The following is a 49207-nucleotide window of genomic DNA, read 5'->3' as shown; positions in this document are numbered from 1 at the left end:
GGGGAACCCACCCCTAACCCCGACCGTGGAGGGGATAGCCGTTCGCCCTCCTCGGTGTCAGATCGATAGCAAACATCTCGAAAAATGGGATCACACCGAAAACAGGATGGCAGAAACAATTCAGCCCTGAATCGGCCGAGTTTTCCCGGCAACGGGTTCGAGCTAGCCAAACCTGGGCAAATTACCTAGCGGCCTCAAGCTCCTTGAGCCGTAGAACCTTTGCCGCCGCATCCGTTGAACCCTCACCACGGGCCACCGGAATCTGGCGTTGAAATAGGTCGATCGCCCGCGAATAAACCGGATCAGAAAGAGTGCCTCGGCGATCGCCTTCCCGACTTAACAGAAGTTGCTGATCCCCCGTCATCTCCACCCGAGAATCCGGAAAAATTCCCTGCTCGCTAATATCTGTCCCATTGGGGGTAAAATAACGAGCCACCGTCACCGCCAACCCCGAGCCATCCGACAAAGAATTAACCGATTGCACCAACGCCTTACCAAAAGTTGGCGTACCAATAATCGTAGCCCGTTCATTATCCTGTAACGCTCCGGCCACAATCTCGCTCGCACTAGCCGAATTGCGATCAACCAGAACCGCCAGAGGTAAATCCGTCAACGCCGTCCGGGTGGCCTCAACCGCCTCAACATTGCCATGACGGTCAACCGTACTGACAATCGCCCCTTCATTCAACCACATACGAGCAATCTGAATACTCACATTCAGCAAGCCTCCAGGATTCCCCCGTAAATCTAGCACAAACGCATCGACCCCCTGATCTTTCAATTCCTCAATAGCCCGATACATCTGCTCATGAGCATGAGAACTAAACTCACTCAAGCGAATATAACCAACCCGAGTGTCTCCCTCCAAGCTGAGACTATGATGAACCGCCGGGAGTTCAATGCGGCTACGAACGAGAGTCACATCAAACTCTCGTTGATCGCGTAAAATCGTCAACGTCACCGGCGTACCAATCTCACCTCGAATCCGTTGCGACGCCTCATCAACTCCCATAAAATCGGTTGAGTCACCATCAATCGCCAAAATGCGATCGCCCCCCTCAATCCCCTCACGACTCGCCGGAGAATTGGGAATCGGCTCCACAATCGAGAGATTTTGTTGTTGCTCATCCCGTTCTAAGCGCAAACCCACCCCCGACAGTTCCCCCGAGGTTTGCTCATTGAGCGCCTCAAAAGCTTCAGGGTCCAAAAAGCGTGTATAGGGGTCATCCAAGCGGGCCAAGGCACGACGGAGCGCCGCATAGGCCTGTTCTCGGGAACTGTACTCCTGCCCTAAAAGTTCTTCACGGACTTGTTGCCAATCCGTATCTTGAAAGTTTTCATCGACATAATCGCGATTAACAATCTGCCAGGCCTCATCCAAAACGGCTTTAGGACTATTTTCCAAAGTGGCGGCGTGACTCGATCGACTCGACAGCGGATTAAGGAAGGACACGGTGCTGGTTAGAAGAACAGTGCCAACCACCGTAACGGATTGAAGAATGGAAGGATGAGGACGATTCATGCGTGATGGGGTCGAAGAAGGACGATAAAGCGAAACGAGGTTGAATATGAACCCTTTAGACCCTATCTACAGGTCTTGGAACCGTAATTCCTGATGATGCTAGTCTCAACGATGCCATGTCAGCCCTAAGCAGATATCCGAGATGAGTCACCGTACGAGTCCTAGTGGGTCTGGCTGGGCGGGTCTAACCAATTTTGACTTATTTTGACTTAAAAGATAAACCACTGTAGCCATTCCAGGGGCGGTTGAGTAGTGTCTGCGATCACAATGTGACTGACAATCTGACTGATCATCTGACAGACCGGCGGCCATTAGGGGCGATCTTTATGTCAAGCCGTGATCTATCCTAGAAGGGAGAGTTCGGCCAAAACACAGAGGTTATGACGGTTCAAATGCTGTCTGGCTCGAAAGCCATAGGATTAAGTTTAATTACCGCAACCTTAGCCGCGATCGCCGCGATCGGCCTCCAGGGACTACGCTGGCAACAGGTCATCAACCAGGAGACCGAACCCGTCCAAGAAGAACGACGCTTAGAACTGCAACTCGCGCTTCTTGATCAATTGCCCAGTTTAGGCTTTGACAACGCGATCGCCAGTTGGACCTTTCTACAATATCTACAATACTTTGGCGACGAAGCGGCCCGAGATCAAACCGGCTGTCGTCTTAACTTCGCCTATCTCGACCAAGTCACTCAACGAGACCCCCGTTTCTTCACCGCCTATACCTTTGTCCCCGGAGGCGTCTCCTACTGCCAAGGAGAACCCCTAAAAAGCGTCGAACTGCTCGATCGCGGCTTAGAGTCCATTAGCCCCGACATCGACGAACAAGCCTTTGTCTTAGCCCTCCTAGAAGCCTTAGATCGCTTTCTCCTCCTGGGCGATGTTCCTGGGGCCATCCACGCCTACGAACAAGCGGCCGACTTAGCCGCAGAAACAGACAGCTACGCCGATTTTGCCTCCTACTACCGGCAAACCGCCCAATGGTTGCGGGACAATCCCGACAGTCTGCGCGCTCGTTTCATCGGTTGGCAAGAAGTTTACTTTAACGCCACCGATGAAAGCGTCAAAGAACGAGCCATCAGCGAACTCGAAAACCTCGGCGCACAAGTCATTCGACAGGACGATGGTTCCGTCGAATTTCGCCCACCCTCCCAACAAGACCTGAACCCATCGCCCCGCAACAACGAAGGCAGCGACTAACATGACCCGACCCTCCTGGCAGAGAATCCCCCAGTCACTCTGGCGCTGGCTCCAGTCTAAGCGATCGCTGTGGACCCAACTCGCCTGGGGAATACTGGGACTCATCTTAGCCCTGGTTCTCGTTAGCGGACTACGTGGCCTTGAGGCCCTCAGCTATCGAGACGATCCCACCGATGGGGTATTCGTCTTAGGTGGAAGCATTCGCCGCGAAATCTATAGCGCCCAATACGCGCGATCGCACCCCCAAATTCCCATCCTCATCTCCACCGGTTCCCTGCCCCCCTGCATCTATCTCATCTTCGAACGAGACAACGCCCCCATGGACCGAGTCTGGCTGGAAAACTGCGCCTATTCAACCTTTTATAACTTCTTCTATAGCCTGCCCATCCTCGAACGTTGGCAGGTGCATCACGTCGAACTGATCACCTCAGCCAGTCATCTCCCTCGGGCCATTTGGATGGCCCGAATTAGCCTGGGGTTGCACGGAATCTGGGTTGACGCGAACATCGTCCCCGAAATTGGTGTACCCGGTAACCAAGAAAGTCGCCTCAAAACCCTATTAGACGTCACACGAACCGGACTTTGGGCGGTTCTCAGTCAGATTTATGCCCCCTCCTGTGACCAAATCATTCAACTGAGTGAGGTGGATTTAGATCACTGGGCAACAAAAGGCTTCCACTGTGAACATCAAGGACAAGTGGATTGGCAGCCGTGAACCATTCCCGCAACTGCTGAAGCACCTGCGTCATCGCCTCTTCAACCGACTCCGACAATCCCTCACCCAAACCAAACTCCTGGCCCGGAATCGAGATTAACCAAGCTTGGGGGCAACGCTCATACAGCCATTGCGTCATTCCCAGCAAAGACGAGGGAGTCAGATGATGTCCCATCACCGTTGGTTCAGAATCAGCACTCAGAGGTTCAATCCTGACCTCATTTCCCTCCAAAGAGGCATCAACAAACAGTGCCAGATCCACATCAGCCAAGGATTCCGCCAATTCCGGCATTAACTGATGCCGAGGCAGCGATCGCACCCCCGGTAACTCCCAATCCGCCACCTCTGCCGCAATCCGTTGTCCCACTCCATCATCGCGGCGCAATAGACTACCATATCCGATCAGTAACCAAGACATCTCTGTCATCGTGACCCTATCTCCTCTGTGCCCATAAACACTAAAATAGCTAACATTAAACACCACAGTCATGAATTAACGGTCAAACTAATCCAACCATCGTTCTCCCTTTTCCCCGTTCTTGACGATTAAACTCTCCCCATGAAACTCCCTGTTCGGACTCTAATGAGCTGTTCGCTCCTCTTCACCCTGGTCGCCTGTCGTCAGCAAACCGCAACCTTAACCCCAGCCCAGGTCGGAGATGCCCCCAATAGCGCTGATTTAGCCTCCAGCCGAGAAAGACCGCCGGGGCTAACCCAAGCCGACTTTGAAACGCGCTTGGCCGGCGTCTGTCGGATTACCAAGATTTCCGAGGGAGACATTCCCCTATCTGAAAAACCCGTCTTTGCCATTACCGAAGCGCCTCACTCTGAAGAGGAGATCACCGACAATAGCCTTATCTTCATTCGTGACACACCCGAGACCAATTACGACATCATCGGGAAACTCCCTGACCTTGAGGCTGATGTGCGTGATGTCACCTCAGGAGACCTGAATGATACGCCCTTGATTCTCTGCTCCCATGAGACCATGAACCCTAGCGATGGGGAAACCTGCTGGTATCTCAATGAAGAAGGTTGGTATGGCTCCCTAGCCAGTTATGGAACTCAGGCGAGGTTGTATCTCGTCGAAGCTAAAAGCTTGGATTTAATTGCCCAAACCCAAATCCAACGACCCAGCCTCGGCTGTCCTGAAACCTGGACTTTACCCGGAGACAGCCGAGAGCAAGTGCGGGATGCTGGCCCGATTGACGTCAATGAAATTCGCACCTGGCTCAACAGTTTGTCCTAGTCTCCAACTTAGCTAATTCCGCCACAAGATTGGTAGCGTGATGGCGAAACCCAGCCAGGACAGGGCCTGTCTTCCTAGGAGGAGAAGCCATCCCTAGCCGCTGCCAGCGAGGGGATTTTGCCCCCCGACAGTCCCGTCAATTGTTCATCACGATCCGATTCTGACGGGAGTTAGACTGACCATTGGACTCAGACGATGGGGCCGGGAGTTGAAGTTCCGGTTCCACCACACGCCAGAGTTGAGCCAAACGATTAGCCGGAATCGTTAAATAGAGGCGATCGCCCGCTGTCAACTCAGCCCCCAATAACTCCCAACCATGGAGAGTATCGCCACGGGTTTCGAGATAGAGCGGCACAAAATCACCATTCGCCGCCGCCGACTTCACATCCTGTCCCAGAAACGGGTGTTCGGGGGTGATCGTCGTGGCCATAGCAATCCAGAGATTTCCCGCCGTCATCCCACTGCCAAAAATCTGACCCCCCAGGGCCGCCGCCGCAAAGGAGGGAGCAGCAATTTCCGTCGGACTCAAGACCGAGTTAAACTCAAACACCTCCTGAACCATCATGCCAAAATGGGCATCATGGGCGCGGACAACCACCCGGACATCGCTCTGAAGTCCTTTAGCCGTTAGGGCAATTTCTAGGTTGGTGGTGTCATCGCTGCTAACCGCAAACAGAGCCTTGGCCCGGTGAACGTTCGCCGTTTCCAGGGTATCCGGGAGCGTCGCGTCTCCTTGCACAACCGGGATTTTCAGAGATTGGGCTGTATGCAAAAAGCGACCATTGGGATCATGATCGATCGCCACCACCTCATAGCCATTTTCCTGCAAACGGGTGGCAATCTTAATGCCAATGCCCCCTAACCCACAGACAATATAGTGATTCTCACTCGGCGTTGGGGCCGCATTCCAAAGTTTACGGAAGCTCGTTCCCAACACCCAGTCATTGAGGAGAGCATAGGCAATACCAATCACCCCGGCTCCCGCTAACATCATGATCACCGTAAAGACTTTAATCAAGGCTGGAGCCGTTTCAGCAACCTTTTCGTTCCCGCCGGCCCCGGTAATCATGCCCACAGAAAAATAAAGGGCATCGACCGCCGTCACCTCAGCATTAATTGCCGTGTATGTCAAGGTGGCAACGAAAATCGTTAGAAACAGAACCAGAGTAATCGCCACACTCGACTGAATTTGCTGACGTAGGGTTTTCAGCCAACGGAAAAATTGTTTTCCTCGGGCCAGCCAGGATTTATGGCGGGAGCCGATCGTCGGCTGAGTTGCAATAATCAGGCGATCGCCGACTTGCAGAGGCTGTTGACGCAACACCGCCGAAACCAAATCTAAATGAGTCTGCATCGGCAGATAATAGATCAACATCCGCGAGCGATCGTCCCAGAGTTCATCTAAGGTGCGTCCTAGCCAATCATGGCCCTCATGGATATACTCTTCATGAATGGGCCAAGTCTGGTTAAATAACTGAAGTTGACCAATCGCCCGATTTCCGAACGCCGCAAAAGCAAACACCGGCGCCGCCAAGGCCGACACACTCATGGCCGTATGATGCTCCAGGGTATGATTGAGTCGTTCCCCCAACCGCTGGTTGAAGAGTCGATTAACAATGCGAATATGGGGATTCAGGAGACGCGCCTGCACTAAAACCGCTAGATTGACCGCATCATCAACCATCGCTAACACCAGAGTTTGAGCCTCTTGGATGCCAGCCGCGAGAAGCGTCGAGGACGATCGCAAATTGCCCACAATCACATGATCCGTTTCCTGGGGGAGAGGGTGATCATGGATACCGATGGCCTCAATCCCTTGCTGTCGCAGCAGTCGGAAAATTTCGTAGCCCGTCGGACCTAATCCACAGACAATAATCTGGGGTGTTCTCATTATTAAACAATGCTGAACCGCATCTGTGCTAGGTAGCTTGGGAAAGGGGGGATGGTCTCAGTCTCGGTGCAATGGCTCAGGGGGACTGATGATGACGCAAAGGTTCATCGAACCTTAACCCCACCCCCCTTGACCAAACCACTGCCGCTCATTGTCCCTTAGGACGGATCAGCGTTTTGTAGCCTTGAACACTCAAACCAACCCTTAAATCAAGACTCAAACCGACCTAGAGCCATGGCCGCTGAGGTGAGAAATGGCCGCATCTGGTTAGAATAGATCAGATTGACCTCAATGTCGAAAGAAGGCTCGCACTCTAATCTTGGATTGAGTGCCGAGATGAATGGCGACCCATCAACAAAAGTTATGGTAGTATGGAGCCACAAAGCTAGTCTCTTGGTCATGTTCGTACTTGAAGCCAAGCTCAGAGGTTCTGTCAAGCCGTTTGCGGTCATTGACGAAATGATTCGCACGGCAGCCTTTGTCAGAAATCGTTGTATCCGACACTGGATGGATCATCAAGGCGTTGGACAATACGACCTATCTGCCCTCTGTGCGGTTCTGGCAAAAGAGTATGAATGGGCCAAGAAACTTAACTCCCAAGCTCGTCAAGCTTCGGCTGAAAAGGCGTGGCAGTCAATTCAGCGTTTCTACGAGAATTGCCAAAGTCCATCGGTCAAAAAGAAGGGATACCCAAAATTCAAGAAGGCCAGGTCGGTTGAGTACAAAACAACGGGCTGGAAGCTCTCTGAAGATCGGCAGTCTTTAACGTTTACTGATGGATTTAAGGCAGGAACCTTTCGCATGAGAGGAGCGTTTGACCTTAACTATTATCAACCCGAGCAAATTAAACGGGTTCGGGTTGTGCGTCGGGCGGACGGGTATTATGTCCAATTTTGCCTTAAACATGACCGATTAGAAGCCGTGGAGCCGACCGAACAGGTGATCGCCTTGGATGTCGGTTTAACCCACTTTTATACTGATAATCGGGGCAATAAGATTGAGAATCCCCGTCATCTCAGAAAAGCGGAGAAGTCCCTCAAACGGCTTCAACGCCAGGTAAGTCGCAAACAAAAAGGCTCCAACAAGCGGAAAAAGGCGATTACCAAACTGGGAAGAAAGCACTTAAAAGTCTCTCGCCAACGTAAAGACTTTGCTGTGAAGTTAGCAAGGTGCGTCGTCAAATCTAACGATTTGGTGGTGTTTGAAGAGCTTCAAGTGCGGAATCTGGTTAAAAACCATCGTTTAGCTAAAAGTATCAGTGATGCAGCCTGGCGACAGTTCTTTGAGTGGTTGGAATACTACGGTCAGGTCTTTGGCAAAATTGTCATTTCCGTCCCACCGCAATCTACCAGTCAAGAGTGTAGTGCCGGTCATCAAATTGTGAAGAAGTCCCTATCTCAAAGAACCCATATTTGCTCCTGTGGATTGGTTCTCGATAGAGACGAAAATGCTGGACGGAATCTTTTGGCTAAAGGATTAGAACTTGTGAGTAGGGGGGGACACTCCCGAATTAACGCCCAAGGACATCTAAACCTCTGTCAAGTTAGCGAAAGCTTGCTTGATAAGTTTGGTGGTTGAATTGGGAACCCCACGCCGTAATCTTTGATTCGGCGCTGGGAGGATGTCAGCTCAATGCGATGAGAAGACTCGCGCTAGACCGAAGGTTAGCCGTGAGATGAATCGTCGCATCACTGTCGTGCGATCGCTGCTGTTGCTCTGTTATGGCTTTTTCTTCCGTTGTTCGTACCCTGGCTCGAACTCCTCTAACTCAAGAGCTAAACACCGTTCTCGATCGCGATGGACGCTTACACCTCGATGGAGTTCCTCGCTTTCCCAAGGGTCTGATGGTATCGGCCTTAGCCCAACAACGTCAACAGCATCTCTGTACCATCACCGCCACCTTAGAAGAAGCCGGCCGTTGGGCGGCGCAACTGCAAGAAATGGGTTGGCCGGTGGTTCACTTCTACCCCACCAGTGAAGCCTCCCCCTATGACGACCGTGATGCCGACGAAATCACCTGGGGACAATTACAAGTTTTAGCCGATCTCGTCCATCTACCAGACCGCGATCCTCCCCCCTTCGCCATTGTCGCCACCCAACGCGCCCTTCATCCCCATTTACCCCCCCGCGAACACTTTAGCCAATCCTGTCTGCGTCTCCACCTCGGACTCGAACTCTCCCTAGGCGCCCTCAAACGGCGGTTAGCAGAATTGGGCTATGAGTCGGTGTCCTTGGTCGAAAGTGAAGGACAATGGAGCCGACGGGGGGATATTATCGATATTTTCCCGGTTTCCGCTGAACTGCCGCTGCGTCTGGAGTTTTTTGGCGATGAACTCGAAAAAATGCGGGAATTTGACCCCATTAGTCAGCGATCGCTTGACAAAATAGACCAAGTTGTGCTAACACCGCGCCAACTCAACAGTGGTCTGGCTACCGAGATGGGTGACGATTGGCCCCAACAGGCCAGCGACTTATCCCCGAGCGCCCAAGTCGGCTTAGCCTTTGATGTCCCCGCCTCCCTGCTGGACTACCTACCCGAGAACAGTCTCCTCGTTGTCGATGAACCCGAAGCCTGTCAGGGTCACAGCGATCGCTGGGTTGACCATGTCGAACAGGACTTCCTCAGCCATCGCGATCGCCATCCCCAACTCAGCCCCCTCCATCGCCCCCTAAACGAAAGTCTCGCCCCCTGTCCCTTGCCACAAGTCGATTTGCGGGAATTAGTCGTCAGCGATCGCGACGCCGACAACCACCCCGGCAAACATCTCAACCTGGCCAGTCGCCGTCTAGCCACCACCCCCCATCAATTCGCCAAAATCGCGCAAATTCTGCGACAGGAACGCGATCGCGGCTTCAACATCTTTCTCGTCTCCGCCCAACCCAGTCGCACCGTGGCCCTACTCCAAGAACATGACTGTAGCGCCCAATTCCTGCCCAATCCCCGCGACTATCCCGCCGTCGATCGCCTGCAAACCCATCACATCCCCATCGCCCTCAAATACTCAGGCCAAGCCGAACTCGAAGGCTTCATCCTGCCCACCCTACGCCTCGTCATCGTCACCGATCGCGAGTTCTTCGGTCAACATGCCCTCGCCAGCCCCAGCTACATCCGCAAACGTCGCCGGGCCGCCTCCAAACAAGTCGATCCCAACCAACTGCAACCGGGAGACTACGTCGTTCACCATAACCACGGAATCGGGCAATTTCTGCAACTCGAAAGCCTCACCCTCAACGGCGAAACCCGCGAATATCTGGTATTACGCTATGCCGATGGAACCCTGCGCGTCGCCGCCGATCAACTCAACGCCCTCTCTCGCTACCGCCATACCGGCAGTGGCACCGTGCAACTCAACAAAATGTCGGGCAAAGCCTGGGAACGGACGAAAAACAAAGTCCGCAAAGCCATCAAGAAAATTGCCATTGACTTGTTGAAACTCTACGCCCAACGAGCCAAACAACAGGGATTTGCCTATCCTCCCGACATCCCCTGGCAACAAGAACTCGAAGACTCCTTCCCCTATCAACCCACCCCCGATCAACTCAAAGCCACCCAAGATATTAAACATGATATGGAGAGCGATCGCCCCATGGATCGCTTAGTTTGCGGCGATGTGGGTTTTGGCAAAACTGAAGTGGCCATCCGGGCCATCTTTAAAGCCATTACGGCCGGTAAACAAGTGGCCCTACTCGCCCCCACGACGATCCTCACCCAACAGCATTATCACACCCTCAAAGAGCGCTTTGCCCCCTACCCGATTCAGGTGGGCCTGCTTAACCGCTTCCGCACCACCGAGGAACGCAAGGACATTCAGCAACGTTTAGCCACTGGGGAGTTAGATGTCGTGGTGGGAACCCATCAACTCCTGGGTAAAAGCGTGAAGTTCAAAGACTTGGGACTATTGGTGGTGGATGAAGAACAGCGATTTGGGGTGAGTCAGAAAGAGAAAATCAAAGCCCTGAAAACCCAAGTCGATGTCTTAACCCTGACAGCGACACCGATTCCTCGGACCTTGTATATGTCTCTGTCGGGGATTCGTGAGATTAGCCTGATTACCACGCCGCCGCCCTCCCGCCGTCCCATTAAAACCCATTTAGCCCGCTATGACTGGGAAACCATCCGAGGGGCCATCGCCCAGGAACTCGATCGCGGCGGCCAGGTGTTTTATGTGGTTCCCCGAGTCGAGGGGATTGAGGAGCGATCGGCGAAAATTCGTGAACTCGTTCCGAGTGCTAGGATTGCGATCGCCCATGGTCAAATGGACGTGGCTCAACTCGAATCAGTGATGTTAGCCTTTAGCAGTGGTGAAGCGGATGTTCTGGTTTGTACCACCATTGTTGAGTCAGGCTTAGATATTCCCCGCGTCAATACGATTTTGATTGAAGATGCCCATCGCTTTGGTCTGTCTCAACTGTATCAACTGCGAGGCCGGGTGGGGCGATCGGGGGTTCAGGCCCATGCCTGGTTATTTTATAGTCAGCGTCGTCAACTCTCCCAAGCCGCTCAGAAGCGTTTGCGGGCGTTGCAAGAGTTTAGTCAATTGGGATCGGGGTATCAGTTGGCCATGCGAGATCTCGAAATTCGCGGCGTGGGGAATCTGTTGGGGGCCGAACAATCGGGCCAGATGAATGCGATCGGCTTTGATCTCTATCGCACCATGCTTGAAGAAGAAATCCGCGACATTCAGGGCCAGGCTATCCCCAAAGTCAATGATACCCAAGTTGATCTCAACCTGACGGCCTTTATTCCCAGCAACTATATCCCGGATCTCGACCATAAAATGAGTGCCTACCGTCAGGTGGCTACCGCTGACTCCTCGGACGCCTTGCAGGCGATCGCCCTTGACTGGCAAGATTGCTACGGTCCCCTCCCGAAAGCCGCCAGCCAACTGTTGCGGGTGATGGAACTCAAACAACTGGCCAAAACGCTCGGATTTTCCCGCATCAAGCCCGAAGGAAAACAACATGTCGTCCTAGAGACCCCCATGGAAGAACCCGCCTGGGGACTCTTAAAACGACATTTACCGAAACATTTACAGTCCCGGTTCGTCTATAGTTCTGGGAAGGTCACCGTGCGTGGCCTCGGAGTCCTCTCGGCTGAAAAGCAACTCGATAGTCTCATTCAATGGTTAGAATGCTTACGTCCAGCCTTAGACGACGCCCAAAACGCAGCCGATTTAGCCGCCAGTGCCTCCTAGGGAGCCAGGCACCTCTTGGTTCGTCCTTCCCATGCAGATGTAAACCTTGCCACGACAATTGCTGCCACGACAATTGCCACGAAAAAACAACGCCCAAAACCCTGTTATCCGGGGCGTTGACGCACTCCTCTCCTGAAAAGTCTCTAAACCCTAGCCATTGCTCTCAACTCCCGAGGTTGGACTCGCTTAGGGTAACGCACCATCTTGATGGTACTGGGCAAAACCCCCACCAAGCTCGCTAAGGCATCATCGGGCAAACTGTTTACCGTATCTGCGTCAAAATAATGTTCAAACTGGGCCAACAACATTTTCGCCCGTTGCAGGGGGACGGGGTTTTCCGTCAACTGTTCCGTCAGACGAATCCAATGTCGTCGAATGGAATAGGCTTTTTGCCGATCTTCATAGGCTTCGGGCGCAACAAGAGCGAGATCCCCAACGGGAATCGTCCGTTGGGTTCCTACATCAAAAAAGCCCCCAACAGCAGCCCCAGGTCCCGCAAACTCTGCGTGGTATCGTTTGTAGATAATCAAGCCGTTGCGACGACGACTATCGACCGCCAACAGCTGACCGCTATTAAGCTGGGAAATAAGCTCGGCAGGTTGTGAAGACTTAACGAGGCTTCGCGACATATCAGTAACTCTCGTTTCAGGAATGGATCATGCCTTAGGTCATAGTCAGGCGGTCAAGGGGGAGGCATCTGCTCTTAGAGTAACTTAATCTGTTAAGAGATACCACGAAACTCGTACCGAAGTAGAAGGACGACAGGAGAGATAGATCCAGCACTCAATCACGGCAAAACCAGCTCTGTCAGTCCGCTAAACGGTCGTGGGTGATGAGTATTTTAGATAATGGAACAACCCTAGATGCAATGACCTAGATGTCATGACCTTAGCACAACCTGTCCCAGAGTCAGTCCCGTCCTCATAAAATCACTGGCCACACCCTTGCCTTGATTCTATCAGAAATTTTCGCTAGGCTCCACCGTCAGCCTTTGCCCCAGGTAACCTGAACACTTGAGCCGGGTTGAACGCCATGATGGCATCATCCGAGGCGAACCCCGTCAGGAACGGATGAGGGACTTTGAGAGAAATAATTGTCGAGGTTGACCAAACCAAGTCGCTCCCCAAGTTAACTCAACTCGTCGCAGGCGGTAGCCCAACTGGGTGTAAAGGGCACGAGCCGGTAGGTTGTTATCTAAAACATGCAGATAGATATCCCGGAAGCCCCACTCTAGGGCCGTTTGCTCACAAGCGATTAGTAGCTGCCGCGCGACACCGCAGCGACGGGCCTGGGGGCGAACAGCGAGGTTGGAGATGTAGGGATAACTCAACCCATTCATGTGCCATGCCGTTGCTGGAGTTGACTTCAAACTTAGCTCAACGGTTCCCAAAAGCTGATTACCTCGGGCCAACCGAGGCGCATTGAGGGGCGCATTGAGGGGCGCATTGAGGGGCGCATTGAGGGGCGCATCGAGGGGCGCATCGAGGTCGTGTTCCAGTCGAGGGCGATCGCCGCCATCGATGGCCACCAGACAGGCGTGGGGATGTTGGCTAGAACGCAGTCGATGGCGTAAATCTTCATAAATTCCCAGACGGATTAGGGGCAATAACCAGGTGCGCCAACCTTGAGTTTCATGAAAACTGGCCGCCAAAATCTCCGAAAGAGTCCGTAAATCCTGAGAGGTGGCCCGCCGCACAGCCACGTCAGAAACAAGCCAACGAGAGACAGAGGAAGGATTCGGCCGTCCTTGAGAACCTGAATTGGGTTGAGAGCGTGCAGTACCAAAGAAGTTCACAGGTCTAGTCGGAGGGATGAAGGATGCCAGCTTGAGAATCCGCGAACAGGACTTGAGGAGGCTGAATGAGTCGCAAACGTTGACATGAACTTCCATTGTAGCTGAATCGGTTAAGATGCGACGGGCAAGAGGTTCGACAACTTTCGCTATACTGGCGATGGAAACCGGCGATGGAAACCGGTCTTTTGGCCCCTGGCGTCGGGCCAGACCGAGCTGACCTCATCAGCACCACTGACTCCCTCGCCCAGGCTGAACTGTTACGCCAACTGTTAACTGTCCACTGTTGTTTGACCGATCTTGAATGATAGATCGCCCCCGTCGCCTCACTAAGATTTTGGTCGTGGACGATGAACCCGACAACCTTGACCTACTCGAGCGCGTTCTGTCCCCGACCTATCAGGTACTCAGAGCCTCTAGTGGGCAAGAGGCGCTGCAAATTCTTGCCCGAGAGGAAGATGTCGCGGTGATCGTCTCGGATCAGCGGATGCCGAAAATGACGGGAACCGAGTTCCTGAGTCTGACGGCCATGCAATATCCCGACATGATCCGCATTCTGGTGACAGCCTACACCGATGTGGACGACTTGGTCGAGGCGATTAATAGTGGCAAGGTGTTTAAATATGTCACTAAACCTTGGCACGTCGATGAGTTACGGGCCGTCGTGCGCCAGGCGGTGGATACTCATAATGTCTTACGAACTCGCACTGAACAACTCTGTCGCACCCTACGCCAAGAGTCGCTGCTGAATGCGGTCACCAACACCATTCGCTCGCGCACCAACTATCGGCAAATCCTGCAAACCATTGTCGAAACGATGGGGCAGATGTTCGAGGCCAGTTGTTGTATTTTGCGTACCTGTGACGATCCCGGTTGGACTTCTGAGTCAACCCCACCAACGCGATTGCGATTCTCGCACGCTTCGCGATCGCGATTCTCGCACGCTTCGCGATTGCGATTCTCGCACGCTTCGCGATCGCAGTGGTTTGGTTACGCTGGCCCCACCCTCCCAGACCATCTCAAACGCGCCACTGGCCGCCAACGCCCCGCCTTAGATCCCTGCTTAGCTCAAACCCTCTGGGAGACTGACGAGATTGTCGTCATGAATGACTGTTCTCGGGATGAACGCATCCAGGCTCATCACCATCTCTCGGACGCCTATGAACAGGCCGATATTCGCTCGAGTCTAATTGTCCCCCTCAGCGCCCCGGTGTATCGTCATCCCACGCTGCTCACCGGAGAGATCAACCCCCAGGAGATGGCCCAACGGCCCGGAGAATTTTCTCTGGTGGCGGTTTTGGCCTTGCACCAATGCAGTCAGGGACGGATTTGGCAGGATGATGAGGTGCAATTGGTGGTCATGGTGGCCGAACAAGCGGCCCTGACCCTGGCCCAATCCCAAACCCTGGAGATGATGCAAACTCTGGCTCAGCGGGAAGCCTTGATTAACACCATCACCACTGCCATTCGCTCGAGTCTCAATCCTCCCGATATTTTTGCGGCGATTACCGAACAACTCGGCTGTGCGTTACAGGCTGATGGCTGCGCCCTATCCCTCTGGACTCAAGAGGATGAATTTGTCGACTGTGTGGGCCTGTATGAGCGAGAGCATGAAGACAGTAGCGAAGGCCGTTTACCTCAGTCGGTGGTTCCCATTGAGGGAAATCGGGTTCTACAACATCTGCTGGAGACGCAACAGCCGGTGGTGATTGAGGATATGGCGGCTCAACCGACCTGGACTCAGGATTATCAACCGTTTCATCATCCGGCCCGCGCTCTGTTGGTGGTTCCGTTACTCTGTGATGGGCGCATTATTGGCAGTATTTCCCTGCGACAAAATGACACTCCCCGAGCTTGGCATCTGCATGAGGTGTCTCTGGCGCAAGCGGTGGCGGCTCAGGCGGCGATCGCCGTGCAACAGGCTCGACTCTATCAGAAAACGCGCCAACAGGCGGAACGCTTACTGATCTTAGACCGTCAGAAGACGGAGTTTTTTCAAAATGTCTCCCATGAGTTTCGCACCCCCTTAACGCTGATGATGGGACCCCTGGAGGCGGCGGTGAATCAGGGACAGGGGTTATCCTATGAGCGGGCTGAGATGGCGCTGCGCAATTGTCGGCGGCTGTTGCGGTTGGTGAATCAATTGCTGGATTTGCAACGGCTCGATGAACGACGGATGCAGCCGAGGTTTGCTCCCTGTCAGTTCGGAACCTGGGTTGGACAAACCCTAGAGGCGTTTCGTCCCTATTGTCAACGTAAGGGGATTCGCTTACAACAACGGCTTCAGGGTCGGGTTCTGGTGTATCTGGATTTGGATTTGTTTGAGAAGGTTCTCTATAATCTGCTGTCGAATGCAATGAAGTTTACTCCCCCAGGTGGCGAGATTGAGGTCTCGGTGGCCCAAGATGAGGAGGGTGTCAGGTTGCAGGTGCGAGATACGGGAATTGGCATCGACGGCGATCGCCTCCCCCAGTTATTTGACCGCTTTTATCAGGCTGAAGGCTCTGTCGATCGCACCTACGAGGGTAGTGGTCTCGGCTTAGCCTTGGTTAAGGAGTTGGTACAACTCCATGGCGGTCAGGTGCAGGTTGAGTCCCAGGTGGGCCAGGGCAGTTGTTTCACCGTGCAGTTGCCCACCGGAAGCGACCATCTCCCCCCGGACTCCTTAGCCTTAGAGGCGCGATCGCGAAGCGGGCGAGAATCGCCATCGGGTCTGCGTGGGGGCGAAACATCTCTCGCCCCGACTAACGATGAGGCGCGGCCTGAGGGCAGCCGCTTCACGGTTGAGTTGGCGGATCTCGATTGCGATTCCCACAGCCTTGGCCAACAACGCCTAACCTCGTCAGATTCTCAGGCGGCTGAGGCTCTGCCCACCGGCAGCGATAGACCTGTACCACAATCTAATGTAAATGTCAAGAAAAACGCCACCAATTTTGCCGCCACCATTTTATTTGTCGAAGATAACAGTGACTTACGAGTCTATGTGGCGGGGATTCTCCAGGAGGCAGGCTATCAGGCTCTCCTAGCCAGTAACGGCGAGGAAGGGATACTTCTCGCTAAATCTCACCATCCCGATGCTATTGTCACCGATTTAATGATGCCCAAGGTCTCGGGATTAGATTTGATTGCGGCGATTCGTGCTGATGAAGACTTACAGGGAACCCCCATTGTCTTATTGACGGCCAAAGCCAACGAAGAAACCCGCCTCGAAGGCGTCGAACAGGGGGCCGATGCCTATTTATCGAAGCCGTTTAACGATCGCGAACTCCTGGCCCAAATTCGCAACTTATTAGCCCTCAAGGAACAAGAACGACAGATTAAGGACCTCAATCGCTATTTAACGCAATCGGTGTTAACCCGTTTTCTGCCGCCGGCGTTGGTGGAGAAAGCCCGTTTGGGGGAGTTGCAATTGAATTTAACCCCGGAACCGCGCCTGGTGACCATTGTCTTTACGGATATTGTCGGGTTTACTCAGATGGCCAATCAACTGCGATCGCGCCGAGTGGCCCAAATTTTAAATCAGTATCTCTCCTCGATGAGTCAGGTGATTTTCCAGGCCGGGGGAACGGTGGATAAGTTTGTCGGTGATGCGGTGATGGCGATTTTTGGCGCACCCGAGGATATGAAACCCGAGGTTCAGGTGCAACAGGCCATTCACGCCGCCCGCCAGATGTATCATCAGTTGGATGCCCTGAATGCTCAATGGATGGAGGAGGGACTGACTCCAGTTCAATTCCGTTGTGGCATTCACCAAGGAACAGCGGTGGTGGGGATGTTTGGCAGTGAGGAGCGATCGGATTATACGGCGATCGGTCCGAGTGTTAACATTGCGGCGCGGCTTCAGGAAGTGGCCCAGCCGGGAGGGATTCTGATTTCAGCAGCGGTGGCGGACTATTTACAAGAATCCGAAATTACCAAGTTTCGCCCCCTACATCTCAAGGGAATTGATGAAACGGTGCTTGCATTCTCACTCAACCCCCTTGATAATGAGTGATTCGTAAATGCGGAGGGGTGGCGATGACGGTTGCCATTGTGGTTTTGAATCAGAGAAGTGTCTCCCTGGCCCGTCAGGTGGCCCAGGGGTGCGATGGCATGGTCTATGGCTTAGACCGCCGCACGACGGGGGTAGACCACTCGTTTGCTGAGTTTGGGCCGACGCTGCGATCGCTGTTTGAAGAGAAAACCCCGATTATTGGTATCTGTGCGGCGGGGATTCTCATTCGCACCTTGGCCCCGGTGTTGGGCAATAAGACGGAGGACCCGCCCGTGTTGGCGATCGCCGAAGATGGAAGTACAGTGGTTCCTCTACTGGGAGGGTTACAGGGCGTGAATGACTTGGCCCGTCAGATTGCCCAACTGTTGCAGGTCTCCCCGGCGATTACCGCCAGTGGAGAGATTCGCTTTCGGACGACGCTTCTGGCGCCGCCTCGGGGCTATCGCTTGCTGAATGACCCCGATCAGGCAAAAGGGTTTATTGCTCAGGTTTTGGCTGGGGCGACGGTGAGGTTTGAAACCCACCCCACCCCCTCCCCGACAAGCTTCGCCTGGGAGGGGAGTTTGCCTGAATGGCTCGAACAGAGTCGTTTACCTTGGTCTGAGTCGGGGTCTGAGTCGGGAGAATACCGGCTGATTGTTGCGACTGAGATCGGTCCTGATGTTCGTCCGAGCGATCGCTGTTTGGTCTATGAACAATTGCCTCAACGGGGTTATTTGGCGATTGTGGGGACGGGGCCGGGATCGTTTGAGTGGATGTCGCCTCAGGTGCGGCGAACCTTGCTAAAGGCGACGGATTGGGTGGGTTATCGGACCTATTTGAATTTGGTGGAACCGCTAAGATCGCCGTCGATTCGCCGTCATGAGTCGGACAATCGTGTTGAGGGCGATCGCGCTCGTCAGGCGTTGGATTTGGCGGCTATGGGCCGACGGGTGGTGTTGGTCTCGTCGGGAGATCCGGGGATTTTTGCGATGGCGGCGGCGGTGTTTGAGGTCTTGGAAACCCGAGAGAACCCGGATTGGTCTCTGGTGGAGATTGAAGTCTGTCCAGGAATTTCAGCGATGCAGGCGGCGGCCGCTCAGGTGGGTGCGCCGCTGGGTCATGATTTTGCGGTCATCTCTCTCTCGGATATTCTGAAGCCTTGGTCGGTGGTTGAGTCGCGCTTGCGGGCGGCGGCCCAGGGGGATTTTGCGATCGCTCTTTATAATCCTGTGTCTAAGCAACGGACCTGGCAGTTAGACCGGGCGCGGGAGCTACTTCTGGAGTGGCGATCGCCGGCTACACCGGTGGTTTTGGCTCGCAATTTGGGGCGAGTTGGGCAAGGGGTAAGGGTGAAGCCGTTGGCAGAGGTGACGGCTGGGGATGCGGATATGCGGACAGTAATTTTAATCGGATCGAGTCAGACGCGCCAGGTGCAATCGGGAGAGGGCCGACCTTGGGTGTATACGCCTCGCACCTATGGAGGTTGATCGGCGACCGCTTAATCCTCCGAGACCGATCACACCAAAATTTGTTGCACAAATTAAATAACCATGCTATTATATAAATGTAGTTAAAAATATAGCACGAGCCATACTCGACATGACCTCGGCAATACTTACCAGATCTTAAGATTTTTCAACCCCAAGTGTCCTGATTTGTATGACGACTGCTATAAAAGGACATTGATCATGCTAAAACGCTTAAATCTCACCCTCCTCTCCCTGCTTTGTGTTTCCTTAATCTCCGTACCGCCGTCTCGGGCAGAATCACCGGAGAAGGGGATTTCGGCCGTTGACCTAGTTCAACTGGCCCGCAATGGCTATCTCCAAGATCAGGGAATCGCTCAATTCAATCAACTTGCGTCGGATTATGATAGTGGCCAGATCTGTGCTGAAGATGTGGTTGAGGCGGCGATCGCCGATGATCGATTATCTCCTGAAACTCTCACCGATGATGGCTATCTGGCGACCGTTGACCATTGTTTAGATCATCTTGATGACTAGATTCTCGGCAACCCCGAGACTGAATTACGACAATCGGGCAACCCGGCTGGGTTGCCCGATTGTTTGGCCCTGTGACCCCTGATTGGCATGAATTGACTTCTCATAGTCTAATGGTGATCGTCGGGGGATTCCAAGCCAAGAGATTGGCTTGCATCTTTGAGTTTTTCCCAAAGTTCTTCGACTTCTTGAAACGCGATATCTGGAGGAAGTTTACCGCTGGTTTCTAGGCAACTAATATAGCCAACTTTTTGGGCAAATTCCTGAAGATTCGCATCGAACAATAACGCTTCAGGATGGTTGGGGTCGAGCCGACCATGATAAGGATGTTTAACGGTTAAAAAGTTTGGGTTCGTCATGATAAATTCTCTGTGTTTTACTAGATTTTCTGTCAAGATGCTGTCTGGGTTGAGCGTCGCAATCAACACCAACTCATGAGCAACGGGAGAACCGGGGTTTGGGACGGGATTAACTCGTTGCATTTAGGTTGCATTGGCTAGGTCGTTTCAGTCGACTGCTCTCTCTTAACCTTATCATAACCTTTTTGCAAAAAAGGTGCTTTCTGATACGTTAGGAATGCCTGAGATTGCAATAAATCGCAATGGTTGAGGGCAAGATTCCCAGGTTATACTGAATCGAGTTTAGGGACGATTGGCTGAATCTGAGTGTTCCTACTGAGATTGGGGATCACGAAAAACTGGGGAACAATTGAGGCGATCGCGCCGTCAACGGGAGGCGCTGAGGAAAACTCAAATAAGCCAATGGATCGGTTAAACTAAAGAATCAACGTTGAGGAGAAGTCTATGAACCATTCACTGCGTCTAACCAGCCTATTCGGAGCGGCGATCGCGACAATGATGTCCATGGCCCCAGCCGCGACAGCCCAAATTTCCGATTCAGAAGTGACGGTTCCCGGATTAGAGACGCGACGGCTACGAACCTTGACCCTTCCCAATGCATTTGAACGAGCCTTTCTCGAACATAGTCGTGACTTTTTCACCAATCGGAGCATCCCCAGTCAGATCGACAGTCTCTTCTTCGCCTTCCCCGAAAATGACATTGCTCGGGATGGCGAACTCCTGAACGTCCTGTATCGTGATGTCATGTTGCAGCAACTGACCAACGATCCCTTTATGCGGACTCCGGATCTGGCGAACCCCTATAATACCTCCATCGATACCATGAACCGAAGCGGCCAAAGTAGCCCCATTCGTGGAAGTGAGTTTTTCCTTGACTAGCTATCCCGGAGAGGGAGTGAACGTGACGCGAACGGCGATCGCAACCCGGCGCGATCGCCGTTCTTGCCGCCTCAACCCGGTCTCAAACCTGATAGTGGGCGGTGCAGGAGTTGAACCCGCCTAAGGCGAATTATGAGTTCGCTGCCTAAACCGCTCGGCCAACCGCCCAAATGCGACGGGAGTCTCCAGTCTCCTAGAAAGAACCCGGATTCGATTCTAGCGCGATCGGTCAAATTTCAGCTAGGGGGTGACCAAAATTCCTCAAGGATGATTCCTGTCAGCACCCCGCTCGCACAAAACTTAGGATAGAATAGTGCGGACTTGGCCTGACCCACTATCCTGCCTCCTGTAGCGTCAATGTAGCGAAACCACTTCGCCCGGACCTGACTGACAAGACGTTAGCGAGACTCACCACCATGAAATTTAACTGGACTGTCTTCTTAACCATCACCTTACTACTACTCATGATGGCAGCGGGGGGTCTCAGCGCGATCTGGGGATTTTCCCTAGGGCGAGAGGCTCTCAAAGGAGTCACTCAGCCAGAATTTAGACCCGGAAGCAACCTCAGCAACCAACCGGACAATCAGCCCAACAGCAACAACCCGCGATTTCTTGACGAAGAAGATATCTTGCAGGATGTTGAAGCTCAAATCCAAAGTTATCAGTCCGAGGACAGCGTTGACTCAGCCTAGAACAAGATATTGTCAAACTGAAATTGTCAAACTTAAGAGGTATAAGTCCAGGACCGACCTTGAAATTCGTGAGCGTTCGCAAAGCGTGCGGGAACCGCAATCGCCACAAACCCTTGATTCGAAGACCCAACCCCATTACCCGACTCTCTCGCCTGGGAGGTATCGGCCTGTTGGCCCTAATACTGGTCCTCCTGATTCATCCCCCCCTACTGGCCCTAACCCTCGGACTCGAAGCTCAGACCTGGCAAGATATCCTCTTGAGCTTACTCTCAGTCTTGGGTCTAATTGCCATCAACGCCTTCTTTGTCACCGCCGAGTTTTCCATGGTGTCCGTGCGGCGATCGCGCATCAACCAACTCGTCGATGCCGGAGATCTCCCGGCCCGTAGCGTGCAGATTCTGCAACAGGATATCGATCGCCTCCTGTCAACCACTCAACTGGGGATTACCCTATCGAGTCTAGCCCTAGGCTGGATCGGCGAGCGGACCATGGCCTCTCTCGTGGCCCTGCTGCTAACAACCCTTCCCCTGGCCCCTCCCGTCGCCACGGTCGTCACCCATAGCCTCTCGATTCCCCTGGCCTTCCTGCTCGTGGCGTATCTGCAAATCGTCCTCGGGGAACTCTGTCCCAAATCCCTGGCCCTCCTCTACGCCGAACAATTAGCCCAACTTCTTGGCCCCCCCAGTTTGGCGATCGCCCGCTTCTTCAATCCTTTCCTCTGGATTCTCAACCAATCCACCCGTCTCCTCTTGCGACTGGTGGGGATTCGCGACGTCGACCGCCGCTTCTATAACCGCGTCACCCCCGAAGAACTGCAACGTATCATCGCCCTCGAAGGAGAATCCACCGGCCTCGAAGCCGAAGAACGGGAACTGCTCAGCAATGTCTTTGAATTCGGCGATGTCGCCGCCGAAGAAGTCATGGTTCCCCGCACCCAAATCGCCGCACTTCCGAGCGACGCAACCTTTAGCAGCTTCCTCGAAGAAGTGGCCCATTCCGGTCATTCCCGCTATCCCATCATTGGCGAATCCCTCGACGATATCCGAGGAATCGTCCATCTCAAAGAACTCGCCGACCCCCTCGCTCGCGGACAAATGTCCCTCGATACCCCCATTCAGCCTTGGGTGCGTCCAGCGCGTTTTGTCCCCGAATGCACCCTCCTCGGGGAACTGCTCCCGCTGCTACAACGCTCGGCTCAACCCATGGTGATGGTCGTCGATGACTTTGGCGGAACCGCCGGGTTAATCACCATGCAGGATATCATCGCCGAAATCGTCGGCGAAAGTCTCGAGACGGAACGCCAGGAAGACTTAGCGGTGCAAATGATAGACGATCGCACCTTCATTGTTCAGGCTCAACTGGATCTCGAAGAAGTCAACGAACTCCTAGATTTAAACCTTCCTCTCATCGACGACTACCAAACCCTTGGCGGCTTCCTCATCTACCAAATGCAGAAGATTCCCGATATTGGGGATTGCTTCAACTTCCACGGCCTAACCTTGCAAGTTGTGGCTACCGATGGCCCACGACTGCACCAAATCCAGATCCAACGACGAGAGACCTCCGTTCCCCTCGACACCCAACTGGCCGGGAGTTTGTCCTCGGAGTCTCGACCGGCTGAGGATCTCGATTTTACCAACGATCTCGTCAACCCTTCCCACACAGACACCCTCTCAGGGAAAGACACGCTGGAGGCTGATACCCTAGAATCTGATTTGGGATTAGCCGAAACCGATCCCCTCTTAGATGAGGAACCCGACAGCCTTTCAGCCAACCCCGACGCTTAGCGATAGGGATGGCCCCTATCGCGGTCATGGCTTTATTAGCCGAGATATCCCATCTCCTTGAGCGTATTAAGAACCTTAGTCACACTCTCCTCGTGGGATTCTAAATCCGTCCGACATTCAATCGTGGGATCGCTGGGGGGTTCATAGGGATCGCTAATCCCCGTGAAGTTAGCAATTTCACCGCTACGGGCCTTTTTGTAGAGGCCTTTGACGTCGCGATCTTCACAAACAGCTAAGGGTGCATTGACAAAGACTTCTACGAAATCGCCAATGCGAGCTTTGACTTCTTCACGCACCGCTCGATAGGGGGAAATGGCTGAGACGAGGACAATGACACCGTTGCGAGTCAACAAATGAGAGACAAAGCCGATGCGACGGATGTTTTCATCGCGATCTTCTTTACTGAATCCCAAGCCTTTAGTGAGATTTTGTCGAACAATGTCGCCATCAAGGATTTCTAACTTACAATCGAGCGATCGCAGTTGTTCCGCGACGGCCTGACTAATCGTTGTTTTTCCGGCTCCACTCAAGCCAGTGAACCAAACCGTAACACCACGTTGTTGAATCATTCTAGGTTGTCTCTGCTACTGTTATCTTACGTATCCTACCCCAGCCACAAGACCGGGGTGGAGGCATTGAAGCCAATTCAAAATACCATGTTTAGGGAAGCCTGGCCGGGAGAGTTTGCCAATGACGGCACCTGAGTTCTACAAGCCATAGAAGCCTATAATTAGCCAAGGAACGAGAAACATTAAACTGAGGGTTAAAGGCGCACCAACCCGAGCAAAATCAGTAAATTTGTAGCCCCCTGGCCCATAAACCATGGTATTGGTTTGATAGCCGATGGGACTGAGATAACTATTGGAGGCGGCAAAGGTCACTGCAAACATGGCAGCAAAGGGATTTAAACCTAAACTTTGGGCCACTTCGACAGCGATGGGTAGCATCAGCACCACCGCAGCATTGTTAGAAATAACTTCGGTAAACGCAGAGGTAATCACAAAGAAGAAAACCAAGACCCAGTAGCCTGGAAGATGTCCGCCAATCGTAACCAAATGTCCAGCAATCCAGGCGGTTGTCCCGGAGTTTCGCATCGCAATCCCCAAGGGAATTAAGCCAGCTAATAAAAAAATAATATCCCAGCGAATTGCTCCGTAAATTTCGCCTGGCCGTAAACATTTAGTTAGAATCAAGGCAATAACGCCCGCCCAAGCACTCACCAAAATTGGCATAATGTTAAAGGCAGATAAGCCGATAACCGTTAAGCCAATCAACACTGAAATCCCAGCTTTGTCCTGGCGTAACATCTCCACATTCCGCTGTTCTAGAACCAAAAGTTCTCGGGTCGTTTGTAAGCCAACAAAGCTTTGCTTGGGTCCTTGGAGGAGCAACAAATCGCCAAAACGTAGGGGAACTCGTCCTAATGGACCTTTGACCAGTTCTGAACCTCGACGCACGGCTAAAACCGTTGCGTTATAACGTTGTCGGAAACGGATTTCTTTGAGGGTTGTTCCAATTAAGCGAGAGTTGGATAAAATCAAAACTTCGCCGATTTTTTCTTCTTCTGAACTCAAAACTGATTCTAGGGAAGTTTGCGTAAATTTAACATCTGCAAATAGTTCTAATCCCCGTTCTTCACGAATTTTAAGTAAGTCTTCTCGGCTACTACGAACCACCAAGACATCCCCTGATTGCAGGATTTTGTCGGCTAAGGGTTGTGCGAAGCGAACCTTATCTCGTAGTAATTCTAAAACATCTAGGTCAAATTTTCGCTGAATCCCACTATTATTTAGGGTTTCGCCCACGAGGCTTGATTGAGGCGTAATCACTAATTCACTGACGTAATCTCGTAAGCCATAGCCTTGAGTAAACGATTCATTGTCAGTTTTGCGATCGGGTAATAGATAAGAGGCAAAGAGAGTTAAATAAAGAAGTCCAAACAAAAATATAAAAATACCCGCTTTGGAAAACTCGAAAATCGTAAAGGTTCGATAGCCTAATTGTTCCGAAAGTCCACTGGCTAAGATATTCGTTGACGTTCCCACTAAGGTCGTCATTCCCCCTAAAATTGAAACATACGACAGCGGAATCAATAATTTTGAAGGCGAACGTTTTTGTTTGCGACACCAATCTTCAACAATAGGCAGAAAAATAGCGATAACAGCCGTATTATTAATAAATCCCGAAATGGGTCCAACTATGATACCCAAGGTAAAAATTTGCTGATTTGAGGTTTGCCCACCCCAACGAATTAAAAAGTCACGAATAATTTGGATCACCCCAGTTTTAGCAATTCCCGCACTGAGAATAAACATGGCCATGACTGTCATGGTTGCTGAGTTACTAAAGCCAGACATTCCTTCTTCGGGACTGACTAAGCCGCACAGCATCAGCAAAACGGTTACAGACAAAGCAATAATATCTGGCGGTAGGAGTTCACTGACAAAACCAATCAATGCCAACACCAAGATAACCAGAGTCAGAATAATATCCATTTAGGGGTATCTTGAAAATCTGGAGGACAGTCTCCTATTCTAGTTTAATTTCTCGGAGAATAGGGGATTCTTTTGTCTTTACAGTCCTGAGCCAGTCTGTCGGGATAAATTGACGGGTTCTAGCCGTCTTGCGAGACCAGAAAATTTGATAGCATGGGACTAGCTCAGTTCGGGATTTAACGATGAAGCGTTTAAATGGTCGTGCTTTAGGGATTCTACGGGAAGCGCTTGAGAAGGACAATCGAGGCGATGTGGGGGAGCGCGTCGTTCGTAAGTTACTGCTTCAGAAATTGCAAGGATTAGCGAAACAAGAGGGGAACCCCCTGAGTGAACCTCAACTGAAACAAGTAATCCACGCCGACTATCCTCTCTTTCCTGTCGCGGTGATTGAACAAGCCGCGAAGGCAAATAACCCCTCTAAAGCTCGAACCTTGGCTGTTGCCCTGGCCGCTACGGTGGCTGGGGGTGCAGGAATCGTCGGGTTTGTCGCCTTGGCTAATCTACCCTATCCGATGATTCGTCGCCCTATTGCTGAACATGCTCCGATTCTCTTGTTGCCCAGTTTTCTGAGTATGGACGAGAATTACCGAGAGGCGATCGCCCTTGTGGAACAATCCGATCAGTTAGTCAACCAAGCCACCAGTGCGGCGGATTTGGAGTTGGGGCAAGAGAAGGTGACGCAGGCCCAACATCATCTTGATCAACTTCCCGTCTGGTTTCTTGGCTATTACCCGCAACGGTATTGTACGTTTTTTGGCTGTTCTTGGAACTTTACCCACGATGAGTTTGAGACGGCCCGCAAGGCGATCGGACGGATGGATGTGGTGCTATTCCAAGAAAAGAATGCTCATGATGAGTTAGATGAGGCATTAGGGGAACTCCAGTCCGCGCGATCGCAATACCGAGAGGCCACCACCTACCAAAGCGCCCAAAATGCCCTAGACAACTGGCAAGCCGCCATTGATCGCCTACACCTAATTCCCTCACAAACCCTCGCCGGAGAATTAGCCCGAACCCACATGACAGCCGCCAACCGGGATTTACAACAGGCCCAGCGCAGTCTCAACGACAATTAACCGTCCACAATAGTAAGGCCCCACATCCTCCCCCTCTTGCCTCAAAATGGTGCGTTCGGGCCGTTTTGGCCGGGTTGGTTGAGGCCAAAGACGTGATGAAGCCCGAACGCACCCTACCCGACTCTTGCCTATTGCCTATTGCCTTCTGCCTCTCTCCCCTACAACTGTCCAATCATTTTATGAGTCTGGGGAACCACCCGCACCTGCTGAATGGTGCGTTTCATCATGGTTTGCCAAGCCAAAATCTGCTCGGGATCAGGCACAACCGCATCGCGAAATGAATCCCGGCGTAGGGCTTCATTCGTGGCCCGTAGAACTCCATTCAGGGGAGTGACGGGTTGCAGATAAATGGGGGTATCGGGGCTAACTCGGGCCACTAAATGGGCGACTCGTTCGAGTTCCTGGGCGGGGGTGCGATCGCAGACAATGGTTTTAACGAACACCGACACCCCAGCCTCATGACATTGTCTCAAAAACAACTCATGTTCCTCCCACCAAGTTTCCCCACTGGTGCTGGGTAACTTAATATCCATCCCCACCAAATCCAAATAGGGGAGAATTGGCCCCAATTTATCAGGACGATGTCCCCCAGTCTCTAAGTAAACCGGCAGTTGGGTTCGTCGGCGGACTTCGGGCAAAAACTCCGCCAGAAACGGGGCGTGTAAGAGGGGTTCTCCTCCCGTCAAACTGAGACTGTCATGAAGTCCCGGTCGATTTTGGCGTTCAACCCAAGCGGTCAACACCTCCACCGTAATCGGATTATCATACTCGTCAAAATCCCGTAATCCCGGTGTTCGCTCGACGCGACAATGAGCCCGAGCGTGCCAGGTATGGGCGCTATCACAGTAGAGACAGCGTAAATCACAGAGGGCAAAGCGGACAAAAATTTGCCGAGTGCCGATATTTGCGCCTTCTCCCTGAATGGCGGAAAAGACTTCAACAAGTCGCGCGGTTTGCCCCTTACTCATGGCCACCTCTTAATTTCTCTACTCAGATCACTGTTGAGCTAGGTTCTATCCCTTGCCACCTAAGGTCTGATAAGCCTCTAAAATAGTGGACTCCGTTTCTTGCCAACTCAGGCATTTGTCCGTCACGGAGACGCCATAACGGAGATCATTCAAGTTGTCGGGGATCTTTTGGTTCCCTTCAAAGAGATTCGACTCCAACATCATGCCCACAATGGAGGAGTTGCCGGACTGGACTTGTTGAATGACATTTTGAAACACCCCAGACTGACGGCGATGGTCTTTCTGGGAGTTACCATGACTGCAATCGACGACGAGGCGCGGGGGAAGTCCCGCTGCTTTTAATTGTCCTTCCACCTTGGCGATGGAGTCGGCATCATAATTGACGGTGCCGCCGCCACCCCGAAGGATGATATGGGCATAATCGTTGCCGCTGGTGTTGAAAACACTAACGGAACCATTTTCGTCAATTCCCAAAAAACTATGGGGTTCTCGGGCGGCTTTCATGGCGTTGAGGGCAACTTCGATGCTGCCGTTGGTGCCATTTTTTAAGCCAACGGGCATCGAGAGTCCACTGGCCATCTCGCGGTGGGTTTGCGATTCAATGGTGCGAGCGCCGATCGCCGACCAACTGAGGACATCGCTGATATATTGCGGCACGATGGGATCGAGGGCTTCGGTAGCGGTGGGTAGCCCGAGATCGGCGATGTCAACGAGGAGTTGGCGGGCCAGGAGTAACCCTTTCTGGATGTGGAAGGAGTCATCCATATCGGGGTCGTTGATTAACCCTTTCCAGCCGACGGTGGTGCGGGGTTTCTCGAAATAGACGCGCATCACCAGCAGGAGTTTGTCTTGGACGCGATCGCTCAACTCCCGCAGCCGTTGGGCGTACTCGATCGCCGCCTTGACATCATGAATCGAACAGGGACCAACCACCACAAAGCTACGGGAATCGCGGCGATCGAGAATGGCCTCAAGTTGCTGACGAGACTCCACAATCGTCTGTTCGGCGCGATCGCTCAGGGGAACCTGGGCCTTCATCTCAACTGGCGGTTGCAGAACCTTGGCGTTGGCAATATGGGTGTTGAAGAGTTGTTGCGGCATGGTTTGCGGCATGGTTTGCGGCATAGTGGGCGGCGTGATGGGCAGTCTGGGTCTGGAGCGGTGGCGCTGAGGTTAAAGCCTGAGTGTTCATTTTAAACCAGTTCTCGGACGAAGGATATCTCGAAATTCTTACAAACCCCGATTCGGGAGCTATATTCAGATGGTGAAGAGGGCTAAAACTCTTCTGAGTCTGGAGTTTGAGCGATCGCCGCCTGAGAGCGTTTCATTAACTCCGTCACCGTCAGGAACTCATAACCTTGCTGTTGCAAGGATTCAATCAGCTGTGGCAGGGCGGCGACGGTATGATGACGGGGTCCGCCGCCATCGTGCAAGAGAACGATCGCCCCTGGGTGAATCTGGGCGAGAACCTGATCGAGAATCTCTGACTGTGAGAGAAAATAATCGAAACTATCGACGGACCACATGGTAATGGTCTGGTTCTGGCGGGCGCTGTAGGGGGTGAGGGCGTTGTTTAGGTAGCCGCCGGGGGGACGAAATAGTTGAGTTCGCACTCGCGTATAGTCGTAGATCAGTTCAGCGGTGGGTTCAATTTCCCGGTAGGCTTCTGCTTCGCTGTTAACGATGTAGGGATGAGACCAGGTATGATTTCCCAGTAGATGTCCATCGGCGACGATTCGCTGTAAAACCTCGGGATAGCTAGAGATGACTTGCCCGAGTACAAAGAAGGTGGCGAGGATGTCGTAGCTTTCTAAAATATCTAGGATTTGCAGGGTATACGGAGACGGACCATCGTCAAAGGTTAAGGCGATGGCGCGATCGCCCAGGGCCAGGGGGAGCGATCGCACAATTTGACCCTGATACGCTTCAGGAACAAATTGCTCGATATCCGGGGGAATGCGATTCTGTTCAATTTGCCGTTGGGTATTGGCTTTAAGTCGTTCTAATCGTGCGACAGAAATCGCGGTATGTTGTTTGACATTCTGCTCAACTGGGATAGCTTGCAATGGCAACAATTGCGGTCGGTAGACGACTGGACTCATGGCCAGCAAGGGGATTGCCCCGAACAGCAACACCAGCGCAACTAGGATACCCTGGCCGGGCAAAGGAGACCGGATCACGAGAGGGGTCCATCGGGTCATGAAAGACATCAGCAAATTGAGAAGTTTTGCAGGGCTGATCACGGCTCTTTAACGTCTGTCTTGTCAACAATTGAGAAAACTTCATTGTTCTTTATACTCTGAAGCCGCCTCATCTTTTATAATTTAAGGTGGTGATGCAGTAGAGGTAAATGGGGTGCTTCAATTTTTGGGATTATCGCAACGGGTGAACATTGAATGGCTCAAAAGGAATTACGGTTGGTTTTTCTGGTCTATTCCTCTCTTGGCCTTGGCGATCGCCGATGTTCTGCCCTCGACCGTTACGCCAAGTTCTCCGGCGATCGCTCAAGAGATGCCCGACCATTCTGGGAGTTCTGCCGACGGAATTTATGTCTATGGTGAATCCCCTCAGCTTCAGATTCTAGGAAGGGCGTATATCGTCCTAGAATCCCGAGGAAACCAGGTTGTAGGTGGATTTTATATGTATCAGTCCTCGTTCGATTGTTTCTACGGGCAAATGACCCATCAATCTTTACAAGTTACGGTGATTCCCACCTACGAAGAGACCCGTTATTCCTATGCCATTCAACGCTCAGATACGGCGATCGCCAGCCCAAACACTCCCCCGATAACACCTGAATTTGAGGGCTTTTACCGCCTTCAGAATCCTGACGAGGTCGCCAACCGAGTCCTCGACACTTGCCGCAATGAGTATGCAGATTTAGTCTGGCAGTAACGGGCAGCTATCTGTTGCCTAGACAACGAGATAATCGGGGCGAAACCGTCAAGAAACACTTGACCCCATTCGCCCCAATTAGAATGGGTTTAAGCCAAACCGACGTTTTTAGCTATTCACTAAATAGCGCCGTAGAAAACTTTCCAAGGATTCCATTTGAATATCAAACACCGATTCTAAGCGATGAATTTCTTCAGATGTACAGAAAAATTCATTCGCCAGAAGAATGCGTAAGGTTCCGAGCGATCGCTGTAATTCAGGATTGATAAAACCAACCGCTGAGCGAACCCCATCCAAAACACTTAAGGGAAGATTGACCACAAAAGGATCTTTCTGAAACACGCGCCCAAAGATTTTGGGGATATCATCACGGTTGAGAATCTCCGGGCCACCCACCGCAAAGATCTGATTTCGCGCCGCCTCTCGCTCAGTTGCTTGAATGGCAATTTCAGCTAAATCATCAGGGCTGAGAATTGAGGAGCGATTCTTGAGATCGCCAATCGCAAAATAGAGTCCCGTATCACGAAATCGCTCCGCCAAGGGTAAGAGATTAGACGCAAACCCCGAAGGACGCAAAATCGTATAGGTCAACTCACTCTTTTGCAAGGCATTTTCCACCTCGCGCTTGGCCTTAAAGACGGGAGAATCTTGGTAGCCGCGCTCGGTTCCCAACACAGACACATAGACAAACTGCTCAACCCGATTTTCCTGACCAAAATCCATTAAATCAATGTTGGCGCGGTAATCAATGGCTTGAGCTTGACCCCCATCGGAGCCATGAGCGCTGATAATATAGCGAACATCACGACAGGCCTTGCGGATATCTCGTTCCTGGGCTAAATCACCGATAAAAATTTCGGCGCCTCGTTGTTCGAGTTCAGCATAACTCGACGATAGTCGCACAAAGGCTCGCACGGGGAGATCGCGATCGCGCAATCGCCGTACAATGCGTTTTCCGATACTTCCGGTTGCACCAGTGACTAAATACATAAAGCGATTTCCGTTTTAAACTTGAAAGGTAACAACTGAGGGGCAATCGTAACTGTGACCGATCACCTGTGGGCATTACCTATGCTTGTTATTGTATTTGCCTTGGGCGCGTCTATCGGTAGTTTCGCCAATGTGGTGATTTATCGCCTCCCGGCTGGACTCTCTTTACTCTATCCCCCCTCCCGCTGTCCCCATTGCGGCCATAGCCTAGGGAAAGGGGAGAACATCCCGGTTTTGGGCTGGTTGCGCCTCAAAGGGCGCTGCGCTCATTGTCACGCCCCCATCTCCCCTCGCTATCCCATGGTCGAAGCGGTGACAGGATTGCTCTTTTTAGGGGTGTTTCTGCGCTATCAGGTTTCCCTCACCACCTTCGGCTATTGGCTGTTTTTAACCGGGTTATTGATTTTGGCCCTAATTGACTGGGATACAATGATCCTGCCCAATCCCCTAACACGCTTAGGAGTCGTCTCAGGCTTGGTCTATCATTGCCTACAAGGCTGGCAAGGAGACTCGGCCATAGGGGGACTCATGCAAGGGATTTTCGGGGCAGTCCTGGGCATTTGGCTGGTGGATGCGGTGCGTTTTCTGGGGTCCCTGGCCTGGGGAAAAGAGGCCATGGGCGCCGGTGACGGGAAATTATTGGCCGCCGTTGGGGCTTGGTTAGGCCCCGGCCTGATGATGGTCACCGGCTTTTTAGGGGCCTTGTTGGGTGCGGTCATAGGTGGGGGGGCGATCGCCCTGGGACTGTTGAGGCGATCGCAGCCGATGCCCTTTGGTCCATTTCTTGCCCTGGCTGGAGCGGTTGCGGCGATTTGGGGAGAGACGTTACTCAACCTCTATTTAGAGGTCTTTTTCCCCGCTGGAGTGCTTTAACCCTCACTGTCGTCCCGAGGACGAATCGCGCCGTTATAGATCATATCTAACTCCCAGGTGTCGGGATCAACAACGATCACCGTTTCTATGGTGTAGTTTGACGCCCCAGGCGCTCGTCCGAAAAAGTTAAATTCAAGCTGGCCCGCTTCTGTCACCCGATAGGGAGACTCCGCCGAGGGACCGTGCATGGAGGGTTCAGCCCGGTAAGTCTGTAAGCCTCCGTTGAGTCGTTCTGCGAATTGACGGGCCTGGTTCTTAGCGCGGTTCAAGTCCAAGGGTGACAGAGATAACGCTTCTAACGCCGGATCATTTGTGGGCGTCTCAGCTTGAGCCTGAGCTGGCTGAATGTTCACGGCGGGAGCCGTTAGGAGCATCAGCAGAATAAGCGGTAAGACCGGTTTCATGAAACTTTCCTCAACAAATTTGGGGTTAAATCGACTACAGATCAGAGTATCCTGGGGGAAGAGCCGACGAAATCCGACAATTCCAGATCCCAATCTGCCACAAGAAATCGCGTTAGAGTACCGGAATTTGATAGGATGCGATCCATGACAGAGATCCTTGACTTAACCGTCAGCACCCCCGGCTGAAGCACGGGGGCTTCGTGCCCTCCCCTTCAGGTAGCTGACCAGCTTAAGCCTTAACTGGCTACGTGAGCGAGCAAGAGTTAAAGTTCCTACCCGGGAATGCGTGCTAGTTCCCGGCTCTAGAATCGAATCGTTAAACAGTCCTAAGGGGTTAAGACAGTGCGATTTGGAAAGTACCGACTCTGAACATTAGCGTTCGCGCAGCGTGCGCGTTAGCGCATAGCAAACATTACCCCGCAAGGGAGTCGGAGCCAACCATAGCTCCATGGAGGGGCAACCATACCCCTCCACCCCGCAAGGGGGTGCTGGCGGCTAAAGCCGCTTGAGTCGGTTTTCCTCTCCGCGATAAATCACGGAGCTTCCAACCCTCCCAGGAGTTTTACGTGACCGGCTCTGTCTGTAATTTGACCTCAGCCGCGAGATTGCTTTTAAAAATCCCAGAACTTCATGTCTCTATTTGATTGGTTTGCCGACCGACGTAAGTTAAATTCCATCGGTCAGAAGCAGCAAGAACGAGAAATCGCCGAGGGGCTTTGGACAAAGTGTGAGTCCTGTGGCGTCTTGACCTATAGTAAAGACTTAGCCGCAAACCACATGGTTTGTCCAGAATGCGGCCATCATCGTCGCATTTTTAGCGACGATCGCATTCAACACCTAATCGACCGGGAGACGTGGCAACGCCTCAATAGCCACTTACGTCCGACTGACCCCTTAGGATTTTGCGATCGCAAAGCCTACCGCGATCGCCTCAGCGATTACCAAAACAAAACCCAACTCAATGATGCCATCCAAACGGGGTTTGGAGACCTCGATGGCTTACCCGTAGCCCTCGGGGTCATGGACTTTCGCTTCATGGGAGGCAGTATGGGATCCGTGGTGGGAGAAACCCTCACCCGTCTAATTGAAGAAGGAACCGCCGATCGCCGCCCCGTGATTATCGTCTGCGCCTCGGGGGGAGCGCGGATGCAAGAAGGGATGTTGAGCCTCATGCAGATGGCGAAAATTTCCGGGGCCTTGCAACGCCATCGTCAAGCCCAATTGCTTTATATCCCCATCTTGACGCATCCCACCACCGGCGGCGTGACGGCCAGTTTTGCCATGTTAGGTGATATTATCCTGGCTGAACCGAAAGCAACCATCGGTTTTGCGGGACGGCGGGTGATTGAGCAAACCCTACGCCAGAAACTCCCCGACGACTTTCAATCGGCCGAAGATTTGCTCAAACATGGATTTGTCGATGCCATTGTGCCACGGCCCCAACTCAAAGGGCTGTTGGCCCAATTGATTCGTTTGCATCATCCGTCGCCCCAACGGGAGCATCATCGAGTTCCTCGTCATCTGACGAGTGATGCCATGGCCCTAGACGTTTCCGGGTCAAATGAGTCAACTTAGCGCTCTAAAGATAACAAATCCTTAAACCACCTGCTCTAACGTCCCCAGACTCTGGCATGATATGTGTACTGACAAGAGATTTAAGCTTGTCCCACATTCAAGCTTTGCTGAACATCAATAACGTTTAGAGGAAAACAATGCTAAAAAGATTCTTTTGGCTTGCGATCGCCACGGTCGTCTTAGTTTGGAACCTTGGCAACAACAGCGCCATGGCGTTGCAACTTGATGCCGAAACCCGCACGGTCCCCTTGAATGAACAAGGGGAAACCACCACCTTGTCCATCGAACAAGCCACCCGAGGAAAACGCCTATTTGGGGATATTTGCGCCCAGTGCCACCCCGTTGGCCTGACCAAGACCAACCCCAACGTCAACCTAAGTTCCGAAAGTTTATCCCTAGCCACACCCCGCCGGGATAATGTTGAAGCTTTGGTGGATTATATGAAAAACCCCACCACCTTTGATGGTGAGTTTGACATTTCTGAACTGCATCCGGCGACCTCGAGTGCAGATATTTTCCCTGAGATGAGAAATTTAACAGACGACGATTTGTTTAACATTGCTGGGCATATTCTGATTCAGCCCAAACTGCGTGGAACCCAATGGGGTGGTGGTAAGGTTTACAACTAAGCCCCGATTTGCACCCTGACAGGGTTGAGAGAACCGGGCGATCTGCCAATGCGATCGCCGGTTTTTTTGATTCTGCCCTTTTTGCCGTTTTTACCGAAAGACAATCATGGCTTTTTACCCAATAGCTACTGCGGGAACCTGGCTCAAACGAACCCTGACCGCAATGGCCGCGATCGCCCTCATGCTACTGAGTGCCACGCCCGCCCTAGCCGATGGCATTAACGCCGATGTTAAGCGTTATCTCACCCCCGATGGCCCCGCCGAGGTCAAATTGGACGCTCAAGGCAACAGCGCCCAGTATAGCGGCGAAGCCCTAACCCGAGGCCGAGATATCTTCATGGAAAACTGTGCCTACTGTCATGCCAACGGCTTAACGCTGCCCCTGCCGCAAATCTCCTTAACTCTGGCCGATCTCGCCGGGGCCACCCCGCCACGGGACAATATCGACAGTTTTGTCACCTATTTACGGGAACCCATGACCTACGACGGCTCAGAACCGAGTTACTGGTGCCGCGAAGTCCCTGAAAGCTGGCTAGCTCGCCCTGAACTCGAAGAACTCGCCGCCTTTACCCTCAGCGCAGCCGAGAAAGTTCCCGGCTGGGGAAGCGTCCCCTCCAACCGCTAACTCCAACTCAACTAAGATCTCGATTAGCGGATTATGATCGGCGTCGAGGCGGAGTCGGAGTCTCAACCGTGGCTTCGGGGTGTTCGACGTACGAATTGTTGGCATAGGGATCGTAGAGGGCCGCCCCATACTCTAATTCAGAGGAGGTTGAAGGCTCCTCGGGTTCCTCATAAGGAATCTCGACCGTGATTTCCGCCCCATTCACCACCGCTCCGAGAACCCGGACTCGGTCTTCAGCCTCTTCTAGCATTTCGGCATATTCATTGAGCAAGCCCCCCTGAGTGATACCGGGACGGGCCACCAGTAGCAGACCATCCGTAAAGGGTTCAAGGGTGAGGGTATCATCGCAGCGACTCAAGGAGGGGGAATCGACCACCACCAGGTCAAAACGCGCCCGGGCCTGCATCAATAGTTGTCGTAGCTCACTCGATTCAATAATCGCCGGTACATTGCGTTGGGGACCCGGACTCGGGACCACATAGAAATTGGGGACATCTGGCACTAGATGAGCATTCTGATTGAGGCTGTCGTAGTGACGCAGAGGTTCCGTTAACCGTTGGGGATCGAGGGCAAGTTTCAAGACATTGGCCCGAGAGGGCGATCGCACATCGGCTTCAACCAAGAGCGTGCGCTTCCCTGAACGGGCCGCTGCGATGGCCAAATTATAAGCCGTCAAGGACTTACCCTCCCCGGCTGCAAAACTGGTCACCAAAACAATACGCGGCGGCGTTCCTTCGAGTCGTTGTAAATTGCTGCGGACTCGCTCGTAATACTCCAAATAGGGAGAATGAGCCGACATCAGCAGGGGAAAGAAATCTTCCTCAACAGGTTCCAAGGACTCGATCTGAGGAATCGTACCCAAGACCGTTAAATCCCGACCTTCCAACGCCCCTTGGACTTCCTCCATCGTATAGAAGCGTCCTTCGAGAGCCGACAAACCAAAAATTAACACCGCCCCGGCGGCCAGTCCAGCACCACCACCAATCAGGACCAACATAAAGATATTCGCCGCCTCCTCCCGTTGTTCTTGCACCCGAGGTTCTTGGGCAATACTGAGGTTACTGACGGTTTCAGTGCGTGCTGACTCGGCATCAATCAAGCGAGCTTGCAACTGATTAAACAGAGACTTATGAATCGCCACAACTTGGCTGAGTCGTTCCCGTTCCAACTCTAAATTGGGGAGATTTTGGTACTCACTCCGTAACTCAGTTTCAGCCTGCTCAGAGCGGGCCAAATTCTGCACCAACGTCTCTCGTTGAGTTTGTAACCCTACCAACTGATTCGCCATTTCCTGACGAACCGGGTCGAGGCTACTTTCGGTTCGAACCCGTCGGCTGTCATAAAACGGAGTCCCAATTCCATCACCACCAATCACCTCCCGCGCGCGGTTTTCGAGCAAACGTTCGAGTCCCGATAACTGGCGGCGCAACTCGACGACTTCCGGGTGATCTGGGCGTAGGGTTTGGCTTAAAAGTGCTTGCTGGCTTTCAATTTGGTGAATCTGTCCCCGCAGATTATTAACAATGGGATCACGACTGAGGGCTGAAGAGGTATAGGCTTCATCAACGGTCAACCCCAAACGCGCTTCGAGACTCTGCATTTGGGTCGTCACTTCCTCAATTTGTCGTTGCAGTTGTTCCTGCTGGTTCTCGGCACCGCGAATATTGTTGACCAAAACACCATCGCGACCCAAAATCAGGGCCGCCCCTTCAACGCGGTCAAACTGGACGAGACGATCTTCGGCTTCTCGTAAATCTGCTTCAACTTCAGGAATGCGCTCGTTGAGAGCAGCAATCAGGACATCGAGTCTTGATGTGTTCAGCCTTAGGCTTTTCTCAACGGCCGACTCCATCAGCAACTGCACGACCTCTTCGGCTCGCTCGGGTGTTGAATCGGTATAGGAAAATTTATATAACTTTGGCCCATTCCCTCCCGGAGTTTGCAGTTGAGCAGATTTAACCTTGCGAGGTGGGATACCGACCTGTTGTGAGATCTGCTCAGCCACCTGGTCATCAATCAGAAAGTCCCGATTTAGAGCCTGTAACCCTTGCTCTTGAATGTTCGGCCCGGTTTGTGAGACGGTCACCGGTTCCTCATTCAGACTCATCACACCTGAAGCGTTGTAACTTGGCGGGGGCGGTTCTTCTAAACCCAAGAGTCCGGACACGCCGACAGCAAGGGCAAAGACGGCAAATCCGGCAAATTTATATTTGCCGAAGGCAATGATGTACCGTTTGACGATTGAAGGGGCCACAGTTAATTTACCTAGTTGAGTCCTATTTATAGTTTAAAGGCTACAGACACGATCAAAAACTCGATCGCTTGGTCGCCCCGTCTGTGAGCGAGCGGGGAGTCGTCAATTAGACGCGAGACGGTTAAATCAGAGTCAGAGCCTTAGTTTTGATTATCTGTTTCACCATCGGGGCCAAACAGGTTATCAGCACTGTTAGAAAGTTGGTCAAAGAATAAGAGAAACCCCAAGACATCTCGGAAGGGTTGGGTGAAGGTATTGAGGAAGTTCCCGAGTTGGGCAACAAGGTTCCGTCCGACGACGATCACATCGCGATCTTGGAGCAGGGGATTTTCCTCCATATTACCCATGATGGCTTCTCGCACGTTGTAATGTTGTGTAACGGGTTCGCCGGCTTCTTCATCAAAGCGAATTAAGGCGACTCGACCTAAGCGAGCGGTATTGAGGGGAACTCCGGCCACGGCATCGGCTAGGCGACTTCCTGCGGGTAGATCTTGTCGTCCGGCGGAGTTCCCGGGGCGACTGATTAACCGCACGACAATGCGCTGTTGGGAGAGACTGGTGCGGGTCATCAGTTCAATGTCGTAATCCTCTCGGTCTTCGGGGCGAATTTCGGGGACGATAATCACGTCGCCATCTTCGAGACCGAGTTGGGGTAAGGGCCGTCCTTCGAGCAGGGGGGTAAACAGATCCAGTTCTCGTTCGATCGCCGTCCCATCAGGAAGGCGACGACGGACGAGGATACGTCGGAGGTCAGCGGTAGTTTTGGTTCCTTGGGCGGCGACGAGGGCGCCGTCAACCTCGGGAGCGGGACGGGAGGAAAAGTCATAGAAGCCGGGACGGACGACTTCGCCGGTGATGGTGATGGCGATGGGTTGGGCGGCGGTGGAGACGAGGGCGGTTCGTTGCAGGATGTCGCGATCGTAGTTGGAGTCAAATTCTCGGGGTCGGGTGGGAACCCGAATCACATCTCCATCCCGTAACCGCACGTCGGGAATGGCTTGGCCGAGAATGAGGGGAGTATGGAGGTCAAAGGTTTGAGTGATCTGTTCTCCGTTCGGAAACCGTCGCTCTACGGTGACTTGTCGCAAGTCCGCATCCATGGTGACGCCACCGGCGGTGAGGAGGGCTTGAACCAGAGGCGAGTTGGGGGTAATGGGAAAGAATCCGGGACTTGCTACTTCACCGGTGACGGTGATCTGAGATTGTCGTGGCTGGGCCAGAACAACTTGAACTTCGGGGTTGACCACGAATTTGTTGAGGGAGTCTTCGAGGAAGTTGGCCGCTTCTTCAACGGTGAGACCTTGTAGATTGATGGTTCCGAGGAGGGGAACGAAGATCGTTCCTTGGAAGGAGAGTTGAGCGGTGGTACTGAGGTCTTGAAAGGGGGGTTGAACAACGATGGAAATTCCGTCGCCGATGTCGAGGCGGTATTCTTCCCAGTCCACGCTATCGAGGGGAATGTCCTCGGGCTGAGGTCGGCGAGGATCTTGAAGGATGGCCGGGGGAAGTTGTTGGGAGGTGGGGAGTTGGTCGAGGCGATCGCGTAACCAGGTTTCTAAATAGTCCATGGTTTCGCGGTGTTGCACTTCTCCCTGGCTCTCAAGTTGCTGCCATTGGCGTGAGGGCCGACCTTGGGGAATGCTGGGGTCTAGGATGCGTTGCTCGCCTTCGTTTTCAGGAACCCGATCGCGTTCGGGAATTTCCTCGCGTTCGGGAATTTCCTCGCTTTGGGCGATCGCCTTGGCCATGGGCAACACTTGAATGGCGAGGAGAACGGCACCTGAGACGACGGCGGTGCGACAACGCCAGGAGGGTAGGGAGAGGAAGTGGGACTGGGTCATGGCGAATCTCGGGCTTCGAGAGGGCATGGCGGGGCAGACGATGCGGATACCCTGGAATCGTGGTGGACAGCGTTATTGAGGGCTGGCGTCAGAGCTGAAGCCTTGTTCGATAAGGGCCTGATGAACCTGTTGGGCAAGGGCTTTGACGAAGGGGCTAGCCGCTTCGACGGGACTGAGATGCTCGATGGGAATAATCAGAGACACGGCAACCCAGGGAACGCGACGACCTTGTATACGAGCCATGCGATCGCGCCAAAACCAACGCACTAGGCTCGGATTGCCCCCGGTTTCCCAAGCATACCACTGGGCAATGGCAAAGCTGCGCTGTTGAGTCCAGCCCCGGAAGTAGCGGACGTGAACGGTTGTGTCTTGTCCTTGGTTATTGCTGAGGCTGAACTTAAGTTGTTGATGTTGGTCTTCGGTCCAGTTTTGCCCCTGGGCTCGTCCGAGTCCCCGGATATCGAGCCATTCCATTTGCGGTTGGGCAGAGGTCCCGCTTTGGACTCGCTGGGGACTCATGAGGATGGTGGCGCGATCGCAACCTGTGCGGGAACCGCAATCGCTTGGGGGGTCGATGGAGTCGTCTCCGTCCCAGGCTACGGTTTGCATGATCCATTGATTCGGTCCAAGGCGTACGCTCTGACGATCAACAGTCGTCCAATTATCGAGGCTTAATCCCTCTTCGGTGAGCTGTTGTAGTGAGGAAATGGGGGCATCGGGAATGGCGTCAATGGGAGGCTTCCCCTGGAGGTATTTGGGAATCGCCCCCAGGAGGAACAAGATCACGAACAGGGCGATCGCCACTTTGGTAAACCAGGATGAGCGAGATGGCGCTTCTGAGGGGTTGGCCGTTGAAATCGATTTGTCGACAGTCATAATACGTGAGGGTCCTAGGCAGTCCGCAAGGGCGATCGCCCCCCTCTGTTATAGCAGGGTTCCCGCCGGGTGAAATCCCCATTCCCATGCCAATGGGTTCCATGAAAAAGGGCTAGAGGCGATCTGACCCCTAGCCTTGCATTTTTTTGATGGGCAGAGAGAGACTCGAACTCTCACGGCCGAAGCCGCCACATTTTGAGTGTGGTGCGTCTACCAATTTCGCCATCCGCCCGTTGCGTTGGTTTTGTCACTATAGCACCTTTTGCTCGGGTTTAACAAGTCATAATAATTTTGGCTGCTGGCCCAGCGATCAATCTCCCGCGCTCGTAGGACCGGAACCGGATGGCTCAATTGTTCCGTTTGCAGTTGTTTGAGGGCTTCCCCGAGAGCATCATCGCTGATGTCATCATAGGAGCGGGCTTGCTCTAGGAAGGCATCTAAGTTCAACTGTGGCGATAGAGTCGGGGAACCGCCGGCCAGTTTCATCAGTACCGACATGACCGTGCGAGGATTTTGGGTGGCTAACAAGGCGGCGCGATCGCAGCTAAACTCGGCACAACGCAGCCATTCCAACATTTGTGCTTGCAGACTCTGGGCCACGAGCGTTCCCCAATTGGGGACTTGCCCCACGGCTAGAGTAATTAAGTTGGCTAACGTCAAATAGACTCCATGTTCGCATTTGAGATGTCCCAACTCATGGGCAATCACGGCCTGGGTTTCTTCGGGGGTTAACAGTTCAATTAACGAGGTATGCAGCACCACAAAGGCTTGTCGTCCCCGCATGGCAAAGGTGTAAGCATTCGGGACGGGATGTTGGCGGACATACAATTGCGGGGCTTCGACATCCAACACCTTGGCTGCCTCAACCAGTAACTGATGGAGTTCGGGCAGTTGCTGTTCGCTGACTCGCACCCCCGAGGCGATATTTTCCAGATAAAAATACTGTTCTCCCAAAGCCCCCAACAAATTCCGCACCAGTAAATCGACGCCAGGAATCTGTTTTAGGGCAGTGGTGGCCTGTAAATCCAGGGGATGACGGAACTGTTCCGACTTTAGCCCCAGCAAAAGGGTTTTGGGAAAAGACATGATGAGGAGGATGAGAAAAACACTAATCTTTCCTAAGTGTACCTAGTTTGGAGAAGGCAAGAGGCAAGAGGCAATAGGCAATAGTCCATAAAAGGCAAACAGTGAGCCATCGTGGGATGGACTCACTGTTTGGGCGGATTGTTTGGTATCAGTAGTCAGATAAAATAAGACAGTGAGAACAACAGTAACCCTTGTCAAATAACTATTTTACACCTATCAACTGTCCACTCTCAACTGTCTATTTTCAAGATCTCTCCGATGAAGGTTAGGGGGTGCTGTCGTTGCCGACAGCGACTCGTTCGACTTGGGCGCCGAGTTTTTGGAGTTTACCGGCTAGATTTTCGTAGCCGCGATCGAGATGTCGTAACTCCTGAACAATCGTTTTGCCTTCGGCGGCTAACCCGGCTAACACCAGTGCTGCCGAGGCTCGTAAATCCGTGGCCACCACAGGAGCGCCCGAGAGCATGGGAACCCCACGAACCACCGCAATGTTGCCTTTGACTCGAATATCGGCTCCCATCCGCTGCAATTCCGCCACATGACGCAAGCGATTTTCAAAGACCGTTTCCGTAATCACACTACTACCGTTACTTAGAGTCAGTAGCGCCATAAATTGGGCCTGCATATCAGTCGGGAAACCGGGAAAGGGTTGAGTTTCGATATCGACGGCTTCGATCGCCCCTGGGATGACTCGCAAGCGGTCTGGAGAATCCATGACCACCTCAGTACCAGCGCGGCGTAACTTAGCGATGGCGGCGGTTAGATGGTCAGGAATCACCGGGGAGAGGCTAATCTCGGACCGGGTAATGGCTCCAGCAACCAGGAACGTCCCGGCTTCGATGCGATCGGGGACAATACTGTAGTCAGCGGTATGCAGTTGAGAGACACCCTGAATGTAAATGGTTTTGGTTCCTGCGCCTTGGATATTGGCCCCCATCGCGCGACAGAAGTTGGCTAAGTCGATGACTTCGGGTTCTTGGGCTGCATTATCAAGGATGGTTTCCCCATCAGCGAGGGTGGCGGCCATCATCAAGGTTTCCGTGGCCCCGACGCTGGGATAGTCGAGATGGATTTTAGCCCCTTGCAGTCGTTGTCGTCCGCCGGTGATGCAGGCCCGGACAACGCCATGTTGAATTTGTACATCAGCGCCGAGAGCTTGTAAGCCGCGAACATGGAGGTCAACGGGACGAGCGCCGATGGCGCAGCCGCCGGGAAGGGGAACGTTAGCCACCCCTAGACGTGCTAGGAGGGGGCCAATCACGAAGAAACTCGCCCTCAGTTGGCTGACGAGTTCGTAGGGGGCTTGGGATTGACCGATATGGGTGGCATCGATTTCCATCAGATCCCCGTCACGGCGCAGTTTAACCCCTAGGGCGCTGACGATTTGTGCCATACGAGCAATGTCAACCAGTCCGGGGACATTGCGAAGACGGCAGGTTTCGGGACAGAGTAAGGCTCCGGCAATTAGGGCCAGGGCAGCGTTTTTCGCGCCGCTGATGGTCACGTCTCCAGCGAGAGACTGCCGTCCCCAAATATGCAGAACGGACTCGGTCACTTCCGTAGCGGGGGTCAGTTCTAGCGTGTTGGTTGACATAGGGGGATGTGCAGTATCAGTACGATTGGTGTTGGGGTACGGGGAACGGAGTTCCTTAGGGTCAAAAGAACGATTAATGGGTCTGTCCTCCAGAACGACAGTCTCAGCTCAGTAGAGATGAAAGTTTGGTTTTGATTTTATCCAAAACCTAGAACATCACGTTTCAATTCCTCGAATGGGCTTAAGAACGCTTGAAATTTTGCTCTAGGCCAGGAACGATGCACCCTTAGGCGCGATCGCCAAAGGATCACGACCTAAATTTAGGCATTAGCGTTACACGATGTCATTAGGTTTGTCAATCCTATGGCCATGGCTTGACGTTGATATGACAAGGAAAACGACTGGCCACGTCAGATGCAACGATCGGGGATCACCCGAGAGGAAGGAGATACAGCGGGTTTTAACTGGCTAAGGCTTTGGGATCAAACTGTTTGTGTAGGATCTCTTCAGCGGCGTGAGATTCGAGGGGACGGGAGAACCAGTACCCTTGTCCGTAATGACAGCCGAGATCTTGCAGGTATTGCAGTTGCTGTAGATTTTCAATGCCTTCGGCGATGGTTTTAATCTGTAAGTGTTGAGCTAAATTGACGATCGCCTGCACAATGGGAGGCTGGCCATCGCCGTTAAACAACCGCTCGATAAAGGAGCGATCCAATTTCAGGATCTGAATCGGGAAGCGGTGCAGGTAGTTTAGGGAACAATAGCCGGTGCCAAAGTCGTCCAGGCAGAGGACTACGTGCCGCTGTTGGATTTGTTCGAGTAAGCCGATCGCCGTATCGACATCTTCCATCAAGGCGGTTTCAGTGATTTCAAGTTTCAGGGTTTGTCCATCGAGGTGAGTTTCGGCTAAAAGGGTATCGAGTTGCTCAATAAAGGCCGGGGAGAGTTGTTTTCCTGAGAGGTTAATACTCATCGAGAGGCGATCGCAGCCGAGAACCGTCTGTTGCCAATGTTGCAGTTGATAGCCAGCGGTGCGCAACACCCAGGCCCCTAGAGCCTGAATTGAGCCGCTTTCCTCAGAAATGGGGATAAACTCAGAGGGTGAGATGTTACCATACTGAGGATGTCGCCAGCGGACGAGGGCTTCAAATCCTATCACCGTTAAACTCTCTAGGGAGACAATGGGTTGATAGACCACGTTTAACTCATTGCGCTTCATGGCTCCGCGCAGATCCGTTTCAAGTTGCAGCCGTCGCACGGTTTCACTGCGCATGGTGCGATCAAACAGGACATAGCCAGCATCGGGTTTCTGCTTTTTCGCCCGATAGAGGGCGATATCGGCATCTTGTAATAAATCTTGAGGTTGTTGATGGCTGGGATCTCCCGGCGCGATGCCAATACTGACTTGGGTAAAGATACGATGATTTTCGACGTGCAAGGGATCTTGGAGACACTGTTGTAAACGCTTCGCCAGTTCAATGGCTTCCTCAAGATCCCGGATATTTTCCATCAAGATGGTAAATTCGTCCCCACCGAGTCGGGCCAAAGCATCACCCGGACGTAAACAGAGTTCAAGTCGTTGGGCGATTTCCAACAGCAGGCGATCGCCCACCACATGACCCAGACTATCATTAACCCCTTTAAAATTATCTAAGTCCAGGAATAACAGTGCAAAACGATACTCCTGGTGACGGCGCGATCGCCGCAAACTGCGTTCAAGTTGTGAGAGAAACCAGCCCCGATTCCATAATCCCGTCAATTCATCATGGGAGGCGTTATAGCGCAGTCGTTGTTCGGTTCGTTTGCGTTCCGTGATATCCACCACAGAGCCTTCATAGTAAAGCAGAACGCCATGATCATTGCGCACCGCACGGACATCTTCAGAAATCCACACCACTGAACCATCGCGGCGATAGACTTCCGCCTCAAAGCCTGAGACCACTTTTTGAGTTTGTAACAGTCGTAGCAGTTTTGCGCGACGACTCGAATCAACATAGAGTTGGCGATCAATGTTATCGAGTGTACGAATCAAATGCTCCGGGGAATCATAGCCCAAAATCGTCGCCAAGGCAGGATTCGCACTGAGGTAATAGCCCTCTGGAGAGATTTGAAAAATTCCCTCAATAGCGTTCTCAAAAATGCTGCGATATTTCGCTTCGGCCGTGGCCAGGGCTTGTATGGTGCGCTGGCGATCGGTAATATCATTGCCAATGCCCACAATAAATTCACAGCGACCCTGGGGCCATTGACGTACCGAACGACCATGCCAAGCCACCCACAACACCCGTCCATCTCGTGTGACGAGAGAGGTTTCGCTATGCGTCATCCCTTGGACATGAATCAGACGGTGCAAAATCTCTCGGACTCGTGGCTGATCCTGAGGGGGAACAAACGTCGACAGATAATCTCGCCCGAGGACTTCATCTCGGGAATACCCCAAAGCGGTCAGCATCGCTTCATTCATACGCAGCACCTCTCCCTCGGGAGAAATCGCCACAACAAAAGCCGGATTGGCTTCAATCAGAGTGTGATTAAACAGGCGTTCGCGATTGAGGGCAAATTCGACCGCCGTGCGATCGCCGCGTGGGTAACGCACTCGTCGATACAGGCGGCGTAGAAACAGTAGAACGCTCGTCAGCAAAATCGTCGTCGTCAGTACACCCATTAATGCTGTTAACGTCGGAGGTAGCCAGGATTCTAACTCAAGTTGACTCCATTGAGATGCCATGAATCCCTGTGAGTCAGATCGATAGTTTGGCAAGAGTTTCTGTCCTCGCCAAATCCCTAGGATCAGGGGAATCGCAATCATGGCCACTCTGGCCATAACAAGCCCAAAACGATCTCGGTTATAGTCTTCGGCTGTCATACGGCTCCCATCCAATCCATTACCCGTCCCATCGATCTGTGTTCGGTTCCCTATCGGCAGTCTCACTCCTAGGGTAGAACGGGGCAGACGGGTTTGAATGTTGTTTGAGACACAAAAGTCTGCAACCGAATCAGGGTAGTCTCAAGGGTCTGGCTTAACTGGTCGGGAACAGCCATCAATCGTCCAAATCGACCTAGGGATTGGTCTCACCGAAGGGTCACCCTTGCAAGCCAGTTAGGAGTGGGATTTTCCGTAGTGTATCACCATTACTTGAAAAACGATTGGGGGGAATGTCCCTCCATTGTTGACGACTCCTCGCGAATCACGCGACGGGGATTCCCCGGAGGGATTACCATCGTCTTTTGGGGGTGAAAGCCTCGCCCTTCCAGGGCGACTTTTACCAGGATCTGGCACTAACAAGAAAGAGTTTAGCCAATTCCGCGAGAATCCCCGCACGGTCAAACGAGGTGAGGACAAGGCGATGTTTTCAGTGTCGGGATGAACGCGGCCGTGACCTGTGATAGAATTCAGGCCACCTTACATCGAAAGTGTAGGCGAAAACCAAGCCAGATATACACAAGCATTGCTTTATTTCCATGTCATTGACCGGCGGGACGCAGGCTCAAGCTAATCGCCAGAAGGTAAGACTCGTTACTCCGAGGAGTCGAAAGCACTTCTTTGGGTAGGAAGCCGACACTGTCATCTTTGATGAGCGTGATCGGTCGTTCACGCCAAGGGAACCGCTGAGAATCCCTGATCCTGGCCCACTTCCAAGAAATGGGCGACGGGGGTGGTAAATTCTCCAACGGCCAAGGCATCTAAGGCTTCAGGATTGCGAACCAGATAGGCGAGATCACTGTAAGCCGGATTGGGCGATCGCCAATCAAATTGCCCATGATTGATAAAATGGCTGACAGCGGATTCCACCCACCCCTCAGCCACTCCCGCCGCCACATCGGGGTTACTGGCTAGGTAGAAGGCGGTATCAAAGAACCCATTGGGATTGCGACCCTCATATTGTCCATGACGTTGGAAATGGGTGAGGGGATCAGCCATCCCTCCGTTTGCTATCTCATTGGCCACATCGGGGTTACTGGCCAGGTAGAAGTCTGCATCAAAGAACTCCTCAAATTGCATTCCTGTCACGGGATCTCGCTTGATTAAGGCTAAAGTTCCCCCCTCATCGAGTCTTATGGGGCCATTCTCCGGCAAATCCTGTTCCAGACTAATCAGGCGGGATGGCTCAGCTTCCGCATCTGGATTAGTGTTAACCCTAAAGGTATAGCCTTCAGGAGTCTTAATCATTAGAGTTGTCAAATTCCTGGGTTCAGATAGTAGTAACTCTATCCCCAGACTCTCCCAGGTCTCTTTGTCCGGCTGAACACCACTTAAGACGTTTCCCTCGGGGTTATAGATGAAAAGGTTTAAGCGATCGAGGCGGTCTGTGGTGACAGGGTATGAGTGTATCTCGTCTAAGTCCGTGTCCTCTAGTTCACGTACGTTAACCCCGTTGATTACGTTAACCCCGTTGATATAGTGTCTCGGAATGCCCGTAAAGTCGTCGAAGTGGTCTTGTGGATACTCTCTAACGGTAAATGACTCGGTAATAGGAGGATAACTGACCTCACCTTGGGCAAAATAACCCTCATCGCCCCGCCAGATAATTCGATAAGACCCCCCGCGTATCGTGATCTCAACTCTTCTTTCAATGGGTGTTGGGTCTGTAATCGGTTCTCCGAAATCTGGATCGGGAGATCGGTTAATGCCGGAGTTACCGATTGATGATTCTTGGTCTTTGGGAGTTTTCGCCGCTTCTATTACTTCAGGATCTATAGACATCGAACCGCCCCCCTAAACTCTCAGGTCGTGCAAGTTGAGCCATTGAACGCACCCCAACTCTACGTAGTTTTACTGACTATTATGACCTGAGATTTTAGATTGTCAAGACGGATAAATCGCTCAGGCTGTGGCGAGGCCTCGGCGAGAAATTAGGCCAAAGGAACCGCTGAGAATCCCTGATCCTGGCCCACCTCTAAGAAATGAGCGACAGGGGTGGTAAACTCCCCGGAGGCCAAGGCATCTAAGGCTTCAGGATTGCGAACCAGATAGGCGAGATCACTGTAGGCTGGATTGGGCGATCGCCAGTCAAATTGCCCATGATCGATAAAATGGCTGACAGCAGATTCTACCGAACCTTCGGCCACTCCCGCCGCCACATCCGGGTTACTCGCCAGATAGAAGGCGGTATCAAAGAGGGCGTTAGGATTACGACCCTCATATTGCCCATGGCGTTGAAAATGGGTGAGGGGATCAGAAACCTCTCCGTTCGCTATCTCATCAGCCACATCAGGGTTACTGGCCAGATAGAAGTCTGCATCAAAGAACTCCTCGAGTTCCATTCCCGTCAGGGGATCTCGCTTGATTAAGACCAAACTGCCCCCCTCATCGAGTCTTATGGGGCCATTCTCCGGCAAATCCTGTTCCAGACTAATCAGACGTGATGTTCGAGCTTGAGCATCGCGATCAGTGTGAACCCTAAAGGTATAGCCTTCAGGAGTCTTGATCATGATATCTGTTAAACCAGTGATCGAAGTTCCACTTGCGAAATCCTCGATTGAACCGCTCGGTATATGCCATCTCCGTTCTACACCGAGAGTTTCTCCGGCCTCTTTGGGCGGCTGAACAGCACTTAAGACTTGTCCATCAGGGTTATAGATACCTAGGGTTAAGCTGCCTAGCTGGCTTTCTTCAATAAAGTTTGATCGGTTGTCTCGATCCGACCACTCACTCAATGTCAACGATTCCGACCTGGCGGAGTAACTGACCTCACCCTGGGCGAAATAACCCCCATCACCCCGCCAGACAATTCGATAGGAACCGGCTGGGATTTCGCGGTTCCCCAGGCTAACAACTGTCCGTTCCCCCCATGTCACACCGGGTAGATTTCTTAGATTAGTTCGTTCC

Annotated in this window: 39 protein-coding genes, 2 tRNA genes and 1 pseudogene; 18 read left to right on the top strand and 24 right to left on the bottom strand. The window is 52.6% G+C overall.

The window, feature by feature from the left end; genetic code table 11:
- Window positions 1–181: 181 nt before the first annotated feature.
- A complete protein-coding gene (locus tag R6U67_RS14230) occupies window positions 182–1522 on the bottom strand; it encodes a S41 family peptidase (protein WP_410253155.1) in 1341 nt (446 codons plus the stop codon).
- A 380-nt stretch (window positions 1523–1902) separates the two neighbouring features.
- Between R6U67_RS14230 and R6U67_RS14225 the strand changes: the two genes are divergently transcribed.
- On the top strand, window positions 1903–2721 hold the full coding sequence (locus R6U67_RS14225) for a hypothetical protein (RefSeq protein WP_410253154.1): 819 nt from the start codon (window positions 1903–1905) through the stop codon (window positions 2719–2721).
- Between the two features lies 1 nt (window position 2722).
- On the top strand, window positions 2723–3436 hold the full coding sequence (locus R6U67_RS14220) for a YdcF family protein (protein ID WP_410253153.1): 714 nt from the start codon (window positions 2723–2725) through the stop codon (window positions 3434–3436).
- Here the strand turns inward: R6U67_RS14220 and R6U67_RS14215 are convergent.
- Window positions 3348–3863 carry a hydrogenase maturation protease gene (locus R6U67_RS14215; RefSeq protein WP_410253152.1) on the bottom strand — a complete coding sequence of 172 codons (516 nt, stop codon included), beginning with the start codon at window positions 3861–3863 and terminating at the stop codon, window positions 3348–3350. The genes R6U67_RS14220 and R6U67_RS14215 overlap by 89 nt on opposite strands.
- Window positions 3864–3995: 132 nt before the next feature.
- Here R6U67_RS14215 and R6U67_RS14210 point away from each other — a divergent pair, with 132 nt between their 5' ends.
- On the top strand, window positions 3996–4685 hold the full coding sequence (locus tag R6U67_RS14210; protein ID WP_410253151.1) for a hypothetical protein: 690 nt from the start codon (window positions 3996–3998) through the stop codon (window positions 4683–4685).
- A gap of 136 nt (window positions 4686–4821) precedes the next feature.
- Here R6U67_RS14210 and R6U67_RS14205 read toward each other — a convergent pair whose 3' ends face one another.
- Entirely contained in the window at window positions 4822–6576 is a 1755-nt protein-coding gene (locus R6U67_RS14205) for a potassium channel family protein (protein ID WP_410253150.1), read from the bottom strand.
- Window positions 6577–6867: 291 nt separating this feature from the next.
- On the opposite strand from R6U67_RS14205, the gene R6U67_RS14200 reads away from it, so the two are divergent.
- Entirely contained in the window at window positions 6868–8154 is a 1287-nt protein-coding gene (locus tag R6U67_RS14200) for an RNA-guided endonuclease InsQ/TnpB family protein (protein WP_410253149.1), read from the top strand.
- A 143-nt stretch (window positions 8155–8297) separates the two neighbouring features.
- Complete coding sequence (mfd, locus tag R6U67_RS14195; protein ID WP_410253148.1) at window positions 8298–11771, top strand: transcription-repair coupling factor; 3474 nt, start codon at window positions 8298–8300, stop codon at window positions 11769–11771.
- 143 nt (window positions 11772–11914) lie between these two features.
- Here mfd and R6U67_RS14190 read toward each other — a convergent pair whose 3' ends face one another.
- Together R6U67_RS14190 and R6U67_RS14185 are read right to left on the bottom strand one after the other, a co-directional pair.
- Window positions 11915–12400, bottom strand: a complete 486-nt coding sequence (locus R6U67_RS14190) for a hypothetical protein (RefSeq protein WP_410253147.1) — start codon at window positions 12398–12400, stop codon at window positions 11915–11917.
- A 431-nt stretch (window positions 12401–12831) separates the two neighbouring features.
- Entirely contained in the window at window positions 12832–13566 is a 735-nt protein-coding gene (locus R6U67_RS14185; protein WP_410253146.1) for a GNAT family N-acetyltransferase, read from the bottom strand.
- Between the two features lie 301 nt (window positions 13567–13867).
- On the opposite strand from R6U67_RS14185, the gene R6U67_RS14180 reads away from it, so the two are divergent.
- From R6U67_RS14180 to R6U67_RS14170, 3 genes are all read left to right on the top strand, one after another.
- Window positions 13868–17557 (top strand): response regulator, encoded by a 3690-nt coding sequence (locus R6U67_RS14180; RefSeq protein WP_410253145.1) that lies wholly within the window; start codon window positions 13868–13870, stop codon window positions 17555–17557.
- Window positions 17558–17580: 23 nt separating this feature from the next.
- The gene (gene cobJ, locus R6U67_RS14175; RefSeq protein WP_410253144.1) at window positions 17581–19026 is read left to right on the top strand and encodes a precorrin-3B C(17)-methyltransferase; all 1446 of its coding nucleotides are present in this window, start codon (window positions 17581–17583) and stop codon (window positions 19024–19026) included.
- 201 nt (window positions 19027–19227) lie between these two features.
- Window positions 19228–19542, top strand: coding sequence for a hypothetical protein (locus R6U67_RS14170; protein ID WP_410253143.1), 315 nt, complete (start codon window positions 19228–19230; stop codon window positions 19540–19542).
- Window positions 19543–19649: 107 nt separating this feature from the next.
- Here R6U67_RS14170 and R6U67_RS14165 read toward each other — a convergent pair whose 3' ends face one another.
- On the bottom strand, window positions 19650–19898 hold the full coding sequence (locus R6U67_RS14165) for a hypothetical protein (RefSeq protein WP_410253142.1): 249 nt from the start codon (window positions 19896–19898) through the stop codon (window positions 19650–19652).
- A gap of 444 nt (window positions 19899–20342) precedes the next feature.
- On the opposite strand from R6U67_RS14165, the gene R6U67_RS14160 reads away from it, so the two are divergent.
- A complete protein-coding gene (locus R6U67_RS14160) occupies window positions 20343–20777 on the top strand; it encodes a hypothetical protein (protein WP_410253141.1) in 435 nt (144 codons plus the stop codon).
- Window positions 20770–20901, top strand: a complete 132-nt coding sequence (locus R6U67_RS14155; protein WP_410253139.1) for a hypothetical protein — start codon at window positions 20770–20772, stop codon at window positions 20899–20901. The genes R6U67_RS14160 and R6U67_RS14155 overlap by 8 nt, the downstream gene beginning before the upstream one ends.
- Here R6U67_RS14155 and R6U67_RS14150 read toward each other — a convergent pair.
- A tRNA-Ile gene (locus R6U67_RS14150) sits at window positions 20873–20945 on the bottom strand. The genes R6U67_RS14155 and R6U67_RS14150 overlap by 29 nt on opposite strands.
- A gap of 248 nt (window positions 20946–21193) precedes the next feature.
- On the opposite strand from R6U67_RS14150, the gene R6U67_RS14145 reads away from it, so the two are divergent.
- Window positions 21194–21469, top strand: coding sequence for a hypothetical protein (locus R6U67_RS14145; protein WP_410253138.1), 276 nt, complete (start codon window positions 21194–21196; stop codon window positions 21467–21469).
- A gap of 209 nt (window positions 21470–21678) precedes the next feature.
- The gene (locus R6U67_RS14140) at window positions 21679–23256 is read left to right on the top strand and encodes a hemolysin family protein (protein WP_410253157.1); all 1578 of its coding nucleotides are present in this window, start codon (window positions 21679–21681) and stop codon (window positions 23254–23256) included.
- Between the two features lie 35 nt (window positions 23257–23291).
- On the opposite strand, the gene cysC is transcribed toward R6U67_RS14140, so the two are convergent.
- Window positions 23292–23822 carry an adenylyl-sulfate kinase gene (gene cysC, locus R6U67_RS14135; RefSeq protein WP_410253156.1) on the bottom strand — a complete coding sequence of 177 codons (531 nt, stop codon included), beginning with the start codon at window positions 23820–23822 and terminating at the stop codon, window positions 23292–23294.
- A gap of 141 nt (window positions 23823–23963) precedes the next feature.
- Window positions 23964–25751 carry an SLC13 family permease gene (locus tag R6U67_RS14130; protein ID WP_410253137.1) on the bottom strand — a complete coding sequence of 596 codons (1788 nt, stop codon included), beginning with the start codon at window positions 25749–25751 and terminating at the stop codon, window positions 23964–23966.
- Window positions 25752–25933: 182 nt separating this feature from the next.
- On the opposite strand from R6U67_RS14130, the gene R6U67_RS14125 reads away from it, so the two are divergent.
- Window positions 25934–26827: a hypothetical protein gene (locus tag R6U67_RS14125; protein ID WP_410253136.1), complete on the top strand. Its 894-nt coding sequence runs from the start codon at window positions 25934–25936 to the stop codon at window positions 26825–26827.
- Between the two features lie 158 nt (window positions 26828–26985).
- On the opposite strand, the gene R6U67_RS14120 is transcribed toward R6U67_RS14125, so the two are convergent.
- The 3 genes from R6U67_RS14120 to R6U67_RS14110 form a co-directional block, all read right to left on the bottom strand.
- Window positions 26986–27795, bottom strand: a complete 810-nt coding sequence (locus tag R6U67_RS14120; protein WP_410253135.1) for a 7-carboxy-7-deazaguanine synthase QueE — start codon at window positions 27793–27795, stop codon at window positions 26986–26988.
- A gap of 45 nt (window positions 27796–27840) precedes the next feature.
- Window positions 27841–28920: a 3-deoxy-7-phosphoheptulonate synthase gene (locus R6U67_RS14115; RefSeq protein WP_410253134.1), complete on the bottom strand. Its 1080-nt coding sequence runs from the start codon at window positions 28918–28920 to the stop codon at window positions 27841–27843.
- Window positions 28921–29069: 149 nt separating this feature from the next.
- Complete coding sequence (locus R6U67_RS14110; protein WP_410253133.1) at window positions 29070–29975, bottom strand: polysaccharide deacetylase family protein; 906 nt, start codon at window positions 29973–29975, stop codon at window positions 29070–29072.
- A gap of 175 nt (window positions 29976–30150) precedes the next feature.
- On the opposite strand from R6U67_RS14110, the gene R6U67_RS14105 reads away from it, so the two are divergent.
- Window positions 30151–30690 carry a hypothetical protein gene (locus R6U67_RS14105; RefSeq protein ID WP_410253132.1) on the top strand — a complete coding sequence of 180 codons (540 nt, stop codon included), beginning with the start codon at window positions 30151–30153 and terminating at the stop codon, window positions 30688–30690.
- Between the two features lie 108 nt (window positions 30691–30798).
- On the opposite strand, the gene R6U67_RS14100 is transcribed toward R6U67_RS14105, so the two are convergent.
- Window positions 30799–31680 carry an SDR family oxidoreductase gene (locus R6U67_RS14100; RefSeq protein ID WP_410253131.1) on the bottom strand — a complete coding sequence of 294 codons (882 nt, stop codon included), beginning with the start codon at window positions 31678–31680 and terminating at the stop codon, window positions 30799–30801.
- 81 nt (window positions 31681–31761) lie between these two features.
- Between R6U67_RS14100 and R6U67_RS14095 the strand changes: the two genes are divergently transcribed.
- Window positions 31762–32553 (top strand): prepilin peptidase, encoded by a 792-nt coding sequence (locus tag R6U67_RS14095; RefSeq protein ID WP_410253130.1) that lies wholly within the window; start codon window positions 31762–31764, stop codon window positions 32551–32553.
- Here R6U67_RS14095 and R6U67_RS14090 read toward each other — a convergent pair.
- Together R6U67_RS14090 and R6U67_RS14085 are read right to left on the bottom strand one after the other, a co-directional pair.
- The gene (locus tag R6U67_RS14090) at window positions 32550–32957 is read right to left on the bottom strand and encodes a hypothetical protein (RefSeq protein ID WP_410253129.1); all 408 of its coding nucleotides are present in this window, start codon (window positions 32955–32957) and stop codon (window positions 32550–32552) included. The genes R6U67_RS14095 and R6U67_RS14090 overlap by 4 nt on opposite strands.
- A 412-nt stretch (window positions 32958–33369) precedes the next feature.
- A pseudogene (locus R6U67_RS14085) lies at window positions 33370–33554 on the bottom strand (hypothetical protein).
- A 33-nt stretch (window positions 33555–33587) separates the two neighbouring features.
- On the opposite strand from R6U67_RS14085, the gene accD reads away from it, so the two are divergent.
- The 3 genes from accD (at window position 33588) to psbV2 (ending at window position 35786) form a co-directional block, all read left to right on the top strand.
- Window positions 33588–34532: an acetyl-CoA carboxylase, carboxyltransferase subunit beta gene (accD, locus tag R6U67_RS14080; RefSeq protein WP_410253128.1), complete on the top strand. Its 945-nt coding sequence runs from the start codon at window positions 33588–33590 to the stop codon at window positions 34530–34532.
- A 137-nt stretch (window positions 34533–34669) separates the two neighbouring features.
- Complete coding sequence (gene psbV, locus R6U67_RS14075; protein WP_410253127.1) at window positions 34670–35161, top strand: photosystem II cytochrome c-550; 492 nt, start codon at window positions 34670–34672, stop codon at window positions 35159–35161.
- Between the two features lie 106 nt (window positions 35162–35267).
- A complete protein-coding gene (psbV2, locus tag R6U67_RS14070; protein ID WP_410253125.1) occupies window positions 35268–35786 on the top strand; it encodes a photosystem II cytochrome PsbV2 in 519 nt (172 codons plus the stop codon).
- Between the two features lie 31 nt (window positions 35787–35817).
- Here the strand turns inward: psbV2 and R6U67_RS14065 are convergent, their stop codons facing one another.
- From R6U67_RS14065 to R6U67_RS14025, 9 genes are all read right to left on the bottom strand, one after another.
- On the bottom strand, window positions 35818–38040 hold the full coding sequence (locus R6U67_RS14065; protein ID WP_410253124.1) for a GumC family protein: 2223 nt from the start codon (window positions 38038–38040) through the stop codon (window positions 35818–35820).
- 140 nt (window positions 38041–38180) lie between these two features.
- Window positions 38181–39881: an SLBB domain-containing protein gene (locus R6U67_RS14060; RefSeq protein ID WP_410253123.1), complete on the bottom strand. Its 1701-nt coding sequence runs from the start codon at window positions 39879–39881 to the stop codon at window positions 38181–38183.
- A 72-nt stretch (window positions 39882–39953) separates the two neighbouring features.
- A complete protein-coding gene (locus R6U67_RS14055) occupies window positions 39954–40757 on the bottom strand; it encodes a cyanoexosortase B system-associated protein (protein ID WP_410253122.1) in 804 nt (267 codons plus the stop codon).
- Between the two features lie 150 nt (window positions 40758–40907).
- A tRNA-Leu gene (locus tag R6U67_RS14050) sits at window positions 40908–40989 on the bottom strand.
- Complete coding sequence (locus tag R6U67_RS14045) at window positions 40968–41843, bottom strand: M48 family metallopeptidase (RefSeq protein ID WP_410253121.1); 876 nt, start codon at window positions 41841–41843, stop codon at window positions 40968–40970. The genes R6U67_RS14050 and R6U67_RS14045 overlap by 22 nt, the downstream gene beginning before the upstream one ends.
- 265 nt (window positions 41844–42108) lie before the next feature.
- Window positions 42109–43437 (bottom strand): UDP-N-acetylglucosamine 1-carboxyvinyltransferase, encoded by a 1329-nt coding sequence (gene murA / locus R6U67_RS14040; RefSeq protein ID WP_410253120.1) that lies wholly within the window; start codon window positions 43435–43437, stop codon window positions 42109–42111.
- 400 nt (window positions 43438–43837) lie between these two features.
- Entirely contained in the window at window positions 43838–46105 is a 2268-nt protein-coding gene (locus R6U67_RS14035; protein WP_410253119.1) for a putative bifunctional diguanylate cyclase/phosphodiesterase, read from the bottom strand.
- An 864-nt stretch (window positions 46106–46969) separates the two neighbouring features.
- Window positions 46970–47548, bottom strand: coding sequence for a hypothetical protein (locus R6U67_RS14030; RefSeq protein ID WP_410253118.1), 579 nt, complete (start codon window positions 47546–47548; stop codon window positions 46970–46972).
- 683 nt (window positions 47549–48231) lie between these two features.
- Window positions 48232–48810, bottom strand: a complete 579-nt coding sequence (locus R6U67_RS14025) for a hypothetical protein (RefSeq protein ID WP_410253117.1) — start codon at window positions 48808–48810, stop codon at window positions 48232–48234.
- Between the last annotated feature and the right edge of the window lie 397 nt (window positions 48811–49207).

The sequence above is a fragment of the Sodalinema sp. genome (assembly GCF_046483825.1).
Taxonomy (GTDB): Bacteria; Cyanobacteriota; Cyanobacteriia; order Cyanobacteriales; family Geitlerinemataceae; genus Sodalinema.
The sequence above is the reverse complement of the archived record's forward strand: the minus strand, read 5'-3'. Positions and strand labels throughout refer to the sequence as shown.

Bases quoted from the DNA above. Each gene is read 5' to 3' on its own strand.
- R6U67_RS14120 (WP_410253135.1), bottom strand. From the start codon at position 27,795: ATGAGTAAGGGGCAAACCGCGCGACTTGTTGAAGTCTTTTCCGCCATT.
- R6U67_RS14060 (WP_410253123.1), bottom strand. From the start codon at position 39,881: ATGACCCAGTCCCACTTCCTCTCCCTACCCTCCTGGCGTTGTCGCACC.
- R6U67_RS14035 (WP_410253119.1), bottom strand. From the start codon at position 46,105: ATGGCATCTCAATGGAGTCAACTTGAGTTAGAATCCTGGCTACCTCCG.
- R6U67_RS14165 (WP_410253142.1), bottom strand. From the start codon at position 19,898: ATGACGAACCCAAACTTTTTAACCGTTAAACATCCTTATCATGGTCGG.
- R6U67_RS14090 (WP_410253129.1), bottom strand. From the start codon at position 32,957: ATGAAACCGGTCTTACCGCTTATTCTGCTGATGCTCCTAACGGCTCCC.
- murA (WP_410253120.1), bottom strand. From the start codon at position 43,437: ATGTCAACCAACACGCTAGAACTGACCCCCGCTACGGAAGTGACCGAG.
- R6U67_RS14095 (WP_410253130.1), top strand. From the start codon at position 31,762: ATGCTTGTTATTGTATTTGCCTTGGGCGCGTCTATCGGTAGTTTCGCC.
- R6U67_RS14170 (WP_410253143.1), top strand. From the start codon at position 19,228: ATGCTAAAACGCTTAAATCTCACCCTCCTCTCCCTGCTTTGTGTTTCC.
- R6U67_RS14045 (WP_410253121.1), bottom strand. From the start codon at position 41,843: ATGTCTTTTCCCAAAACCCTTTTGCTGGGGCTAAAGTCGGAACAGTTC.
- cobJ (WP_410253144.1), top strand. From the start codon at position 17,581: ATGACGGTTGCCATTGTGGTTTTGAATCAGAGAAGTGTCTCCCTGGCC.
- R6U67_RS14160 (WP_410253141.1), top strand. From the start codon at position 20,343: ATGAACCATTCACTGCGTCTAACCAGCCTATTCGGAGCGGCGATCGCG.
- R6U67_RS14200 (WP_410253149.1), top strand. From the start codon at position 6,868: ATGTCGAAAGAAGGCTCGCACTCTAATCTTGGATTGAGTGCCGAGATG.
- R6U67_RS14115 (WP_410253134.1), bottom strand. From the start codon at position 28,920: ATGCCGCAAACCATGCCGCAAACCATGCCGCAACAACTCTTCAACACC.
- R6U67_RS14025 (WP_410253117.1), bottom strand. From the start codon at position 48,810: ATGATCAAGACTCCTGAAGGCTATACCTTTAGGGTTCACACTGATCGC.
- R6U67_RS14225 (WP_410253154.1), top strand. From the start codon at position 1,903: ATGACGGTTCAAATGCTGTCTGGCTCGAAAGCCATAGGATTAAGTTTA.
- R6U67_RS14215 (WP_410253152.1), bottom strand. From the start codon at position 3,863: ATGACAGAGATGTCTTGGTTACTGATCGGATATGGTAGTCTATTGCGC.
- R6U67_RS14220 (WP_410253153.1), top strand. From the start codon at position 2,723: ATGACCCGACCCTCCTGGCAGAGAATCCCCCAGTCACTCTGGCGCTGG.
- psbV (WP_410253127.1), top strand. From the start codon at position 34,670: ATGCTAAAAAGATTCTTTTGGCTTGCGATCGCCACGGTCGTCTTAGTT.
- R6U67_RS14180 (WP_410253145.1), top strand. From the start codon at position 13,868: ATGATAGATCGCCCCCGTCGCCTCACTAAGATTTTGGTCGTGGACGAT.
- R6U67_RS14205 (WP_410253150.1), bottom strand. From the start codon at position 6,576: ATGAGAACACCCCAGATTATTGTCTGTGGATTAGGTCCGACGGGCTAC.
- R6U67_RS14030 (WP_410253118.1), bottom strand. From the start codon at position 47,548: ATGATTAAGACTCCTGAAGGCTATACCTTTAGGGTTAACACTAATCCA.
- R6U67_RS14055 (WP_410253122.1), bottom strand. From the start codon at position 40,757: ATGACTGTCGACAAATCGATTTCAACGGCCAACCCCTCAGAAGCGCCA.
- R6U67_RS14130 (WP_410253137.1), bottom strand. From the start codon at position 25,751: ATGGATATTATTCTGACTCTGGTTATCTTGGTGTTGGCATTGATTGGT.
- R6U67_RS14100 (WP_410253131.1), bottom strand. From the start codon at position 31,680: ATGTATTTAGTCACTGGTGCAACCGGAAGTATCGGAAAACGCATTGTA.
- R6U67_RS14125 (WP_410253136.1), top strand. From the start codon at position 25,934: ATGAAGCGTTTAAATGGTCGTGCTTTAGGGATTCTACGGGAAGCGCTT.
- R6U67_RS14145 (WP_410253138.1), top strand. From the start codon at position 21,194: ATGAAATTTAACTGGACTGTCTTCTTAACCATCACCTTACTACTACTC.
- R6U67_RS14230 (WP_410253155.1), bottom strand. From the start codon at position 1,522: ATGAATCGTCCTCATCCTTCCATTCTTCAATCCGTTACGGTGGTTGGC.
- psbV2 (WP_410253125.1), top strand. From the start codon at position 35,268: ATGGCTTTTTACCCAATAGCTACTGCGGGAACCTGGCTCAAACGAACC.
- mfd (WP_410253148.1), top strand. From the start codon at position 8,298: ATGGCTTTTTCTTCCGTTGTTCGTACCCTGGCTCGAACTCCTCTAACT.
- R6U67_RS14210 (WP_410253151.1), top strand. From the start codon at position 3,996: ATGAAACTCCCTGTTCGGACTCTAATGAGCTGTTCGCTCCTCTTCACC.
- accD (WP_410253128.1), top strand. From the start codon at position 33,588: ATGTCTCTATTTGATTGGTTTGCCGACCGACGTAAGTTAAATTCCATC.
- R6U67_RS14190 (WP_410253147.1), bottom strand. From the start codon at position 12,400: ATGTCGCGAAGCCTCGTTAAGTCTTCACAACCTGCCGAGCTTATTTCC.